The following is a 54278-nucleotide window of genomic DNA, read 5'->3' on the forward strand; positions in this document are numbered from 1 at the left end:
AGGAAAATCGCCGCCAGTTGTTCGATACCGGCCTGATCCTGCGCGCCGAAACGCGCCAGTTTCGGGCTGTCGAGGTCGAGCACCCCGATCAGGCGTCCGTCCTTGACCAACGGCACGACCAGCTCACTGTTCGAAGCGCTGTCGCAGGCGATATGCCCGGGGAACGCATGCACGTCTTCAACGCGCTGGGTTTGCCGACTGGCTGCCGCCGCGCCACACACACCACGACCGAAGGGAATGCGCACGCAAGCGATCTGGCCCTGGAACGGGCCCAGCACCAGCTCTTCGTTGCGGTTGAGGTAAAAACCCGCCCAGTTCAAGTCATCGAGCTGGTTGTACAGGAACGCCGAAAACTGCGCGGCGTTGGCAATGAAGTCGCGCTCATCCGCCAGCAGCGATTCCAGTTGCGCGGCCAACATGCCATAGCCTTCGAGGCCCTGGCCGCTTTGTTGCAAATCAATCATGCCTTGTGCTCCAACAATTTCAGTCCCACCCAGTAACGGGCGAATTGGTACGCGCAACGTCCGTTGCGATTACCGCGGCCGGTGGCCCAACGCACGGCGAGGATGTCCAGTTCTTCGTCGCGCTGCCAGCTCAGGCCGGCCTTGGCGGCCAACTGGCCAATCCAGTGCTCGACGACGTTAAGGAAGTGTTCTTGGGTAAACGGGTAGAACGACAGCCACAGACCGAAACGGTCCGACAGGGCGATCTTGTCTTCAACGGCTTCGCTGGGGTGCAGTTCGCCGTCGACGCGTTTCCAGTTTTCGTTGTCGCTTTCCTTCTCCGGCACCAGATGGCGGCGGTTGGAGGTGGCGTACAGCAAAACGTTGTCCGGCGCCTGTTCAAGCGAGCCGTCGAGCACGCTTTTGAGAACGCGGTAATCGCCTTCACCGGACTCGAACGACAAGTCATCGCAAAACAGCACGAAACGTTGTGGCAGCTTGCCGATCTGCTCGACCACCCGTGGCAGATCCGCCAGATGATCGCGCTCGATCTCGATCAGGCGCAGGCCCGCGGCGGCGTGTTCCGCCAGCAAGGCCCGCACCAGCGAAGACTTGCCGGTACCGCGCGAGCCCCAGAGCAGCGCATGGTTGGCCGGCATGCCATCGAGAAATTGCTGGGTATTGCGCCCCAGTTGCTCCAGTTGACGGTCGACACCGATCAGGTCGGACAGGCGCATGTCGAGGCTGACTTCCAGTGGCAGCAGGTAGCCGCTGCGTCCGTCGCGCTGCCAGCGCGCAGCCAGACAAGTACCCCAGTCGATCACCGGCCGAGGTGCCGGCAACAACGGTTCGATCCGCGCCAGAACCGACTCGGCGCGTTCAAGAAAAGCATTCAATCGGGAATCCACGTCTTCTCCTCGGGCACGTTCACAGTGATGATGACGATCCAGCGACGACACACAGATCAGAATTCACCTACCAAGCCTTGTTACAAGGCGATTCGGGAACCTCGGTATCCATACATGATCGACTATGCTTGAGCAGCGAAGGGAAACGGAAGTGGTTCAACACCCCATGGATATCAAATTCACCCACCGGCTGTCTTACAAGCAAGCCAGGCTTACCGTGCTGGTCGGGTTCATTCTGGGCACGCTGCTCAGCCTGCTGCAAATCGGCATCGATTATGCCAGTGAAGACGCCTCTATCAACCGTGAAATCCTGTCTTTACTGGAAATCAGCCATAACCCGGCGTCACGGATCGCCTACAACATTGACGCCGAGCTGGCGCAGGAACTGACCCTGGGGCTGTTGCGCTCGCCGGCGATCATTTCTGCGCAACTGATCGACAACAACAGCACGGTGCTGGCCAGCGTAAAACGCCCGGAACTGCAAAGCGGTTATCGGGTGATCAGCGACTTCCTGTTTGGTGCCAAGCGCCAGTTCGAGGATCGTCTGTATCTGGATCATCTGCCCAATGAATCGCTGGGCGTCTTGAGCCTTGAAGTCGATACCTACGCCTTTGGCAGCCGTTTCCTGCGTCGGGCCGAGATCACCTTGCTCAATGGCTTCGCCCGCAGCCTGATTCTGACCGGCCTCCTGCTGGCGCTGTTCTACGTGATGCTGACCAAACCGCTGGTGCGGGTGATCCGCGAGCTCAGTGGACGCGACCCGCGCAGTGCCGAACCGACCACGCTGGAATGTCCGTCCGGCCATGCCAACGATGAAATCGGCGTGCTGGTCAAAGTCGCCAATCAGCAATTCGAGAACATTGCCACCGAGATCCAGCAGCGGCGCAACGCCGAAAACCGCCTGACGGACTATCTCGGACAACTGGAAAACATCGTCTCGGCGCGCACCGCCGAACTCAAGGCGATCAATACGCGGCTCAGCCAGTCCAATCAGGAACTCGAAGTCGCTCGCAGCACCGCCCTGGAAATGGCCGAGGCCCGCTCGGCCTTCCTCGCCAACATGAGCCATGAGATCCGCACGCCGCTCAACGGCCTGCTGGGGATGATCGCGCTGTCACTCGACGGGCCGTTGAATGCCGAGCAGCAGCAACAGCTGTCGATCGCCCACGATTCGGGCAAGGTGCTGGTCGAGTTGCTCAACGATATTCTCGACCTGTCGAAATTCGATGCCGGGCAACTGGAGCTCGAGCACATCCCGTTCGACCTCGGCTCATTGATCGAAGACACCGCCAATCTGCTCTCGCAGAATGCCGCGCCGAGCGTCGAGCTGACCTGCCTGATCGACCCTCACTTCCCGGCCTTGGTATTGGGCGATCCGACCCGGGTTCGGCAGATCGTCAGCAACCTGCTGTCCAACGCACTGAAATTCACCCGGTTCGGCCGGGTGGATGTGCGCTTGTCGACCTCCAGGGATGGCGTGCGCATCGAGGTCTGCGACACCGGCATCGGTATCGCCCAGGACGCGCAGCTGAAAATCTTCCAGCCGTTCACCCAGGCGGGCGCCGGGATCACCCGTCAGTATGGCGGCACAGGGCTGGGACTGGCGCTGACCTACAACCTCTGCGAGGCCATGCAGGGCCGCCTGACCATCAGCTCCGAGACCGGTTTCGGCAGTCAGTTCTGTGCCGAGTTGCCACTGCCCTGCCATACGCGCGCACTGGCACCGGCGCCGCTGCACGGCAAGATACTCGCCATCACCGCAGCGAGCAGTGGTCTGGCGGAGCTGTTGCAGAGTCTGCTACCGGTCTGGGGACTTGCGTATGAACAGCGCACCATTGATGACTCGCTGCTGGGCCTGACCCCGGATGTGGTGATCACCGATTGCCCGGAGTGCCTGTTCGGCCTGCGCCCGACGCTCGGTGCGCCGATTTTGCTGGTGACCGCCTACGGCAGTTTCCTGCCGAGCGAAGAAGCGGCCGCGCTCGCACCACTGCAACAACAGGCGCGACCGTTGGCGCGCAATGCGCTCTACCAGAACCTGCGGCGCACCCTGCAACCGGACGTGGTTGCAATCAACGATGCTCAGCTCGAAACCTCTCCCTCGGTGCGCCGCGGGCGGGTGTTGCTGGTGGAGGACAACCCGGTCAATCAACTGGTGGCCAAAGGCATGCTCGGCAAACTGGGCTGCGAGGTCATCGTCGCCGCCCATGGCGCCGAAGCGCTGGATCAACTGGAGTATCACGAATTCGATCTGGTGCTGATGGACTGCAACATGCCCGTGATGGATGGCTACGAAGCCAGCCGGCAGATCCGTCAGAGCGGGCGCTGGCCGCACCTGCCCATCGTCGCTCTGACCGCCAACGCGATGTCCGAAGAACGCGAACGCTGCCGCGCGGCAGGCATGAGCGACTATCTGGCCAAGCCGTTCCGCCGAGAAGAACTGGCGGCACTGCTCGACCAGTGGATCCCGACTACGACAGCGCTTTGATCTGCCCCAGCAAGTGATCGAGACCGTTGCGCAGGTCATTGAGGCGGTCCAGATCCACCCCGCTGTCGCACAGCAGTCGGGCCTTGAGCGGCCCGACCTGCTCGCGCAAGGCTTGCCCGGCGGGCGTCAGGCTCAGATGGACTTCCCGTTCGTCGCGCGTCGAACGCTGGCGCTGCACCCATTGCAACTGCTCCAGGCGCTTGAGCAACGGCGTCAGCGTGCCCGAGTCCAGCGCCAGACGCTCGCCCAAGGCCTTGACGGTCGGTTGCTCCGGCGCGGCGTCCTGCCATTCCCACAACACCAGCATCGCCAGATATTGCGGGTAGGTCAGACCCAGCTGATCGAGCATCGGCTTGTAGGCCCGAATCACCGCCCGGGACGCCGCGTACAACTTGAAGCACAACTGGCTGTCGAGCTTCAGCGAATCGACCGGCAGGCTGTTCATTTGAGCAGGGCTTCGATCTCGCGGCTCAGGTCCTGCGGCTTGGTCGCCGGGGCGAAGCGCTTGACCAGTTGGCCGTCCTTGCCGATGAGAAACTTGGTGAAGTTCCACTTGATGCCTTGGGAACCCAGTACGCCCGGCGCCCGTTTCTTCAACTGTACGAACAATGGATGAGCGCCGGCGCCGTTGACTTCGATCTTCTTGAACAGCGGGAAGCTGACACCGAAGTTCAACTCGCAGAATTCGCTGATCGCACCCTCGTTGCCCGGCTCCTGCTTGCCGAACTGATTGCAGGGGAAGCCCAAGACCACCAGGCCCTGATCCTTGTAGGTCTGCCACAGTTCTTCGAGGCCTTTGTATTGCGGGGTGAAGCCGCACTTGCTCGCGGTGTTGACCACCAGAACCGCTTTGCCGGCGAAATCAGCCAGGGTCTTTTGCTCACCTTTGATCGTGGTGCACGGGATGTTCAGCAGGTTGTCGCTCATGGCACTGGGCTCCGCAGACAGTCAGGAAAGGCAAAACATAGCGAGCAATTAAATTGTGTGCAATTTAATTATCGAATAACAAGGCGACCCGAAGGTCGCCTTCAATCGTTTATGCGCGCGGTTCGAGATTCAGACACACCGAGTTGATGCAATAACGCAGGCCTGTCGGCGGCGGGCCGTCGGGAAACACATGACCCAGATGCGCATCGCAGCGCGCGCACTTCACTTCCGTGCGGATCATGCCGTGCGTGGTATCACGGATTTCAGTCATCGCGCTTTCGCCGATCGGCGCGTAGAAGCTCGGCCAGCCGCAACCGGAATCGAATTTGGTCTTGGAGTCGAACAGCGCTTCGTTGCAGCAAACGCAGTGGTAGACACCGTCGGTCTTGGTGTCGTTGTATTTGCCGGAGAACGGGCGCTCGGTCGCACTGAGGCGGCAAACCTCGTACTGCTGCGGATCGAGCATGGCTTTCCATTCTTCCAGGGTTTTTTCCAACTTTTCCATCATCACACCTCAGCGGCTGAAAAAGCCCGATCTGTACCTTTTCCACGGATCGGGCGGCACGTATGATTGCGCCTCGTCACGCACCAGTCTGGCAGCCAGACCGGGCGCATTCAAACGGATTATGGGAGCCACGGCTCAAGACGTCCGCCTGTGTGAAGACGCAGGAATCCCAGCACGGTTGTCCATCCGCCGCCTGGATCGTTCATTTTCGGGATCACATCGCCATGCAGTTCAGCAAATCGAACAAGCTCGCCAACGTCTGCTACGACATTCGCGGCCCGGTGCTCAAGCACGCCAAACGACTGGAAGAGGAAGGCCAGCGCATCCTCAAGCTGAACATCGGCAACCCGGCGCCGTTTGGTTTCGAAGCCCCGGACGAAATCCTTCAGGATGTGATCCGCAACCTGCCGACCGCGCAAGGCTACAGTGACTCCAAAGGTCTGTTCAGCGCGCGTAAAGCGGTGATGCAGTACTACCAGCAGAAGAATGTCGAAGGTGTCGGCATCGAAGACATCTATCTGGGCAACGGCGTTTCCGAACTGATCGTGATGTCGCTCCAGGCGCTGCTCAACAACGGCGACGAAGTGCTGGTGCCGGCTCCGGACTATCCGCTGTGGACTGCCGCCGTCAGCCTCGCTGGCGGTAACGCCGTGCATTACCTGTGCGACGAAGGCGCCGACTGGTTCCCGGATCTGGCCGACATCAAGGCCAAGATCACCCCGAACACCAAAGCCATGGTGATCATCAACCCGAACAACCCGACCGGCGCGGTGTATTCGAAGGAAGTGCTGCTGGGCATGCTGGAAATCGCGCGTGCGCACAACCTGGTGGTGTTCTCCGACGAGATCTACGACAAGATTCTGTATGACGATGCCGTGCACATCTGCACCGCCTCCTTGGCGCCGGACCTGCTCTGCCTGACGTTCAACGGTCTGTCGAAGTCCTACCGCGTAGCGGGTTTCCGCTCCGGCTGGATCGCCATCTCCGGGCCGAAACACAACGCGCAGAGCTACATCGAAGGCATCGACATGCTGGCCAACATGCGCCTGTGCGCCAACGTGCCGAGCCAGCATGCGATCCAGACCGCGCTCGGCGGCTACCAGAGCATCAATGATCTGGTGCTGCCGCAGGGTCGCCTGCTCGAACAGCGCAACCGCACCTGGGAGCTGCTCAACGACATTCCGGGTGTGAGCTGCGTCAAGCCGATGGGTGCGCTGTATGCGTTCCCGAAGATCGACCCGAAGGTCTGCCCGATCCACAACGACGAAAAATTCGTCCTCGACCTGTTGCTGTCCGAGAAGCTGCTGGTGGTGCAGGGCACGGCGTTCAACTGGCCGTGGCCGGATCACTTCCGCGTGGTCACCCTGCCCCGCGTCGACGATCTGGAAATGGCCATCGGCCGCATCGGCAACTTCCTCAAGTCGTACCGCCAGTAACTGGCCAGCAGTGCGCAACGGCCAAACGTTGCGCACTGTCTGATTCAGCAACACTTCTGCATTCCGCGTCTGCGCACGCCTTCTACACTTGCGATTCGTATCAGTCACCTGCGCCTGAGGTAATGGCGACGGGTCGCGGCTGGCTGTCATCCCTATCGGTATCTGTCGTGGGAAATGTGCCGAGCACCGAAGAATTCGCTGTAGGACACAGTTTGAAATAGTCACTCAGTTGAATAGCCCGGTGCAGCACCTTATATACCCCGCAGTACGCTACATCTTTAGCTTGAGGAGATTTCTACAACCATGATGCGCATCCTGCTGTTTTTGGCCACTAACCTGGCGGTCGTGCTGATAGCCAGCATCACCCTGAGCCTGTTCGGCTTCAACGGGTTCATGGCGGCCAACGGGGTTGATCTCGACCTTAGTCAGCTGCTGGTTTTCTGTGCGGTCTTTGGTTTCGCCGGCTCCCTGTTCTCGCTGTTCATCTCCAAGTGGATGGCGAAGATGAGCACCGGCACCCAGATCATCAGCCAGCCACGTACCCGGCATGAGCAATGGCTGCTGCAAACCGTCGAGCAACTGTCCCGCGAAGCCGGGATCAAGATGCCCGAAGTCGGTATTTTCCCGGCCTACGAAGCAAACGCCTTCGCCACTGGCTGGAACAAGAACGACGCGCTGGTCGCGGTCAGCCAGGGCTTGCTCGAGCGTTTCTCGCCCGATGAAGTGAAAGCCGTACTGGCCCACGAAATCGGTCACGTGGCCAACGGTGACATGGTTACGCTGGCGCTGATCCAGGGCGTGGTGAACACCTTCGTGATGTTCTTTGCGCGGATCATTGGCAACTTCGTCGACAAGGTGATTTTCAAGAACGAAGAAGGCCAGGGCATCGCCTACTACGTGGCGACCATCTTCGCCGAACTGGTACTGGGCATTCTCGCCAGTGCGATCGTCATGTGGTTCTCGCGCAAGCGCGAATTCCGTGCCGACGAAGCCGGCGCACGTCTGGCGGGCACCAGCGCAATGATCGGCGCACTGCAACGCCTGCGCGCCGAACAGGGCCTGCCGGTACATATGCCGGACACCCTGAACGCCTTTGGCATCAACGGTGGCATCAAACAGGGCTTTGCCCGCATGTTCATGAGCCACCCGCCACTGGAAGAGCGTATCGACGCGCTGCGTCGTCGCGGTTGATCCGACTGGCGTAACAATGAAAAAAGGTCCGCAGTGATGCGGACCTTTTTTTGTTCCTGCCAATAATGGATTGTTGCTGATCGCCTCTTCGCGAGCAGGCTCGCTCCCACACGGGCCCTGCAAACACCCATCCAATGTGGGAGCGAGCCTGCTCGCGAAGAGGCCGGCACTGTCAGCAAACATCTATCGAGAAGAAACCCGGTAAACCCGCTCCTCAAGCCTCGTCACGCCTGCCTGCAGGAACTTCCCGCTCTCCCCCAGCACATCCTGCTCTTCCAGCACCTGCACCTGCCAGACATCCCCCAGCAACCGCTGCACTTCATCATCCCCCACCGCAAACGGCGGCCCCGGCATCTGCGCCTGGTCGTAATCCAGCGTAATCAACAACCCTTGTACACCCAGCGGCAGAATCCGCTGAAGATGCGCCGCATAGCGCTCACGCATCGGCGCTGGCAAGGCAATCAGCGCTGCACGGTCGTAGATCGCCGTGCAATCGGCTACATCGCTCGCCGTCAGCGCGAAGAAGTCACCGCACCACAACTCGATGGTGTCACTGCGATAGACCTTGAACGCGCCCTTCCGGCTGATCTGCGGCTGTATCTGATGCTCATTGAAAAAGTCCTCGATAGCCTTTTCCGACAGTTCGACCCCAAGCACCTGATGACCGCGCCCGGCCAGCCACGCCAGATCCAGACTTTTCCCACACAAAGGCACGAGCACTCGCCCCGCTGCCGGTACCGCCCAGTGCCGCTGCAAATATGGGTTCACCTCGGGCAGATGAAAACCGATCTGCCCCGAATCCCACTTCTTGTGCCAAAACTCAGGCTGCATGTATCACTCCGAATAATTCGATCAAAAAGCGTTAAAACTTATATTAGATTTAGATCAATGATCTGACTGAAGATGAGCTCATCTTAACGCTCAGGAACCCATCATGTTTCCCAGCCTGTTTATTTCCCATGGCTCACCCATGCTGGCGCTGGAGCCCGGTGCCAGTGGCCCGGCGCTGGCGCGTCTGGCAGCCGAATTACCGAAACCCAAAGCCATCGTGATCGTCTCTGCCCATTGGGAGAGCCACGAACTGCTGGTCAGCAGCCATGCGCAACCGCAAACCTGGCATGACTTCGGCGGCTTCCCCCGCGCATTGTTTGAAGTGCAGTACCCAGCGCCGGGGAATCCGCAGTTGGCCGCTGAGGTGGCCGATCTGTTGACTGCCAACAATCTGCCAGCACGTCTCGATCCGCAACGTCCGTTCGATCACGGCGTCTGGGTGCCGCTGTCGCTGATGTACCCGCAAGCGGATATCCCGGTGGTGCAGGTCTCCCTGCCGAGTCGCGCTGGCCCGGCGCTGCAAACCCGGGTCGGCCGCGCGCTGGCGAGCCTGCGTGATCAGGGCATTTTGCTGATCGGCTCCGGCAGCATCACGCACAACCTGCGCGAACTGGACTGGCACGCCGGCCCGGAAAGTGTCGAGCCGTGGGCGCGGGATTTCCGTGACTGGGTGATCGAGAAGTTGGCGGCCGACGATGAGGCGGCGCTGCATGATTATCGCCAGCAGGCGCCAAATGCAGTGCGTAGCCATCCAAGTGATGAGCATTTGTTGCCGCTGTATTTTGCCCGGGGCGCGGGCGGTGAGTTCAGCGTGGCGCACAAGGGTTTCACGATGGGTGCGCTGGGCATGGATATTTATCGTTTCGGTTGACGCCTTCGCGAGCAGGCTCGCTCCCACCAAGGCAAAAAACAGGCAAAAAAAATCCCCGAACCAGTCGGGGATTTTTTATGTTCGATCAATCAGCCCAAGGGCGGATCAATCTTCGCGATAGCGACGCAGTTTCAGCTGCTTACCGGCAACGCGAGTGTCCTTCAGTTTGGTCAGGAGTTTGTCCAGACCATCTTCCGGCAGCTCGACGAGGCTGAAGCTGTCACGCACCTGGATGCGACCGATCGCTTCACGGGCCAGACCGCCTTCGTTGAGGATGGCGCCCAGCAGGTTCTTCGCAGCGATACCATCACGCGCACCCAGCGCGGTACGGCAACGAGCACGGCCTTCGCCCAAAGGCATTGGCGCGCGACGCTCGCGGTCACCACGATCAGGACGATCACCGGTGCGCTCAGGACGGTCGCCACGCGGTGCGTTGTTCGGCACCAGTGGACGTTCCTTCTCGATCGCAGCCAGGTTCAGCGCTTGACCGTTGGTGGCTTTGCGCAGCAGCGCAGCAGCCAGAGCACGCGGGGTGCAGCCGATGTCTGCAGTCAGACGATCGAGCAGCTCACCGTGAGTCGATTCGGCGTCAGCGACCAGCGGCGACAGGCTGTTGGTCAGTTTCTTGATGCGCGCATCGAGAACGGCTTGAGCGTCCGGCAGGCGTACTTCGGCAACTTTCTGACCGGTTACGCGCTCGATCACTTGCAGCATGCGGCGCTCACGTGGAGTCACCAGCAGCAGTGCACGACCTTCGCGACCGGCACGGCCAGTACGGCCGATACGGTGAACGTAGGATTCCGGATCGTACGGCATGTCGACGTTGAACACGTGAGTGATGCGCGGAACGTCCAGACCACGAGCAGCAACGTCGGTCGCGACAACGATGTCCAGACGGCCATCTTTCAGCGAGTCGATGACGCGCTCACGCTGGTTCTGGGCGATGTCACCGTTCAGCGCCGCGGCTTTGTAGCCTTTGGCGTCGAGGGCGCTGGCCAGATCCAGGGTCGCTTGCTTGGTGCGCACGAACATGATCAGAGCGTCGAAATCTTCCACTTCCAGCAAGCTGAGAACGGCCGAAGTCTTCTGGTCAGCGTGAACCAACAGGTGAGCCTGTTCGATCGCGGTAACGGTCTGAGTCTTGGTCTGGATCTTCACGTGTTGCGGATCGCGCAGATGGCGTTCAGCAATGGCGCGGATCGACTGCGGCAGGGTAGCCGAGAACAAAACGGTCTGACGGGTCGATGGCAGAGCCTTGAAGATGACTTCCAGGTCGTCCATGAAGCCCAGTTTCAACATTTCGTCAGCTTCGTCGAGAACCAGGTGGTTCACGGTCGACAGAACTTTTTCATCACGACGCAGGTGGTCGCACAGACGGCCCGGAGTGGCGACAACGATCTGTGCACCATTACGGATTGCTTTCAGTTGTGGGCCCATCGGCGCGCCGCCGTAAACGGCCACAACAGTAACGCCCGGCATTTGCTTGGCGTAGGTTTCGAAAGCGGTTGCTACTTGCAGCGCCAACTCACGAGTTGGCGCCAGGATCAGGGCTTGCGGTTCGCGCTTGGCAGGATCGATGCGGTGCAGGATAGGCAGTGCGAACGCGGCGGTTTTACCGGTACCGGTTTGCGCCTGGCCAATCATGTCCTGGCCGGCCATGATGATCGGGATCGATTGCTGCTGAATCGCCGAAGGCTCTTCGTAGCCGGTCGCTGCGACGGCTGCAAGAATATTCGGGTTAAGATTAAAAGCGGCGAATCCGCCGGTTTCCTGGGTCATGGGTCTGCCTCTAAGTGCATCCGCAAAGACCCATGCTCCAAAGCTGCGCATGCCGTGTTGAGACTCAAGAGTCGCCCTGGCAGCTTTGTCGGCGGGGATTTGCGAAAACGAATGAATGAAAAAAAGAATCGTCCGGGAAGAGCCCGCAATGCGGACGTGCAGCCGAAGCTGACTTCGGGAAATTGCGCTACCTAAACGCGGCCCGGTTAAAGGCCGGCGCGCACTATACCGGATTTTGCCCAAAAAGGGAGCTTTTTTTATCGTCCGAATGCGTGTGTCACCGCTGTGTAACGGGGTTTTGCGGATAATCGCGCCAAGGTCTATTTTTCATAGGCCCGGCCCTGCGGGCGATGACGCTTAAACGATTCATCGATGTGCGGCATACCGTCGCTGCACCCGCCCTCCCCGCTCGAGGATTTCGCCATGAATCAGCCCTGTGCCGGCCGCGTCAGCCGTGAACGCCGTGGTCACGTCCACCTGATTGGCCTCGATCGAGCGGCCAAACGCAACGCCTTCGACCTCGACCTGCTGAACGAGCTGAGCCTGGCCTACGGCGAGTTCGAAGCCGACAGCGAAGCGCGGGTGGCGGTGGTGTTTGGCCATGGCGAGCACTTTACCGCCGGTCTGGATCTGGTCAATGCCAGCTCCACCCTCGCCCAAGGCTGGCAGGTTCCGACCGGCGGTTGCGACCCGTGGGGGGTTTTCGTCGGACCACGGGTGAGCAAACCGGTGATTGTCGCCGCGCAAGGTTACTGCCTGACCATCGGTATCGAGTTGATGCTGGCGGCAGATATCAATCTCTGTGCGAGCAATACCCGCTTCGCGCAGATGGAAGTACAGCGTGGGATCTTTCCTTTTGGTGGCGCGACTTTGCGATTTCAGCAGATTGCCGGCTGGGGTAATGCGATGCGCTGGTTGCTGACCGGCGATGAGTTCGATGCGCACGAGGCGTTGCACCTGGGGTTGGTGCAGGAAGTCATGGCCAGCGAAGACCTGCTGCCGCGAGCGATTGAATTGGCCGAACGGATTGCCCGGCAGGCGCCGTTGGGGGTGCAGGCGACGTTGATGTCGGCGCGGCAGGCTCGGTATGAAGGTGAAACGGCGGCGGCGCAGGGTTTGCCGGCGCTGGTGAAGAAGTTGCTGGCCAGTGAAGATGCCAAGGAGGGGGTGAGGTCGCTGGTGGAGCGGCGGCCTGGAGTCTTCAAGGGGATCTGAAAAATTTGGCGCCTGCCATGACGCCATCGCGAGCAGGCTCACTCCTACAAGGGAACGCATTTCAATGTAGGAGTGAGCCTGCTCGCGATAGGGCCAGCAAGGCCAGATGCCTCAGGTGGCCGGGCGAATACTGTTGATCAACGACTGCAACGAATACCCCAACTTCGGCGCCAACGATTCGGCCTGGGCGGTCAGTGCCTGCATGTCCAGCGCCTGATCGAGATCCGCCGGCACAATCAGAATGACATTGCCCTCCTTCACCGGCAGCTCCCAGTAGTGCCGGTGATAGAGCCCGCGCAACAACGCCGCGCCCAACGGCTTGCCGTCATCGGTGGCCCACTGATTGATCACCAGCCAGCCGCCCGGATTCAGCCGTTTCTGGCAGTCACCGAGAAAACTCCAGGCCAGATGGCCGACACCCGGCCCGACATCGGTGTACAGGTCGACAAAAATCAGGTCCGCCGGCTCGGCAGTCGGCAGCAGTTCGAGGGCGTCGCCGACGCGAATGTACAGGCGTGGATCATCATCCAGCCCAAGGTATTCGATAGCCAGACGCGGTACATCCGGGCGCAATTCAATCGCTTCGACATCTTCCAGCGGCAGAAACTTGAGGCAGGCCTGCGTCAGCGTACCGGCACCGAGCCCCAGAAACAGCGCACTCTCCGGCTGCTCATGGCACAACGCACCGATCAGCATCGCGCGGGTGTAGTCGTATTCCAGCCAGCTCGGATCAGCGGTGAACACGCAGCTCTGCTCGATCGCATCGCCGAACTCGAGAAAGCGGTAATCGGCCACTTCCAGCACGCGTATCACGCCGAACTCATCCTGTACTTCGGCGAGCAGATGCTCGACGCGCTCCTCAGTCATTTCGTCTCCTGATGGTCACCGGGCGCGGTGACGCGATGGCACCGCTGTGGCGCCGTGGCAAAGCGGCGATTGTCGGTGATGGGGCGGGAGCAGGTCACGCACTAATTGCTGCTAACATGGCCTTCCGTGCGTAGAACCAATTAGAGACCGTGATGAGCCAACCGTGGAGCCCTGACAGCTGGCGCGCCCTGCCGATCCAGCAACAACCCCAATATCCTGACGCTGCGCATCTGCGCCAGGTCGAGCAGACGCTGGCCAGCTATCCGCCGCTGGTGTTTGCCGGCGAAGCGCGCGAACTGCGCCGACAGTTTGCTGAAGTCACTCAGGGCCGGGCCTTTCTGTTGCAGGGTGGCGATTGCGCCGAAAGCTTTGCCGAGTTCTCCGCGGCGAAGATTCGCGACACCTTTAAAGTGTTGCTGCAAATGGCGATCGTCATGACCTTTGCCGCCGGTTGCCCGGTGGTCAAGGTCGGGCGCATGGCCGGTCAGTTCGCCAAGCCGCGCTCGGCTAATGACGAGACCATCAACGGCGTGACCCTGCCGGCTTATCGCGGCGACATCGTCAACGGCATCGGTTTCGACGAGAAAAGCCGCGTACCGGATCCGGAGCGTCTGCTGCAGTCCTATCACCAGTCCACCGCGACGCTGAACCTTTTGCGCGCGTTTGCTCAGGGCGGCTTTGCCGACCTGCACCAGGTGCACAAGTGGAACCTCGACTTCATCGCCAACTCCGCGCTGGCGGAGAAGTACAGCCACCTCGCCGACCGCATCGATGAAACCCTGGCGTTCATGCGCGCCTGCGGCATGGACAGCTCGCCGCAACTGCGCGAAACCAGTTTCTTCACCGCCCACGAAGCGTTGCTGCTGAATTACGAAGAAGCCTTCGTGCGCCGCGACAGCCTGACCAACGATTACTACGATTGCTCGGCACACATGCTGTGGATCGGCGACCGTACCCGTCAGCTCGACGGCGCGCATGTTGAGTTCCTGCGTGGGGTGAACAACCCGATTGGCGTGAAAGTCGGCCCGAGCATGAACCCGGAGGATCTGATCCGTTTGATCGACGTGCTCAACCCGGACAACGATCCCGGCCGTCTGAACCTGATTGCGCGGATGGGCGCAAACAAGGTCGGCGATCACCTGCCGGCGCTGATCCGCGGGGTGCAGCGTGAAGGCAAGCAAGTGCTGTGGAGCTCAGACCCGATGCACGGCAACACCATCAAGGCCAGCAGCGGCTACAAGACCCGCGACTTCGCGCAGATCCTCGGTGAGGTTAAACAGTTCTTCCAGGTGCACGAAGCCGAAGGCAGTTATGCCGGCGGGATTCACATCGAGATGACCGGGCAGAATGTCACCGAGTGCATTGGTGGCGCGCGGCCGATTACTGAAGATGGCTTGTCGGATCGCTATCACACCCATTGTGATCCGCGGATGAATGCCGATCAGTCGCTTGAGTTGGCATTCCTCATCGCTGAAACCCTCAAACAAGTTCGCCGTTAGACCGCGTCGCCTCTTTCGCGAGCAGGCTCGCTCCCACACTGGATTGGTGTCGTACACACAACCCATGTGGGAGCGAGCTTGCTCGCGAAGAGGCCGGCTCAGACACCACCAAGCTCCGCCAATGCCACCCGCAACCGCGCCGCACTCTCGCGCTGACAATTCAATTGCACCCGCGCAAGCCCCAGCCAATCCGCCATCTGCCGCAAGTTCAGCGCCAGCGCCAACATCCCTTCCTCATCCAGTCCCTTTTCCTCTTCGTGCACCGCATGCACCGCCAACTGCCCCGCCGCCCGTTCGGCACGCAGATCAACCCGCGCTGCAATCCGCTCGTTGTGCAAGAACGGCAGCACGTAATAGCCGAAAACCCGCTTGTCCTGCGGCGTATAAATTTCCAGCCGATAGCGAAAATCAAATAACCGCTCCGTCCGGCTGCGCTCCCAGATCAACGAATCAAACGGCGACAACAACGCACTGGCCACCACCTTGCGCGGGACTTTCGGCTCCGGCAGGCAATAAGCGATCTGGCGCCAACCAGCGACTTCGCACATCTGCAATTGCCCCGCCTCGACCAGCTCAGCCAGTCGCGGCCGTGCATCCGCCGGATTCAGACGGAAGTAATCTCGCAGGTCTTTTTCTGTACCGACGCCCAACGCCTGTAACGCATGCAGCAACAGCCCGCGCTGCGCTTCGGCTTCATCAAGCAACGCTTGTTGCAGAATCGATGAAGGAATTACCCGCTCCGGCAAATCATACAAGCGCTCAAATCCACGCCGCCCCGCTACCGTCACTTCGCCCGCCGCAAACAACCATTCCAGTGCATGCTTTTCCGCGCTCCAGTCCCACCATGGCCCGGCCTTGTCTTCGCGAGTCGACAAGCTGCCGGCGCCCAACGCGCCCTGCTCTTCGACCGAGTTCAACACCCGGCGAACCACGTCCTGCTGCTCGCGACCGAACTTCGCCAGTTGCTGATAGATATCCTCGCCGCGCCTGGCTCGCTGCATCCGCCACGCCATCAGCGGATACATCGACAGCGGCAGCAACGACGCTTCATGGCCCCAATATTCGAACAATGTGCGCCGACGCCCCGAACTCCAGGCAGCCTGGTCGAGCAAATCAGAAGAATAGGAACCCAGACGGGAAAACAGCGGCAGGTAGTGCGAGCGCACCACGGCGTTGACGGAATCGATTTGCAGCAATCCCAGTCGTTCGATCAGCCGGTTGAGGTGTGGCGCCTTGACAGTCGGCGGCTGGCGCCCGTTGAAGCCTTGGGCTGCCAGCGCCAGTCGTCGCGCCTGTTTGAGGGAAAAGGATACTGTTGCGGGCATGAGCATCTCCTTGTCTGCTCGCAACCTACCTCACTGGAAGTTGGTTTGTGTAGCGCTCTGCTCATCATTTATGCAGGGGGTCATTTATGCATCGGGTCATCCCAGAACGGCCGCACGGCTTCGTGTTCAACGTCGGCACGACTGACGCCGATGTCCTTCAACGCTTCGTCGCTCAGACTGGCGAGCAATTCGCGTTCACGGTGCAGTTCGTACCAGCGGCTAAACTTGTGCAGCAGGTCGGAAACGATATGGCCGTGGCCGGAAAATTTTGATTCGTCTACATACTCTCTTTGACCTTTCATCGTGTTGCCTCCTTTGTGGATGGCTCAAGTCTCGCGCCGGCGCTAAGATCAATCCAACGAATGTTTCTGATGGCATGCATCACGGAGATTCATCAATTGTCGGCCTACCCCAGTATCGATACCGATGTACTGCGCACCTTCGTCGCCATCGCTGATCAGGGCGGTTTTACCCGTGCCGGCGAAATGGTCAACCGCACGCAATCGGCGGTGAGCATGCAGATGAAGCGTCTGGAAGAAGACGTATTGCAGCGGCAGTTGTTCGAGCGCGACGGACGCCAGGTGCGCCTGACCGCCGAGGGCCAGGTGCTGCTCGGTTATGCGCGGCGCATCCTCAAGTTGCACAGCGAAGTGTTCAACACCTTGCGCGAGCCGCACATGGTCGGCACGGTGCGCATCGGTACGCCGGACGATTATGTGATGCGGTTCCTGCCGGGGATTCTCTCGCGGTTCGCGCAGTTCTATCCGCTGATCCAGATCGAAGTGCATTGCGAGTCGACCAAACAACTGCTGCAGCGTACCGATCTGGATCTGTCGATCGTCACCCGCGAGCCGGGCAACGAGATCGGCCAACTGCTGCGCAAGGAGCGTTTTGTCTGGGCCGAGGCGCAGAATTTCAGTGCCCACGAACAAACCCCGCTGCCGCTGGCGATGTTCAACAGTGATTGTTTCTGCCGCTTGTGGGCGTGCAATGCGCTGGATGCGATGGGCCGCGAATACCGCATCGCCTACAACAGCACCAGCCTCTCGGCGTTGATGGCCGTGGTCAGCGCGGGTCTGGCGATCACCGCGCAACTGGAAAGCCTGATCACCCCGGACATGCGCATTCTCGGTGCCGCCGAAGATCTGCCATTGCTGCCCGAAGCCAGCATCATGCTGATCCGCAACCTGAACAATCCGTCACCGATCACCGAGTGCCTGGCCGAGCACATCGTCGAAGGCTTCAAACTTTAAACGCGAGCATCACCGCACACAGCACCAGGAAACCGCAGAACAGCCCGCGCAGGAGTTTTTCCGGCATGGCGTGGGCGACTTTCACTCCCCAACTGATGCTGGCCAGACCACCGATGGCCAGCGGCAGGCCGATCATCCAGTCCACTTCGTGGTGTACCGCGTAGGTGACCAGAGTCACTCCGGTGCTTGGCAAGGCCAGCGCCAGCGACAAGCCTTGAGCAACCACTTGCGTGGTGCCGAACAGGCTGGTCAGCACCGGCGTTGCCACCACCGCTCCGCCCACTCCGAACAATCCGCCCATGGTCCCGGACGCCGCGCCAAGCACGCCAAGCCACGGCCAGGAATAGCGCATTTCGGATGTCGCAGCGGGTTGCTTGCCGAACATCTTCAACAGGTTGTAGATCGAAAGGACCACCAGGAACGCGACGAAGCCGATGCGCATGGTTTGCGCATCAATGCCCACCGCCCAGATCGAACCGATCCAGGCAAAGCAGAAACCCATTACCGCCAAAGGCAGCGCATGCCGCAGTTCGATGCGATTGCGCTGGTGATAACGCCACAGCGCCAGCATCACGTTCGGCACCACCATGACCAGCGCCGTGCCTTGGGCGATCTGTTGATCAAGGCCAAACCACACGCCGAGCAACGGAATGGCAATCAAACCGCCACCGATGCCGAAGATACCGCCAAGTGTGCCAAGGGCGGCGCCGAACAACAGGTACAACAAAAACTCCATCACAGCCGAATTCCTCTCACGTCAGGCGATTCATCCTACGCAGTCGCGGCTGGCGGGGAAACGCACAGCAACGCACAATGGCTATGCTGATTTCGCACAGGCGTTGCCAACCATGAACCCCAATCAATTGACCGATCAGCTCGGGCTGTTTCTCGATGTGCTGGAGAGCGGCAGTTTTTCCGCCGCCTCGCGCCGTCATCCGCTGACACCCTCGGCCGTCGCCCGACGAATCGACAGCCTGGAAAGCGCGGTCGGCAGCCAGCTGTTTGTCCGCAGCACTCACGCAGTGCGCGCAACGCCGGCGGGTCTGGCGTTTGCCGAACGCGCGCGACGGATTGTTGCCGAGTTGCAACTGGCCCGCGCAGAAGCGGTGTCCTTGAGCAGTGCGCCCGAGGGCTTGATCCGCATCGATGCCCCCGCCGCTTTCGGGCGACGGCACCTGGCACCGGTGATCGCTGACTTTCTCGTTCTGTATCCGGGGCTGGATGTGCAGTTGCATCTGATCGACAGTTTCGTCGACATGGGCGGCTCGAACCTGGGCAAAGTCGATCTGGTGCTGCGCGCCGGACAAATGGCTGATACCCGCTTGGTGGCCACACCCTTGGCGAGCATGGTGCGTATTGCCTGCGCCAGTCCTGATTACCTCAAACGCCGTGGTGTGCCCGGCAGTCCGGCGCAACTGAGCGAGCATGACGGCCTCGACTGGGACGGCCTCGCTCCGCCCTTCGCCTGGCGCTTCGAGCAGGACGGCCAGATGCAATTGCACCGCCCGGCGCGCATCCGCATGAGCGCCAACAATGCTGAAGCCTTGGTCTGCGGCGCCTTGGCTGGCTTGGGCATCGCGCATTTGCCGACGTGGCTGGCCAGCGAATACCTGCTGCGCGGCGAACTGCTGCCGTTGTTTTGCGAAAACGGCCTGCCAAGCCCGGAATCCACCGGTATTTACGCGCTGCGTATGGAGCAACAAACCAACTCGCGCAGCCGCTTGTTGCTCGAATATCTCAAAACCCGCTTCAGTCCGGTGCCGCCATGGGATCTGGCGTTACAGCGAGATCTGGGCCGGCACTAGCGCCGGAAAATTATCTGGCGCATTAAAGATTCGAGCGCTAGATTCATGACCATTACCGAACAAGGCTTTTGAAATGACTTCCGAACGCGACACCTGCGACGACCTGCTGCTGGACAACCAGGCCTGCTTCGCTCTGCATTCCACTTCGCTGATGATGACCAAGGTCTACAAGCCGCTGCTGCAAGCCTTGAACCTGACCTATCCGCAGTACCTGGCGATGATGGTGTTGTGGGAGAAGGATGGTTTGACCGTCGGAGAAATCAGCTCGCGGTTGCTGACCGATCCCGGATCGCTGACTCCGCTGCTCAAACGCCTGGAAGGCGAAGGCTTGCTCAGCCGTACGCGCAGTCGTGAGGATGAGCGGGTGGTGATGGTTGAACTGACCGAACAAGGCCGTGCGCTGCGCGACAAGGCACAGACCATTCCGCAATGCATTCTCGGCGCCAGCGGCTTCTCTCTGGAACGCCTGCAGAAGCTGCAATCAGAGTTGCAGGCGCTACGCGGTCACTTGCAGGAAAGCCTGATCTGACCTCCACACAGTCCCTATGGGAGCGAGCCTGCTCGCGAATGCGTAGTGTCAGTCGATATGAATGGTGACTGATACACCGCATTCGCGAGCAGGCTCGCTCCCACATTGATTTCATCGACAGCAAAATATTTTCACCACCTGATCTACCGCGCAATCCGCTCTAACTCAAGCCTTACAGCCACCCTCTCATACCCGCCCCTTCGTGGAAGTGCAGCTTTTTCAAAAATTTATCTTGCGCGCTAAATATTCGCGCGATACATTTACCTCGCACTTACTTAGCGCGCAAACAATTAGCGCACATAACCACACCCAATGAGGCTCACACCATGCAAACTCTCTACACCGCAATCGCAACCTCCACTGGCGGCCGTGATGGTCGTGCGATCTCCAGCGACAACATCCTCGACGTCAAACTCGCCACCCCGAAAGAACTCGGCGGTGCCGGCGGCGCGGCGACCAACCCTGAGCAACTGTTCGCGGCCGGCTACTCGGCCTGCTTCATCGGCGCACTGAAATTCGTCGCCAGCCAGACCAAACGCAAAATCCCTGACGATGCCTCGATCACCGCCCACGTCGGTATCGGCCAGATCCCCGGTGGCTTCGGTCTGGACATCGACCTGCACATCAGCCTGCCTGGCCTGGAACAAGCCGACGCACAAGCGCTGGTCGACGCTGCTCACCAGGTCTGCCCGTACTCCAACGCCACCCGCGGCAACGTCGATGTGCGTCTGCACGTCACCGTTTAACTGCTGATACCCCAGGCCCGAACAGGAAATGAACATGCACACTTTCAGCAAAGTCTTGACCGGTACCCTTCTCGCCCTGTCTATCCACAGCGCTTTCGCCGGTGATGTCGAACACAACACTCAGGCATTTCTCGATGTGCTGAATGCCGGCACCGGCAAACCGATGGAACAGCTGACACCCAAAGATGCCCGCGCCGTGCTGGTCGGCGCGCAGTCCGGGGTCAAGTTGACGCTGCCCAAAGCGGACGTCAGCGAGAAAACCATCCAGGTCGATGGCCAACCGTTGAGCCTGACCATCGTCCGGCCGGCCGGGGTCAAGGGCGAGCTGCCAGTGTTCATGTTCTTCCACGGTGGTGGCTGGGTGCTGGGCGATTTCCCGACGCACGAGCGGCTGGTGCGGGATCTGGTGGTCGGTTCGGGAGCGGCGGCGGTGTTCGTCAATTACACGCCTTCACCGGAAGCGCATTACCCGGTGGCGATCAACCAGGCCTACGCGGCAACGAAGTGGGTCGCCGAGCACGGCAAAGAAATCAATGTCGATGGGAAACGTCTGGCCGTCGCTGGCAACAGCGTCGGCGGCAACATGGCGGCCGTGGTTGCACTGATGGCCAAAGACAAAGGCACGCCGGCGATCAAGTTCCAGGTGCTGCTGTGGCCTGTGACGGACGCCAATTTCGACACCGGTTCCTACAATCAGTACGCCGAAGGGCACTTCCTCACGCGCAACATGATGAAGTGGTTCTGGGACAACTACACCACCGACGCCAAGCAGCGAAACGAGATTTACGCGTCGCCGCTGCGCGCCACCACTGCACAACTGAAGGGCCTGCCGCCAGCACTGGTGCAGACCGCCGGCGCCGATGTGTTGCGTGATGAAGGTGAAGCGTATGCGCGCAAACTCGATGAGGCCGGTGTGGCGGTGACGTCGGTGCGTTACAACGGCATGATCCACGATTACGGTTTGCTTAACGTGGTCAGTCAGGTGCCGGCAGTGCGTTCGGCGATGTTGCAGGCTTCACAAGAGCTGAAGGAACACCTCAAATAAACCCCATCCCAGTGTGGGAGCGAGCTTGCTCGCGAAGGCGTCCTGTCAGACAACGCTTCATTGAATGACACACCGCTTTCGCGAGCAAGCTCGCTCCCACAGGGTTCAGAGTGGTTCTAACAGGCACAAAAAAGCCCGACTCAATGGTCGGGCTTTTTCTTTCCGCAAAAACCGATGCTTATTTAGCACGGCCTTTGTAGGAACCGCCTTCGCGGGTGTCGATTTCGATCTTGTCACCGATTTCGATGAAGTCGGCAACCTGCAGCTCGGTACCGTTAGCCAGCTTGGCTGGCTTCATGACTTTGCCGGAAGTGTCGCCACGAGCCGAACCTTCGGTGTAGTCAACTACGCGCACGATGGTGGTCGGCAGCTCTACGGAAACCAGACGCTCTTCGAAGAAGATCGCTTCGCAAACATCGGTCATGCCTTCTTCAACGAAAGGCAGAACAGCTTCGATGTCTTCAGCGTTCAGCTCGTACATGGTGTAGTCAGTGGTGTCCATGAACGTGTAGGTGTCGCCGCTGATGAAGGACAGGGTCGCTTCTTTGCGGTCGAGGATTACGTCGTCCAGTTTGTCGTCAGCGCTGTAAACGATCTCGGTCTTGTAACCGGTCAGCAGGTTTTTCAGCTTGGTCTTCATGATCGCGCTGTTACGGCCCGACTTGGTGAATTCAGCTTTCTGAACCAGCCAAGGATCGTTCTCGAGACGGATCACGGTACCGGGTTTCAGTTCTTTACCAGTTTTCATTGCGAATATCCGAATTTGGATGGGATTTACAAAAATCTAGGCCGCGTATCATATCCAATTTAGGTAAAACTGTACCAGCGCTGCGGCAAGATCGGCCTGCAAGCCTTGTTCCAGACACCACGCTTCGGCATTTTCCTGCAGTTCTGGCCAATGATTACGGACTGCGAGCCAGTGTTCGCCGATGGGCTGACCGGCACTCCAGGCTCGCCACAGACCGTTCATCGCCTCGGCAGCGGCCGGTGACAGGCCTTTAGTGTAGAGCGCAAGGAAGGCGTCGAGCTTGTCCAGATGGATGTCTTCGTCCTGCTGATAGATGTGCCACAGCATCGGCCGCGCCGCCCACTGCGCGCGGACGAACGAGTCTTCACCGCGCACGGCATTGAAATCGCAGCACCAGAGCAAATGGTCATACTGATCCTGACGGACGAACGGCAATACCTGCACGGTCAGCGACTGACGCACATTAATCTCGCCCACCGCCAGGGTTTCCACTCCAAGCCAACGCGCTACGTCGCCAAGAATCCGCCCTTCCGGCACCAGAAGATGGGTCGGTGCAGCATCGGCCGCCAGCACATCAAGCCAACTCGCCAGCCCGGCATTCTCATAGGCAAACAGCGAAATCAGCTGCGCATCCAGTGCGCGATCGACCCCCAGACCTTGCAGAAACTGGCGCTGAGCCTCGGTATCCTGCTGAAACAGTCGACGCTGCTCGAGCAATCCTCGTTCACGAATCAGCCCGCCGGTGCCCGCCTGAAAGCCCGGAAAAAAGAAGAATTTCTGCACGGTTCTGTATTTGACCGACGGCAACCCGTGGCAACCGATCACCCAGTCTTCGGCGCTGAGATAGTCGAGGTTCATCCACAGCGGCGGCTGTTCGCGCACGGCCATCGCCTCCATATAGTCAGTAGGCAACTGACAGGCAAACGCGGCAATCACCACATCGGCGGCGTCGGTGTGCGACCACTCAGCCGGCCAGTGGCGCACTTCGACACCCTGCCGGGATTGCTGTGCCGCGTTGATATCGATCTCAGGGCAAATGCGCTCGAAGGCGCGCAGATCATCGACCCACAGGCGCACCGCCAGACCGTGCTCGGCCGCCAGTTGCCGGGCCAGACGCCAGGTCACACCGATATCACCAAAGTTGTCGACGACGGTGCAGAAAATATCCCAGCGGGTTTTCAATTGCGGCATTCAAGACTCCCGTTGGCAAAAGCGTCGATTGTCCGCATAAATGACCTCGCGCAGAAGAGCCGACGGCGATTAATCTTCGTGCGACAATCGCCACTTGCCCGCAATCATCCGCCAGGAGGCAGCCATGCCCTATCGCCCCAACCCACGCCGGCCCTTGCCTGTACAGCTTAGCGCGCTGCATCTGACCGGCAGCATTGCCCTGGGCATGTGGCTGGGTTTTCTCGCTATTGCGCTGACGTGCTGGCTGCTGTCGCATTTTCTGTTCAAGGAACAGTTGGCACCGGTTGCCCAGGCGGTGCAACAACTGGCCAATCCGCCGGCGGCTGTTCAGGTCCAGCCGGATATTCCGCCGCAAAGCCCATTGTTCCAGCAGTACGAAGAAAACCTGCGCAAGAACGAGCAGCAGGCACGGCTGGATCAGGCGCGCGGCAGCACGCGTAATCTGTCGAATCCAAAATGCCAGTTCTGGCTGCAGCAGGATCAAACCGCTCCGAGCGAAAAGAGCCGCGCCAACGTTTTGCAATTCTGCGATTGATCATGAACAAGCACATCGTCCACCAATTGATTCTCGACAAACTGCGCATCGATCTCGACATCGCCGAACGCGCCGCGCAAACCGCTTACGAAACGGCGACCCACGAAGAAAACATCGCCGAAAACAAATACGACACGCTGGGGCTTGAGGCGTCGTATCTGGCGGCGGGTCAGGCGAAAAGAGTCGAAGAAATCCGTCAGTCACTGGCGCTGTGCCAGAACCTGACCTTGCGGGCCTATGACGAAAATCGTGGTATCGAAGTCGGCGCCCTGCTCGGCCTGGAGGACGAAAAGGGTCGCGAGCAATGGCTGTTTCTGGCGCCGGATGCGGCAGGCCTGAAAGTCGATGTGGTCGGTCAGCCGATTACCGTCATCACACCGCGCTCGCCGCTGGGCAAAGGTCTGCTGGGCAAGTGCGAAGGTGATGAGGTGGAGATTCTGGTGGCAGGCACCCGGCAACAGTTCGCTGTCACCGAGGTGCTCTGAAACAACTGATCAGTGAACCGGCAGTTCGACGCCGTCGAACAGTTCTTCCAGTTCCTGCTTGTTGTGGCATTGAATGGCTTTGGCCATCACTTCGCGGGTCAGGTGCGGGGCGAACTTCTCGATGAAGTCGCACATGAAACCACGCAGGAAAGTACCGCGACGGAAACCGATCTTGGTAATGCTCGATTCGAACAGTTCGCTGGCATCCAGCACCACCAGGTCGTTGTCGAGTTTGGTGTCGACCGCCATTTTAGCGACGATGCCCACGCCCAGACCCAGACGCACGTAGGTTTTGATCACGTCGGCGTCGGCGGCGGTGAACACCACTTTCGGCGTCAGGCCGCGATGGCTGAAAGCTTCGTCGAGTTTCGAACGGCCTGTGAAACCGAACACGTAAGTCACGATCGGGTATTCGGCCAGAGCTTCAAGAGTCAGCTTCGGCAGCTTGGTCAGCGGGTGGCCCTGCGGCACGACTACGCAACGATTCCAGCGGTAGCACGGCATCATCACCAGATCGCCAAACAGCTCCAGCGCTTCGGTAGCGATGGCGAAATCGACGGTGCCGTCAGCGGCCATTTCGGCGATCTGCATCGGCGAACCCTGGTGCATGTGCAGCGCTACGTCCGGGTATTGCTTGATGAAATTGCTGATCACCGGCGGCAGCGCATAACGTGCCTGAGTGTGGGTGGTGGCGATCGACAGGGTGCCTTTTTTCTCGTTGGAGAATTCCTGGGCAATCTGCTTGATGCTTTCGACCTTGCGCAGAATCTCACCGGCGGTGGTGATGATGCGCTCGCCGGCCGGGGTCACGCGGGTCAGATGCTTGCCGCTGCGGGCAAACACTTCGACGCCAAGTTCATCTTCCAGCAGACGGATTTGTTTACTGATGCCCGGTTGCGAGGTGTAAAGGCTTTGGGCTGTAGCGGAAACGTTGAGGTCGTGGTGCGCCACTTCCCAGATGTAGCGCAATTGTTGAAGCTTCATATGAATCCCTCAAAGCAGGTAGACGCCACGGGCATCAGCGACGGTATATAACTATATTAATGGTTTGAATAATAAATCTAGAACTTTTTTATCAAAGCGCCATTATTCCTGCTTCAGCGATCCCCCCGCCGCCGGCGCTCCACCAACGGCACGAGATAAACCGGCACCTTGGCCAATTGCAGAACTCGCGCCGCCGTGCGCCCTAACGGCGTTTCCGCGCCCACCCCGTGGCTGTGACTGCCGACGATCAGCAAGTCGACCGAGAGTTTCTGCACCTGGTCGAGAATCACCTGCGACGGATCACCCTGCAGCACGCGCACGGCGCGAATGCGCTGCAGATCCTGCTCGCCTTCATCCCCCAGTTCTTCGCGAAAGCTTTCCAGCACCCGCTGCTCGATATTGGCAATGACAGTTTTCAGACCCTGGCTGTGAAATTCGTTCAATGCCTGTTCGTCGAGGTAACTCTGCAACACCGATTCGGCAAACAGCCCCATCGGCTCCACCGCGTGCACCACGTACAAATCGGCATTGAATGTTCGCGCCAACGCCAGGGCATGCTGCATCACTAACGGTGCGTACAGACCGAGGTCAGTGGCATACAGCATCGAACGAATCATATGACCTCCTCGCAAGCCAACATGGCGGAGATTTGATTCAGCTTAGCAGTGCCTTGGCGAGTACGACGTGCGGCGCAACGTCTTGAACCACAGGGCTTTAGACCGACGGTTCGTTGCTGATGCCATGCGGCACGTGGCCGGTGGCAACCACTTCGCGGGCGAGTTCGCAATGGCCGGCCTGATCGTCGAAAAACACGTCGGCAGCGAAGGCTTCAAGGAACGCCGATTTGGTCAGGCCGCCGAGGAACAGGGATTCGTCAAGGCGAATATCCCACTCACGCAAAGTGCGGATCACCCGCTCATGGGCCGGCGCCGAACGCGCGGTGACCAGCGCTGTGCGGATCGGGCAATCGTCATCGGGAAACTCGCGCTGCAACAGATTGAGCGCTGCCAGAAAGCCTTTGAACGGCCCACCGCGCAATGGCTCGCGGGCCGACTCACGCTCCTTGGCCTGGAACGCTTCCAGCCCGCCGGACTGATAAACGCGCTCCGACTCATCGGAAAAAATCACCGCGTCACCGTCGAAGGCGATGCGCAATTCGTCGCTGGCCGCGCGACTGGCGCCACCGGACAGAATCGTTGCTGCGGCGAAACCGGCGTCCAGTGCCGCGCGCACGTCTTCGGCATGCGTCGACAGAAACAGGTCGCAACCAAAGGCTTTCAGGTACGGATACGGACTGCGCCCGCCGACAAACGCTGCGCGGGAAATCGCCAGACCGTAATGGTGAATCGAGTTGAACACACGCAAACCGGTGTCGGCGCTGTTGCGCGAGACCAGAATCACCTCGACCCGCGCCCGCCCGAGGCGACTGTTGAGTGCCAGGAGTTTTTCCACCAACGGGAAGGCATCGCCGGGCGCAAGAATTTCGTCTTCGTGTTCGATCTGGTATTGCCGGTAGGCTTCTACGCCGCTCGACAGGTAGACCTTGTGGCTCTCGCTCAGGTCGAACAGGGCGCGCGACGAAATCGCCAGCACCAGTTTGTCATCGATGTTTTTGGCCATGCTTTCCCCCAAAGCAACCGGCTTAAACGTTGCGCCGGTCGATAAAACTCAAATTGCGATACAACGCTTCGATGCGCGGCAACTCACAACCTGCTGCGTTTGCTGCCGCCAATGGCCGAGCGTAGATCGCTTCCAGCTCCAGCGGTCGTTTATGTAAAAAATCGTGGTGCATGCTCGGCCAGTAGTCGGGCATTTTCTCGGTCATCATGAACAGATAGTCGGCGTAACCTGGCGGAATATCGTGACCGCAGGCCTTGGCCCCCTGCACCACTTCGTTCATCAGCGCCTTGATCAGCAGGCGGCTGTCGGCATCGGCCATCAGCGGTGTGGTACTCGCACCGAGCAACACCGAGAGCCCGTTATAGGGAATATTCCACACCAGTTTCTGCCAGCGCGCCTGCTGCAGATTGGGCATCGCCTGTGAATCGATTGCGGCGGCGCGGAACAGACCGGAGCCCTCTTCGACAATCGCCATGCGTGTAACTTCATCAATGGCCGGGCCGCTGTGATAGCCAACGTTGACGGCGCCCAAGGCCTGATGGGTGATTTGTCCAGGACCTTCGCGGTGTACGCAAATCAGGCACAAACCGCCCAGCAGGTGCAGGGAATCGGGGAGCAGTTCACGCAAACCGTCTTCGACGTCGAGACCGTTTTGCAGCACCAGTACTTTCGCATCCGGTTTGGCCGCTTGAATGATGGAAGGCGCGAGACCGGCGTTGCTGGTGGTTTTCGCCCCTACCAACAGCCAGTCGCACTTGGGCATGTCTTCAGCAGCCGAATAGGCTTGCACCGGATTCAACGTCAGCGGGCCATGCACCGCGCTGTTCACCTGCAAACCACGCTCGGCCACCGCCGAAAATTCGCTGCGCAACAGAAAGTGCACATCGAAACCGGCACGCGCCAGCATCACACCGTAGAACCCACCAATTGCGCCGGTACCGATAATCCCTACGACCGGTTTATCAAAGCCCGGTTTATTCACTGCCGCCATCATGGCAACTCCTCTGCAATTCGACCCAGTGCCTGCGCCAGCGCCGCGTTCAGCGCATCAGCAGTCAGGCGCGTGTGCAATGCCCCAAAGAACTCACCGTCGCGCACCACAAACAGCGCCGGCAAATGAAAGACCTGATAACGCTCGACCAGCCCGCCGTTGTCGCCGGCATCGATCCAGCACAGCTGATCGATGGCCAGACCAAGTCCCGGCAACACCTCGCGGGCATAACGGCAACTGGCGCAACCGACGCTGGTGAAAATCACCAGCGAAACGCCGCTCATCGCCAATAGCCGTTGATCGGCGTCGAAATCGGTCAGTTCGGATTCGACCACTATACTGGGGGAAACAATGTCAAATGACCGACACAGGGAGTCTGTGCTCATGGGACGTTTCATTCCTCATCCGGACGAGGTGCCGGTTGAATTAACCTTGCTCAAGCCTGAGTGTATTTCCAGGCAACAGCTGCACACTATCAGCCTCGGCGGCATCGCTTGCAATTACCACCGTGCCTGGCGCCATGGCACCGCCCTGCAAGTACGCATGCCGACACTCAACGCCGACATCTGCTACCCGGGCTATGTCGCGTGGTGTCTGCGCCGCAAAAAAGGCTACCTGGTGGGCATCGCCTTCACGGATGAGCAGACGCTGTTCAGCGCGCGAATGGGTGAGCAGGTGTGTCAGATAGAGCGCTATTGCCGCATGCACGACACCCACGATGACCTGCAAGAAATTCAGGCGGTGGCCCTGCAATGGGTCGAGCAACACGCCGACGAGTTCTCCCACGACAGCGTGCGCAAGGCTTTTGCGCAGCCAGCGCTGGACTAAAGCACCTTTTGCCCATTGTCGAGCAGGCGCTTTACGCGCTAAGGTTCCGCTCCCCGACGCGCTTAAATCTGCTGTGCTCCGCCGCGCGGGGATCGCTGGCGGCCGGCACCCGTGACCTGACGAGTAAACGATGGCTGATTTACCGATCAACGACCTAAACGTCGCCTCTAACGAGACCCTGATCACTCCCGATCAGCTCAAGCGTGATATCCCTCTGAGCGATGCTGCCCTGCGCACCGTCACCAAGGGCCGCGAAGTCATTCGCAACATTCTTGATGGCACCGACCACCGTCTGTTCGTAGTGATCGGCCCGTGCTCGATCCACGACATCAAGGCTGCCCACGAATACGCCGATCGCCTCAAGGTGCTGGCTGCGGAGGTCTCCGACACTCTGTATCTGGTCATGCGCGTGTATTTCGAGAAGCCACGGACCACCGTTGGCTGGAAAGGCCTGATCAACGATCCGTATCTGGACGACTCGTTCAAGATCCAGGACGGTCTGCACATCGGTCGTCAGTTGCTGCTGGATCTGGCCGAAAAAGGCCTGCCAACCGCCACCGAAGCCCTCGACCCGATCTCCCCGCAGTATCTGCAGGACCTGATCAGCTGGTCGGCCATCGGCGCGCGTACCACCGAATCGCAGACTCACCGGGAAATGGCTTCCGGCCTGTCCTCGGCCGTAGGTTTCAAGAACGGCACCGACGGCGGTCTGACTGTGGCGATCAACGCCTTGCAGTCGGTGTCCAGCCCGCACCGTTTCCTCGGTATCAACCAGGAAGGTGGCGTGTCGATCGTCACCACCAAAGGCAACGCCTACGGTCACGTGGTGCTGCGCGGTGGTAACGGCAAGCCGAACTACGATTCGGTCAGCGTTGCCCTGTGCGAACAGGCGCTGAACAAGGCGAAGATCAAGCCGAACATCATGGTCGATTGCAGCCACGCCAACTCCAACAAGGACCCGGCCCTGCAACCGCTGGTAATGGAGAACGTTGCCAACCAGATCCTCGAAGGCAACCAGTCGATCATCGGCCTGATGGTCGAGAGCCATTTGAACTGGGGTTGCCAGGCGATTCCCAAAGACCTCGCCGACCTGCAATACGGCGTGTCGATCACCGATGCCTGCATCGACTGGTCTGCCACCGAGAACACCCTGCGCAGCATGCACGCCAAGCTCAAGGATGTTCTGCCGAAACGCGAGCGTAGCTAATCAGCGTTTTACAGGCATAAAAAACGCCGGGCATTGCCCGGCGTTTTTGTGTGTGCGGTTCAGATCTTGGCGGCGCGGCGCTGATGGCGTTCCATGTAGCGCTCGACGTAGGAGCACGACGGGATCACCGTGTAGCCCATTTCTTCGGCGTACTGCAGCGCGCTTTCGGTCAGCGCTGCGGCAATGCCACGACCACGCAGGGCGTTGGGCACGAACGTGCGATAGATATCCAGAGTCTGTTTCCCCAGATCCATATAGGTCAGGTAGGCACGATGACCGTCCACATTGGTCTCGAACTGATGACCAGCCTGGTCATGGTGGATGGACAACGCCTCGCTCATCACTACTCCTCGCGGGTCTTGAATTCTGACCCCTACCTTACCGATGTTTTTCCGGCGAAGAAACAACTACGCCACCCCGTGCCTGATGGACACCGAGAAGAGCCACACCGATCTCGCGCAACCTGGCACCTGATAAATAGTAGGCACCATTGGCAAAAATGCTCAAGGTACGCTCGTCATCAAGCGAGTTCGCGGGGGGGTAGCTCCGATGGACGCAGGGTGAGCTTGCGAGAGGTTCTTCGCGGTCCGCTCACCTGCACATTGCCGGATGTTGAGATTTAAGACGTGCGACCTTTTTTAAAGTCACCTCAACATGGACAAAGATAAGCGAAGCAGCGCGCAAATTCGCAACAAAAGTGTGGACGAATTCATCTAGACAGACTTATCCAAGACTGCAAAAACAGCAGGCAGTAACGGGAACTTTTTCTCAATAACTCGCTCTGCGCGGGGCTTGCAGCTGGGTATTTTTTATACAGCGCAGTTAAAAGTTGCTCGAAAAAGAATCAGCGCCTACAATTTTTTTTGCTTCTTGCCTTACGTCAGTTTACTTACTACAAGTAATGGGTAGTATGTACGCCGGCTATTTCCTCAATCGTGAGGAGACAGCCACTTAATTTGAAAGTCCTTGAAGGGGAACACGATGAACAACGTTCTGAAATTCTCTGCTCTGGCTCTGGCCGCAGTTCTGGCTACCGGTTGCAGCAGCGCATCGAAAGAAACCGAAGCACGTCTGACCGCTACTGAAGACGCAGCTGCTCGCTCCCAGGCTCGTGCAGACGAAGCTTACCGTAAAGCTGATGAAGCTCTGGCTGCTGCTCAAAAAGCACAACAGACTGCTGACGAAGCTAACGAGCGTGCTCTGCGCATGCTGGACAAAGCTAGCCGCAAGTAATAATCCCTCGGGATTGTTATCGAGCCGACCCGATTTTTCGGGTCGGCTTTTTTATTGCCCGTCTTTTTGTTCAGGCAATAAAAAAACCCGCCGACGCTTCACGCATCGACGGGTTCCGGACTTCGACTTACTGCTGCAGGTCGATCGGTGTATTGGCAACAATCGGTGCCGAAGTATTCGGTGTGCCGATTTCCGTTGGCAGGCCATCTTCGGCCGCAACCACATCCCGTACCACATCCCAGTTCACACGCAGGTTGCTGGTAACGTCTTCACGCTTGAGCATCGCGTTGATCACTGCGGTGTGTTTGTCGACCACTGACGGGTTGCCCTTGTCGTCGATCGGCGTGTGCGCTTCCAGATAAACCTTGCCGCCACTGCTGCCGAACTTGTAGGCATCGTTGAGGATACGCACCGACGTACCGACCGGCACCATGCCGGCCATTTCCAGCACGTTGTTGTTGAACATGCGGAAGCAGCCGTGGCTGGTACGCATGCCGATCCCGAACTTCTTGTTCGAGCCGTGGATAAGGTAGCCCGGCGTGCCCAGCGTGAACTTGAACGGGCCCAGCGGATTGTCAGGGCCGGCCGGCACTACGTTTGGCAGTGGATCGCCATCAGCGGCGTGCTCAGCCTTGATCGACGCTGGAGGCGTCCAGGTCGGGTTTGGCGTCTTGGCGGTGATCGAGGTGTGCGCAATCGGCGAACCCCAACCCTCGCGACCGATACCCAGCGGGAACGTGTAAACCACGTTGCGGCCTTTCGGGAAGTAGTAGAGGCGGTATTCGGCGAGGTTGATGACAATGCCTTCGCGCGGACCCGGCGGCAGAATGAAACGGGTCGGCAAGACGATTTCGGTGCCGGCGCCCGGCAACCAAGCATCGACGCCCGGGTTGGCTGCAACCATCTCCGAGTAGCCCAGATCGTACTTCGTGCCCAGATCGGCGAAGGTATCTTCGTACTTGGCTTTGATCACCTGCACCTGGCCGATGATGTCTTCACCGGGTGGTGGCAGGGGAAACTCCAATGCAGCAACGGGACCGGCCACACACAGGGCGGCAAGTGACAGGCAGCGGGTGACGGCAGGAAAGCGCGGCAACATCCGGAAAATCCTTCGCATGATCAACAAGGGTATAAGAGCGCGATTGTACACCGCACTTTGAATATTCGGGGAGCCACGCCGATGGACCGTGCTGAATGCGAAAAGATCGCAGCCTTCGGCAGCTCCTACAGGATTACGCGAACCCATGTAGGAGCTGCCGCAGGCTGCGATCTTTTGCTCTTAAAGCTCGAAACGCAATTCCGGCCAGATCGGCGAGGTGCCACGCTTCTGCGATTCCAGAATCGCCCGGCACAACGAGCACAGGCGCTGATCCTGAAACACCCGGCGATCCACGCTCGACCAGCGCGGTTGCGCCGGCAGCAGACTGCCGCACAAGGTGCGATCAGCCGAGCCACCGAGTTCGAGTTGACGGGTCACCAGATGCACCCGCACTTCCTGGCAGGCGAACAGATCCAGCTGCTCGTCAGGCTCGATCAGTTGGTAGGCAAACAGGGACCAGGCAGAACGCGACATCGGGGGCTCCAAATAAGGGGGCGCCACATTAGCCGAAAGCCTGCCACTAGAAAAGCCTCATAACAGCGGTTTTAGCGTCGGCCAGACATTTTCCAGCAACTTGCCCTGAGCCCCGACTGCCGGGTGCAGACCATCGGCCTGCATCAAGTCCGGATGCCCGCCCACGCCGTCGAGGAAAAACGGTACCAGCGGGATCTTTTTATCGTCGGCGAGTTTGCCGTAGACCTCGGCAAAAGCATCGGTGTAACGCTTGCCATAATTGGGCGGCAGTTGCATGCCGAGCAACAGCACCTTGGCCCCGCTCTGACGCGAGCTGTCGATCATCGAGGCAAGATTTTGTTGCAATTGAGTTGGCGGCATTCCGCGCAAGCCATCGTTGCCACCCAGTTCGAGGATCACCAGTTCCGGCTTATGCTCTGCAAGCAGCGCCGGCAGCCGCGCCTGGCCTCCGGCACTGGTGTCGCCGCTGATGGAGGCATTGACCACTTTGTCGTCGAAACCCTCCTGTTTGAGCCGTTGTTCGAGCAACGACACCCACCCCAAGCGGGTATCCAGTCCGAAACCGGCGCTGATACTATCGCCAACGATCAGGACAGTACCCGCCGCTGCGTTCTGGGCCATGCACATCAAGGCCAGGCCAGCACTCAAAAACCACACACGCATCGGATTCTCCATGGGCGCAAGCATTCTCACCGCGAAGAACCTCAGCAAAGTGGTTCCCAGCGCGGAAGGTGAACTGACTATCCTGCACGAACTCAGCCTGGAACTGAACAAGGGCGACAGCCTGGCCATCGTCGGCGCATCCGGTTCGGGCAAATCCACCCTCCTCGGCCTGCTCGCCGGTCTCGATCTGCCGAGCAGTGGCGAAGTCATCCTCGCCGGCCAGGGCCTGAGCAATCTCGATGAAGACCAGCGCGCACGCATTCGTGCCGAACACGTCGGTTTCGTCTTTCAATCGTTTCAACTGCTCGACAGCCTCAACGCACTGGAAAACGTCATGCTGCCGCTGGAACTCGACGGCCGCAAAGACGCCCGCGAACGTGCGACTGAATTGCTCCAGCGCGTCGGCCTTGGCCAGCGCCTGACCCATTCGCCGCGCCAGCTCTCCGGTGGTGAGCAACAACGTGTGGCGATCGCCCGTGCGTTTGCTGCCGAGCCTGACGTGCTGTTCGCCGACGAACCCACCGGCAACCTCGACAGCCACACCGGTGAGCGCATCAGCGACTTGCTCTTCGAATTGAACAAGGAACGCGGCACCACCCTGGTGCTGGTGACCCACGACGAACGCCTGGCCCATCGCTGCCGGCGTCTGATCCGACTTGAAGCCGGGCTGTTGGTCGCCCCTCTGGAGCCTTGATGGCACGTTTGCCGCTGTTGCGTCTGTTCAGTCTCGCCATTCGCCAGCTCATGCGCGATGCCCGCGCCGGCGAATTGCGCGTGTTGTTTTTCGCCTTGGTCGTCGCGGTGGCGGCGAGTACCGCCATCGGCTATTTCGGCGCCCGACTGAATGGCGCGATGATGCTGCGCGCGACCGAGTTCCTCGGCGCCGACCTGGTGCTTGAGGGAAGTTCGCCAGCACGCGAAGAACAGATCAGGAGCGGCACCGAGCTGCGTCTGAATCATGCGCAAGTGGTGGAGTTTTCCAGCGTCATCGCCACCGACAATGGCATTCAGCTGTCGAGCATCAAAGCCGTCGACCGCACCTACCCGTTGCGCGGTGAACTGAAGAGCGCACCTGCTCCGTTCGCCGCCGAAGAAACCGGCGGTGAACCGCAACCCGGCGAAGCCTGGGTCGAGGCACGCCTGCTGACCGCTCTGGATCTGAAGATCGGCGACAGCATCGATGTCGGCATGAAGACATTGAAAATGACCCGTGTGCTGACTTACGAACCGGATCGCGCCGGCAATTTCTATAGCCTGACGCCGCGGGTAATGATCAACCTTGACGACCTCGCCGCCACCGGCGTGGTGCAACCCGGCAGCCGCGTGAGTTACCGCGAACTGTGGCGCGGTGAACCGCAGGCGCTGGAAACCTATCGACAGCTGATCAAACCCGGGCTCGCCGCCAACCAGCGGATTCAGGATGCCCGCGACGGCAACCGGCAGATTGGCGGTGCACTCGGTAAGGCCGAGCGTTATCTGAACATGGCCAGTCTGGTCGCCGTGCTGTTGGCCGGTGTCGCGGTGGCGTTGTCGGCTAACCGCTTTGCCAGTCGCCGCTTCGATGCCAGCGCCTTGCTGCGCTGCCTCGGCCTATCGCGCCGGGAAACCATGGTGCTGTTCAGTTTGCAGTTGACCGTGCTCGGCCTGCTCGCCGCACTCAGCGGAGCGCTGCTCGGCTGGCTGGCACAACTGGGTTTGTTCGCACTGCTGCATGATTTGTTGCCAAGCGATGTGCCTCCGGGCGGTCTGTTTCCAGCCATCGCCGGCATCGGCACCGGGCTCGTCGCACTCGCCGGTTTCGCCTTGCCGCCGCTGGCCGCATTGGGTCGCGTGCCGCCGCTGCGTGTGCTGCGCCGGGACATGCTGCCGATTCCGTCGAGCACGTGGATGGTTTATGGCGCCGCTCTGGGTGCGCTCGGTTTGATCATGTGGCGCCTGAGTCTGGATCTGCTGCTGACATTCGCCCTGCTCGGCGGTGGCGTGGTCGCCGCGTTGGTACTGGGTGGTTTGCTGCTGTTGTTGCTGCAAAGCCTGCGGCGGATGCTCGCCCGAGCTTCGCTGCCATGGCGCCTGGGCCTGGGCCAGTTGCTGCGCCATCCGTTGGCAGCGGCCGGTCAGTCGTTGGCGTTCGGTCTGATTCTGCTGTCGATGGCCTTGATCGCTCTATTACGTGGCGAACTGCTCGACACCTGGCAAAACCAGCTACCGAAAAACGCTCCCAACTATTTTGCCCTGAACATTCTGCCGGCAGACAAACAGGCCTTCACCGATCACCTGATCAAGGTGTCCGCGCAAGCGGCGCCACTGTATCCGGTGGTACCGGGACGGCTGATCAGCATCAACGGCGACGCCGTGCAGCAAATCGTCAGCAAGGATTCGGCGGGCGACCGCGCCATTCAAAGAGATTTGAGTCTGACCTGGGCCGCTGAATTACCGGCGGGCAACAAGCTCACTTCGGGTGAATGGTGGAAGGATCAGCCGACCGACGATGTTCCCGGCGTATCGGTGGAAGGCAAAGTCGCCGAAAGCCTCAAGCTCAAACTCGGCGATCACATGGTGTTCAGTGTCGGCGGGGTCAATCGCGAGGCGAAGGTCACCAGCCTGCGCGAAATCAACTGGGACAACTTCCAGCCGAACTTCTTCATGATCTTCCAGCCCGGCACGTTGAAGGATCTGCCGGCGACTTACCTGACCAGCTTCTATCTGGCGCCGGGCCATGACCAGCAGATCGTCGAACTGTCGCGTACCTTCCCGGCGGTGACCATTCTTCAGGTAGAAGCGCTGCTCGAACAGCTGCGCAGCATCCTCGCCCAAGTCACCCTGGCCGTGGAATATGTGTTGTTGTTTGTTTTGGCAGCGGGCATGGCCGTGCTGTTTTCCGGCTTGCAGTCGACTCTGGATGAACGTATTCGCCAAGGGGCGCTGTTGCGTGCACTGGGGGCGGAGCGGCAGTTGCTCATCAAGGCACGGCGTATCGAGTTCGGTTTGCTCGGTGCGGTCAGCGGATTGCTCGCGGCGATCGGCTCGGAAGTGGTGAGTCTGGTGTTGTATCGCTACGCGTTCGATCTGCCGTGGCACCCGCATCCATGGTTGTTGGTGCTGCCGTTGATTGGCGCCGCGCTGATTGGGGGGGCCGGCGTGTTCGGTACGCGCCGGGCACTCAACGCAAGTCCACTGACAGTGTTGCGTGAGGGTTGATAGACTCAGTCGGTCTTAATCACAAGAAGTTGCCATGAGCCGTTATCGCCCTCCCCGCACCGCCGGCACCGCGTTGATCACCCCTGAAGGTGAAGCGCGGATGCGTGCCGAATTTCATGAGCTGTGGCATGTGCGCCGTCCGCAGGTGACGCAATCGGTCAGCGAAGCGGCGGCTCAGGGTGATCGCTCGGAGAACGCCGAATACACCTACGGCAAGAAGATGCTGCGCGAGATCGACAGTCGCGTGCGCTTTCTGACCAAACGCCTGGAAGCGCTCAAGGTCGTCAGCGAAAAACCCAGTGATCCGAACAAAGTCTACTTCGGCGCCTGGGTGACCATCGAAGACGAAGACGGCAAGCAATCGCGCTACCGCATCGTCGGCCCGGATGAACTGGATCTGAAACTGGGCCTGATCAGCATCGACTCACCACTGGCCCGCGCCTTGATCGGCAAGGCGCTGGATGCAGAAGTCCGGGTGCAGACTCCGACTGGTGAACAGTTCGTTTACATCGTCGCCATCGACTATCCGTAAAGCGTATCAGCGGCGAGTGATCAGGCCCTGCCGCGCAACGCGGACCAGTTGTTTGATCATCTCTGGTGCATCTTCGGCAGTCGGGGCCTGAATCACTGCCAGATCAAAACTGTCAGTGGCGAAACGCGCCAGCGACTCGCCGTCTTCAACGAACTGGATGAGGAACGCGGCAGGACCGCCGCTGCGACGTGGCCAGCCATCGAGATAACGCAACAGCGTCGGCTGATGTTTGCCGCCAAGGAGAATTTTCGGGTTGCGCTGGGTGATATGTGCCGTGATCGGCGCGGGACGTGCTGGAGGGCGTAGTGCATTCATCATGTCGTGTCTCTGCCTCAAAAGTCTGCATGGCAGGTGAGAGGCAACACCGAACCAGCGCTTTAGCGGTATTTCAAAGCCCTGTTCCGGCTTCTGACGGCAACTGTTGAAAGTCACCTGGCGCCCCGCAAGTAGCTGTTTAAATCGGCGCATGGGCAACATCCTAGAGAACGTGACCGATGAGTGTCAAGAATCAGCCGCAACAAAAAAGGCCCGCACAATGCGGGCCTTTTCCTTGAGCCAGAGCGGTTAACCGGCGATGGCGCGGTCCACCGAGAGCTTGCCGGCGCCTTCGATGAGTACAGCGAGGCTGCCACCGAGCAGGGCGAGAGCGAACTCGTAACCGTTGTTGGCCATAAACAGACCGTTGCTGATGTGTACGGTGAAGATCGCCACCAGCGACAGGAAGGTCAGACCCAATGCTGCCGGACGCACCAGCAGGCCGATGATCAAGGCCAGGCCGGCGAAGAACTCAGTACCGCCCGCCAGCGTCGCCATCAGGTAGCCCGGGTGCAGACCAATGCTGTCCATGTACTGCGCCGTACCTGCCAGACCATAACCACCGAACAGTCCGAAAAGCTTTTGCGAACCGTGCGCAGCGAAGATTACGCCGACCGCAATGCGCAGGATGGTCAGACCGTAGCCAGCGCGGGTGAACAGTACTTTGTTGATCAGAGAGCTCATGGGGCATTCCTTGTTTTGCGAGAAGTTGTGTGTGTTGGTTGGCCGCTATATTAATCAGTAAATTTCATGTTAAAAGCGCAAATATTCCGCCATAACAATCAGTTTATTAGATCATTTCCGTGAGACGACTTTTTGCGCCCCGGGCTCCAACGACTCCCGCTCCCGGTCGAACGCCAAGTAATACTTGTTCACGCTATTAACATAGCTGACCGGCCCCATTCCTACCTGCTCCATGGCAATGCGCTCGACCTGGAAGAACCACTGGTTAGGATTCAGCCCCCGGCGTCGGGCCTCGGCGCGCATGCCCTGCACGCGCTCGGGGCCAATGTTGTAGGCCGCGAGGGTGAACGCCATGCGCTCGCGTTCATTGAGCTTGGGGCTGTTGAAGAACTTGCGGCGGATCATCGCCAGATATTTGGCCCCGGCCTGCACATTCGCATCAAGATTCTGAATGTTGCTCACGCCGACTCGCTGAGCGGCGGAAGGCGTGATCTGCATCAGCCCGGTCGGGCCACTGCCGCTGCGGGCATTGGGTTGCAGGCGTGATTCCTTGAACGCCAGTGCGGCCAGATTGAGCCAGTCCATGTTCTGCGCCTGGGCGTGCTTTTGCAGGGTCGGGCGCAGTTTTTCCAAGCGCTGGCGGTCAGCCTTGGCCAATGGATAGTGGACTTGATAGAGACGGCGATAGATGCGCAGAAACGCAACGTCTTCGTTGGACGGCTTCTTGTAACCACCGAGGAAGCGATCAATGCTCGCGCGCAACATCGAAGCGTCGCGGCGCACGAACCAGTACTCCTCGCCCGGCTCGCTGATCATCAGTTGCCGGTCAAAGCGCAGTTTCGGCAGGATTTTGCCCCAGCGCTCGGCGATCGGTTGTTCGACGATGGTCAGGTGAAAAATACCGCCCTGAACCATCTCCAGCACATCCTCGACCGCCAGGGTCGGATCGACCCATTCGATCTTGATCGGCGCCAGTTTGTGCAACGCCAGTTTCTGATTGAGCTGACTGACCGCCTCCCCCGCCGCACTGCCGGTGGGCAGCGCCAGGGTTTTACCGGAGAGCTGCTCGACCTTGGTGTAGCGGCGCTCACCCTTGATCCCGACCAACACCAGCGGCACGTTGCTGGCGATCGGTTCGCTACTGGCCACGGCATAGCCAGATTGCAGATCGAGCAATTCACCCGGTGCGACCAGATCACCTTCGCCACGCTGCAAGGCGCCGAGCAATTGGTCCTTGGCTTTGGGAATGATCTTGAGGGTGATTTCCTGGCCATCGCGGGCATGGCCATTGAGGTATTGCTCGAAGGCACGCAGGCGATGGTATTCGACGCCGATGGCCTGGCCCTGAACTTCGCCGGAGCTGTTGCGGCTCTGGTTGACCAGTACGCGCAACACGCGGCTGCTGCGAATCTCGGACAAGTCACGCACCTTGGCCGCCGGCACGGCTTGCAGCGGCCCGGGCAGGCGCGCAACCGCCGTCATCGGCAGCAACAACGATCCACACAACAGCAGCAAAACCGAGGGACGAATCATCCACTCTCCGAAAAGAATACGGGGTGATTTCATCTCTTTGAGTTCGAAATCACCGACGAAAACAGAGCGCCTGGAGCGCTGGCAAAGTGCGAGAGACTGGCACAGTAATGGCACTTCTGCCAAACCGGGCTGCGTCGCGGCATCAAGAGACAGCTATAACTCGTTGTAGTTCTTGGCTTTTCTTATGAATCTACAGCTCTGGTATGCTTTCCGGCCTTCGGCCCGAGGTAGCAACCATGCAACTCATCGATATCGGCGTCAACCTGACCAACCCCAGTTTCGCCGACAAACACCAGGCCGTACTCGACCGCGCCTATGCGGCCGGGGTCTGCCAACTGGTGCTGACCGGCACCAGCGTCGAGGGCAGCGAACAGGCTCTGGAGCTGTGCCAGCAACTGGATGAGAGCGGTCAACGGCTGTTCGCCACCGCCGGTATTCACCCGCATTCGGCCAGTGACTGGAACACGGACAGTGCCCGTCGTTTGCGCAGCCTGCTGCAAGAGAAAAACGTCGTTGCCGTGGGTGAATGCGGTCTCGATTTCAACCGTGATTTCTCGCCGCGCCCACAGCAGGAAAGAGTCCTCGAAGAGCATTTGGCCTTAGCCGTTGAACTGCAATTGCCGGTGTTCCTGCATGAGCGTGATGCCAGCCAGCGCCTGTTGGAAATCCTCAAAGGCTTCCGTGATCACCTGCCCGCCGCTGTCGTGCATTGCTTCACCGGTGAGCAAAAGGCGCTGTTCAGCTACCTTGATCTGGATCTGCACATCGGCATCACTGGCTGGATCTGCGACGAACGCCGTGGCACGCATTTGCATCCGCTGGTCAAAGAGATCAAACGTGGACGCTTGATGCTGGAAAGCGATGCGCCTTATCTGCTGCCGCGCACCCTGCGCCCGAAGCCAAAGAACGGGCGCAATGAGCCGGGGTATCTGACTGAAGTGCTGCGCGAAGTGGCGTTGCATCGTGGCGAAACCGAGGAGGATCTGGCAGCGCACACCACCGCGTGCGCCCGCGCGTTCTACAACCTCCCGGCCCTTCCTGACACACCATAATTCCCTTGTGGGAGCGAGCCTGCTCGCGAAAGCGGTGATTCAGATGGCAATGATGTTGACTGACACGCCCTCTTCGCGAGCAGGCTCGCTCCCACAGGGGGAACAATGCGCCCTGTTGACTCATATCAAGATCTTCCGACCTGCATAGCGGCACAATGCTGGCACCTTGCCAAAACTGTTTCCGCTATCAGAGAAGACCTCCATGGGTGCCTGGCTTAGCAATATCTCGCTGAAGTACAAATTCTGGGCGGTCAATGCGGTCGCCTTCGTTACCACCCTGCTGTTGGTGTTGTACGCCGTGCAGCTCGAACAACAGGCGCGCAGTCACGCCTCACAAGCCTCCGCACAGGCCCAGGCGCAACTGCTCAAGGCTTGGCCGGCCGGGCAGCCATTGCCTAAAGCCGATCAGGTGCTGACCTTCAAGCGCGGCGAAGCACCGCGCCTGAACGATCAACCCTTGCTGGAAATCACGGAAAGCAACGGTTGGAACGAGATCAATCACCTGCCGCTGTTCGGCGACAACCCGTTGATGGGCGCTGAGGTGTTCAGCCGCGCCGACGGTCAACAGGTCGCGGTGATTGCCTACGGCCCGAGCCTGAGTCAGGTGTTCAGCGAGCGTTTCGCCAATTACGCGGTGGCGGTGTTCATTCTGATGTTCGCCATGCTGTGTGCCTCGCAACTGCTGATCCGTTTCCTGCTCAGCCAGCTCAACACGCTGAAAGACGTGATGCTCCACGTCGAGAAAAGCGGCGATCTCTCGGCCCGAGTACCGCTGGCCGGCAAAGATGAAGTCGGGCAGATGGCCAATGCGTTTAACGCGATGCAGGCCGGTTACCAGCGCGTTGTGACCACCGTCGCCAACACCGCACGGCAACTGGATGTCGGCGCGGCGCGGCTGGCGTCGAGCATGAACGAAGTGCGCCACGGCATGCTCGGTCAGCAGAGCGAAACCGATCAGGCGGCCACGGCGATCAATGAAATGACCGCCACCGTTTATCACATCGCCCAACACGCCGGCGCCACCCGCGACCTGTCGCAGACCGCCGACGGCCTCGCCGGCAGCGGTCAGCAAGTGGTCGCCCGGGTGCAGCAGTCGATTGCCGGGCTGTCCAGCGGTGTTCAGCAGACGGCCGAGATGATTCAACGGCTGGCCGAGGACAGTCAGAAGATCAACGGCGTGGTCAGCGTGATTCACAGCATTGCCGAGCAGACCAACTTGCTCGCCCTGAACGCCGCCATCGAAGCGGCCCGCGCCGGTGAAATGGGCCGAGGGTTTGCCGTGGTCGCCGATGAGGTGCGCAATCTGGCGAAACGGGTGCAGACCTCGACCGACGAGATCACCACGATGGTCTCGGCCTTGCAGGCTGGCACTCGCGACGCGGTGGACTTCATGCAGGAGAGTTCGTACAAGGCCGACGACTGCGTGCAGCAGGCGCAAGAGGCCGGCGCGGCGCTGGCGGAGATCACCGGAGCGGTAGCGCAGATGCGTGAGAGCAACACGCAGATTGCCGTGGCGGCGGAGCAGCAGAGCCAGGTCGCCGAAGAGATGAATCGGGCGGTGGTGAGCATTCGTGATGTGACCGAGAACACCGTGCAGCAAACTGTGGATTCGGCGACGACCAGTAATGAGTTGGCGACGCTGGCTGGGGAGTTGAGCAAGGCCATAGGTCAATTGAAGCTCTGAAGATCAAAAGATCGCAGCCTTCGGCAGCTCCTACAGATGTACGCATTTCAATGTAGGAGCTGCCGAAGGCTGCGATCTTTTTTGTCCATCATCCCTATGATGCCAATAGCCAACCTTGATTCGCCGCCCTCCGCGCCCGGGCCTATTCTTCAACCATGAGTTCAACATGGATCGAGGAGTAGAAAACATGGGCAAACGTCACCCCAACCTTCCCGCGTGGCAATGGCGCGCGTACCCGGGCAATCATCAGCACCCGACCAATCTGGTGTTGCACCTGATCGCTGTGCCGTTATTCATCGTCGCGTTTCTGCTGATTGTCTCCGGGGTGTTCAGCCTGAGTCTGGCCAGCGTCGCCATCGGCGTGATCGGAATCGTCGCGGCGCTGGGTTTGCAGCGTCACGGCCACAGTCTGGAGACGCAAGCCTCCGAGCCGTTCAGTGATCGTAAAGATGCGGTGTCGCGGTTACTGGTCGAGCAGTTTCTGACTTTTCCGCGCTTCTTTCTCAGTGGCGGCTGGTGGCGCGCCTGGCGTGAGCGCCACCGTCGGCATTGAGTCAGGCGAAGATCGTGACCGTCTGACGACTCATTGCAATCAACTCCCCTTCTGCGCTCCATAACTTGGCGGCGACATGGCCGTAGCCGTCGGCGGCGTACTCGATGTCGGCCAGGTATTGGCACCAGTCCAGCGTGCTCAAGTCGCGTAACGGCTGAACGAATTCGATGGTCCAGGTCAGCGTGCTGCCGGGTGCAGGCTTCTTCAGATACGGCAACAGCGCCGGCGGCCATGCGTCCACCAGGGCCAACAAATGCGCCTCATTGACCGGCTCTTCTTTGACATCCCCACGCAAGCGCACCCAGCCGCCCATCAGCCGCGATTGCGTGCCGGTGAACGGCATACCGCCGACACTCCAGCGCATTGCCAGATGACGCATGAATTCCGGGGTCACGCCTTTGATGTACGGCAACTCCTGGCATTCGTCCCAGTGTTTCATTGACGGCGCCGGATACGCTTCCACGGCGACTTCCGAAGGCCGCGAAGCGCCAAAACTGCCTTGGACGATTGTCACCACCTGACCATTCTGCATCGCCCGGCCCATGACCTGGCTGACGGCTTTGCCTTCACGCAGCACATCCACTTCGAAACTCACCGGGACTTCAGGCTCGACCGGGCCGACAAAAGTGATCGCCAATGAACGCACCGGACGATCCGCCGGCACTTTCGCGCGCATGGCTTCGTATTGCAGCGCGGCAACCAGACCACCGAAACTGGCACGGCCCTGGCCCCATTCGGCAGGAATTGTCAGTTCCGGTTGGCGGCGGACCGCCTCGAGCAGATCGCTAAAGCGCATGGCAACCTCAGAAAACGAGAAAGGAATGCAGCGATCTTAACCAGACCTGCACAGCGCCGCAGCGTCTATTCCGGTCAAAGAGACTGACAGAAAGGCCTTAAACCTATATCCGCCACATTGAAGATCCCTTGTAGGAGTGAGCCTGCTCGCGATAGCGGTCTGACAGCCAACACATTTGTTGAATGTCTGACCGCTATCGCGAGCAGGCTCACTCCTACAGGGGATTGGTGGTGATTCAGGATTATTTGAAACAGGCTGAACCGAGTTTTTCCAGCACGCGATCAGCCTTGCTTTCGGTTTTGATCATGGTCGCCTGCCAAGTGGCGACGCACGGTTGAAGATCAGCCTCCAGCTCGGCTTTCGCCAACCATTGCCAGCAATCGTGCCAGTCGCCCAACGCGCTTTGCGCATACTTCAATCGCTTCAGCGCCGCGGCGGGCAAGCGGTCCAGTTCGGGATAAGCTTCGATGCCGTAGCGCACGCGTTTGATCAGCAAACGCAAGCGATGGCGGTCGTGAGCGGGATCGTGCAGCGCCTCGTCGAGTTTCTGCCATTGCTTGCCGAGGCGTTTTTCGATGCGCTTGTCCAAGCCCTTGAGCAATCCCTGACGCTGGGAAGCACGCAGGAAACGCGGGAAAGCATCGAGAATCATCAACAGCGAAGCCACCTCGGCACTCGCCGCCAGCGCCGGATAGGCCTCGGCCATTTGCGCCATGCGGCGTTGCGCAGCTTCAGGCTGATCATGCTGAAGCAAGTACGCCGCCAACACTTCGCGATCGCGCCATGGCGTGGTCAATTGGCCGACTGCCGAAGCGGCGTCTTCCAGTTGCTCGACACCCGGCAAGCCGCGCAATGGCCGCAACAGGCTGCGCAAGCGCCGCACCGTAGTGCGCAGATCATGCAACGCTTCGGGGTCGGTGCGTGCCGTCAATCGCGCCTGGCAGGCCAACAGACGCACCTCCAGACTCAGGACATGAGCCACCAACCGGTCAACCAACGCAGACATCACTTGCTCCTGATTCAAATGGCTCTGACGATCATTCTGCTGACCAGCGAACGCAGCCTCCTTGCTTCACGTCAGCAGCTTAGCGGCCGGCGCGGGATTCGCGAATGTAGAAACGCGCTTTCTCGGCTTTCTTGCTGCAGCCTTCGAAACCCTCGAATTGTTGCTGGGTCTTGGCGGCGGTCAGCAGCGACAACGCTTTGGAGTAGCTGACGGTGCCGGCAAAGCCTTCGGCCTTGGCCAGATCCAGCTCATGCCAGGCCGCGTCGAGCTGGCTGCCGCAGCTGTCGCGGTAAGCGGTTTTACCGGCGCAACCGGCCAATACCAAAGCCATCAACGGCACACAGATCCAGGCTTTCATCACTCACACCTCAAAATAGGTCAACAGTCGTGCAGGTAAGACGGCTTGGCTACGAAAAAGTGCCTTGCCGGCGGGTGAAACCGCGCAACTGAGAAGGATAGCGCCGAAGGGTCATGCAGTATCGAAAAAACGACGTCACTGGCGCACTGAACGACTTCGGCGATTGAGCCGACCCGGCGATGGGTGCATTGTGCAACCTTGTCGGGAGGAAGTTTGATGAAAAAGCGTGTCGCACTGGTGCTGGGCTCCGGTGGCGCCCGGGGTTATGCCCATATCGGAGTCATTGAAGAGATCGAACGACGCGGTTACGACATCGCCTGCATTGCCGGGTGTTCGATGGGCGCGGTAGTCGGCGGGATCTACGCCGCCGGTAAACTCGACGTTTACAAGAACTGGATCGAAAGTCTCGACTATCTGGATGTGCTGCGGCTGGTCGACGTGAGTTTCCGGCTCGGTGCGATTCGCGGCGAAAAGGTCTTCGGGCAGATCCGCAAGATCGTCGGCGAAATCAACATCGAAGACTTGCGCATCCCCTACACCGCCGTCGCCGCCGACCTCACCAACCAGCAGGAAATCTGGTTTCAGGAAGGCTGCCTGCATCAGGCGATGCGCGCCTCGGCGGCGATTCCCAGCCTGTTCACGCCGGTGATGCAAGGCAATCGCATGCTGGTCGACGGCGGCATTCTCAACCCGTTGCCGATCGTGCCGGTGGTGTCGAGCCACTGTGATCTGATCATTGCGGTCAATCTCAACTCGACCAACCAGCGTCACTACAAATTGCCAGTCATCCAGCGCCCGGCCGCGTTCCGCTCACGCTTCGACAGCCTGATCAGTTCGCTGGGATCGAAGATGCCGTTCCGCCGAACACAGGCCGAGCAATTGTTGCGGCTCGAACAGGAAGCGCTGCGCGCCGAAGCGGCGGACATCAATCCCTGGCTGGACGGCGCCGAGCCGGAGAGTCAACAACCGGCGGCCGCGCCCGAGCGTGAAGGCGCACCGAAATCGGCGACCGGTTCGTTCATCATCGATAACGTCGGACCGGCCTCGTTGCTGGATTTGATCAACCAGAGTTTCGAGGTGATGCAGACCTCGCTGGCGCAGTACAAGATTGCCGGATATCCGCCGGACATCCTGATCAACGTACCGAAGCGGGTGTGCCGGTTTTTCGAGTTCTACAAGGCGCCGGAGTTGATCGCGTTGGGGCGCGAGATTGCGCGGGATACGCTGGATCGGTATGACAGTGAGCAGAGCAGAGAGCCTTGAAGCTCTCCGTTGTCTCAAAGCCGCCTTCGCGAGCAGGCTCGCTCCCACAGGGGATTTGTGAACGACGCAGATCCAGTGTGGGAGCGAGCCTGCTCGCGAAGAGGCCAGATCAGCCAACATCACTCAATAGCCGATAGCCAACCCCGGCCTCCGTGACAATAAACCGCGGCCGCGTCGGATCATCCGCCAGTTTCTGGCGCAAATGCCCCACCACAATCCGCAGATAATGGCTGTCCTCGGTGTGCGTCGGCCCCCAGATATCCTTGAGCAATTGCTGCTGGGTAATCACTCGCCCCGGATGCCGTGCCAGTTGCGCCAGCACCGCGTATTCCTTGCGCGTCAGCGCCACTTCGACACCATCGAGCAACACTCGCCGATAGGCCAGATCCACCGTCAACGGGCCGAAACTCAACGCCGCCTGCTGCGCCTCCCCCGCCGGTGCCTGACGCAACAACGCACGCACCCGGGCGAGAAATTCCTGAATACCAAACGGCTTGGTCACGTAGTCATTGGCGCCGCCATCCAGTGCCTCGACCTTCTGCCCTTCGCTGGCGCGCACCGACAGCACCAGCACCGGCGCCGTGGCCCATTCGCGAAACTCGCGCAGCACTTGCTGGCCGTCCATGTCCGGCAGGCCGAGGTCGAGCACCAGCAAGTCCGGCTTGTTCAAGGCGGCCTGCGCCAGCCCTTCGGCACCCGTGCCAGCCTCGAGCACTTTGTAGCCCTGGGAAGCGAGGCTGATGCGCAGGAACTTGCGAATCTGCGGTTCGTCGTCGATGACCAAAATGGTCGCGGTCTGGCTCATGAATTCACATCAACACAAAAGAGTGGCAAGAGAGTAGCGCAGTCGCAATCAGGCTTCATCGTCCATCCCCGGTTGCGTCTGCAACGGCAAGTGCAAGGTGATGCAGGTGCCGCGCCCATCGATGCCGTCGGCGACACTGATACGACCGCCGTGCGCGCCGACCATGCCCTGACAGATCGCCAGCCCGAGGCCGGTGCCCTGCCCCCCGCGATCACCCCGGGCAGCGGTGTAGAACATATCGAAAATCTTCGCCCGTTCATCCTCGGGAATCCCCGGCCCTTCATCGCTGACCGAGAAGAAAATCTCCTCGTCATTCGCTCCCGCACTGAGTTGCAAGCGACCGTGAACGGGTGAGAAACGCGCTGCGTTTTCCAGCACATTGACCAACGCCTGCTCGATCAGCGCGGCATGCACGAACAGCAGCGGTAACTCCGCCGGCACATCGGTGCTGACCTGCAGCGGCGCGAGCACTGCACGCAGACGATTGAGCGAACTGCCGACGATGTCGGCGGGCGACACCCAGTCTCGCGCAAGTTTCAACGCACCGTGGCCGAGCCGGGTCATGTCGAGCAGATTCTGGATGTAGCGGTCGAGGCGTTCGGCTTCGTCGCGGGTGCCTTCGAGCAACTCGCGACGGTCTTCCAGCGGGATCGCCTCGCCGAGGGCCAACAGGCTGTCGATACTGCCGCGCATGGCGGTCAGCGGCGTGCGCAAATCGTGGGACACGGAGGCCAGCAAGGCACTGCGCAGTTGTTCGGTTTCACCGTGCAGGCGCGCGGCTTCCAGGTCATCGGCCAATTGCGCGCGCGCCAGCGCTTGTGCGAGCGGCTGACTCAATGCGGTGAGCAAGCGGCGACGCTGGCCACTCAAGGTCTGGCCTTCTTTGGCGCAGACACCGAGCAGCGCCAGCGGTCCGTCCTCGACCGATAACGGCCACCACCACCAGCGCCCGAATGGCAGCGTGCCGGTACCCATGCCCGCCGGTTGATCGTGCTGCCAGGCCCAGTCGGCGGCGGCACGCTCGGACTCGGTAAACTCCAACGGCCCGCCGGTCTCGACTTTCCAGCCGCCCTGGCCGTCGCGATTAAGCAGGCACAGTTGCAGATCGCTCCAGCCATTGAGGTGTTGCGCGGCGGCGCTGACCACGGCTTGGCGATCGGTCGCGGCGGTGAGTTTGCGCGACAGGTCGAGCAGTTCGGTGGTTTCTTCCTGGGTGTCGCGCAACGCCTGCAATTGCCGACGCTGACGCGCCGCGAGGTTGCCCGTCAGTGCCGCCATCAACAGGAAAAACAGCAGGGTCAGCACATCTTCTTCGCGCTGAATGCTGAAAGAAAAATTCGGCGGGATGAACAGAAAATCGTAGGTCAGAAACGACAGCGCCGCACAAGCCAGCGCCGGGCCGAGACTGCTGCGCACCGCCACCAGCAACACGGCCGCAAGGAACACCAGCGAGATGTTCGGCAACGGCAACACACTCGACACTGCCCACGCCAAGGCACTGGCCAACACGGTGGCGACCAACGCCAGCGCATAGTCGAACCACACCAGTGTCAGCGGGTTTCGCGGGCGCGCCTGCGGGTGTTCATGATCGTTGTCGAGGACGTTGATTTCCAGCCCATGGGCCTGACGCAACAGACGCGCCGCCAAGCCACCGCCGAACAGTCGACGACGCCAACTCGGCCGAGACTGGCCGACCAACACCAGACTCGCACGGCGCTCGGCAGCATGCTGGACCAAGGTTTTCGCCACCTCACCGGCGCGCAATAAAACCACTTCACCACCGAGGCGCTCCGCCAATTGCTGAGCGCTTTGCAGGCGCAGACGCGATTGCTCATCACGCACCGCACCGTTATCGACGTGCACCAGACTCCACGGCAGATGCCGACGCTGAGCGACGCGACTGGCGTGGCGCACGAGGCGTTCGGCCTGCGCATCACCATCAACGCCGACCAATAATCGGCCACGCACCGCTGGCGCGGCCTGACCGAGTTGGCGATAGCCTTGGGCGAGATCGTTGTCGACCTGCGCGGCAGCCGTTTGCATCGCCAGTTCGCGCAGTGCAGTGAGGTTGGTCTGGGTGAAAAACGCATCGATCGCTGCGCGCGCCTGCTCGGGCACGTAGACCTTGCCTTCGCGCAAGCGCTCGAGCAATTCGCGCGGCGGCAGGTCGATCAGCAGCAGTTCGTAAGCTTCTTGCAGTACCCAGTCGGGCAGCGTCTCGCGCACCTGCACACCGGTAATGCCGCGCACTTGGTCGTTGAGGCTTTCCAGGTGCTGGACGTTGACCGTGGTGAACACGTCGATGCCGGCGGCGAGCAGTTCCTGAATGTCTTGCCAGCGTTTCGCGTGGCGACTGCCGGGGGCGTTGCTGTGAGCGAGTTCATCCACCAGCACAAGTTTCGGCTTGGCGGCGAGCAGGCCGTCGAGGTCCATTTCTTCGAGCATCACGCCACGGTACTCCGAGCGCACCAGCGGCTGCTGCGGCAAGCCGCCGAGCAGCGCTTCGGTTTCCGCCCGGCCGTGGGTTTCGACGACGCCAGCGATGACTTTCACGCCTTGGCGCAGTTGCGTGTGCGCAGCCTGAAGCATGGCGTAGGTCTTGCCGACACCGGGGGCGGCGCCGAGGAAAACCTTCAGGCGGCCACGGCCGTCACGGGGCAGGTCTGCTAACAGCGCGTCGGCGCGGCCGGAGTCGCTCATGCTTGATGCTCTCTCTTCCTGATTGATCGTTCCCACGCTCTGCGTGGGAATGCAGCCCGGGACGCTCTGCGTCCCATAAAAGCAGACGCAGAGCGTCTATTGATGCATTCCCACGCAGAGCGTGGGAACGAGCATCGACTACAGTTTTTCCAGTGCCATATTCAGCTCCAGCACATTCACCACCGGCGGCCCCACCAGCGGCTGCTCGATGTGCGCATCGAGCAGTTGCTGCAAGGTCGACACCGGCAGATTGCGTGCTGTCGCGACACGCGCCAGTTGATAGGCAATTGCTGCCGGTGGCAAGTGTGGATCGAGGCCGCTGCCGGAAGTGGTCAGCAAGGCCAATGGCACCGGACCTTGACCCGGAACCTGCAGTTTGTTGGCCTCATCGATCACCCGTGTGGCGAGCGCCGGATTGCTCGGTGCCAGGTTGCTCGCGCTGCTGGAAACGGTCGCGAAGGCACCGGCGGAGGGACGTGGATGGAACCAGGCATCGCCGACAAAATCCTGGGCGATCAGCGACGAGCCACGGACCTTGCCAGCGGCGTCGTGCACCAGGCTGCCGTTGGCTTGAGCGGGAAATGCGACTTGCGCGACACCCGTCACCACCAGTGGATAGGCAACGCCGGTGACCAGGGTCATCAGCACCAGCAGGCTCAGGGCCGGACGTATCATTGTGGACATAGCAAAATCCTCGAATTCGTTGGGCAAACTTTGGTGGGGTGCCAGGGGGATCTTTTCCCCCTCACCCCAGCCCTCTCCCCCAAGGGGGCGAGGGGGAAAGGGAGCCGATTTATGTGCTTTTCAAAACCTGGGTTCAGCTCGGTATTTCAAGTCGGTGTAGCTCTCGTAAACACCTCGGTCAGTCCCCTCTCCCACGAAGGTGACAAGAGGAAAGGGAGCCGATCTTTGTGCAGTTCAAAACCTGAGTTCGGCTCGGTATCTCAAGTCGGTGTAGCTCCCACAAGCACCTCGGTCAGTCCCCTCTCCCCCGAAGGTGACAAGAGGAAAGGGAGCCGATCTTTGTGCAGTTCAAAACCTGAGTTCGGCTCGGTATTTCAAGTCGGTGTAGCTCTCGTAAACACCTCGGTCAGTCACCTCTCCCACGAAGGTGACAAGAGGAAAGGGAGCCGATCTTTGTGCAGTTCAAAACCTGAGTTCGGCTCGGTATCTCAAGTCGGTGTAGCTCCCACAAGCACCTCGGTCAGTCCCCTCTCCCCCCGGGAGAGGGCTAGGGTGAGGGGCTCTTCTGAGACTCACACCAGATGCAGCGCCGTGAGCAACATGTCGATCGCCTTGATCCCCACAAACGGCACCAGAATCCCGCCCAATCCATAGATCAACAAATTGCGTCGCAACAACGCCGCCGCACTCGCTGCCTGCACGCGCACACCACGCAGTGCCAACGGAATCAGCACAACGATGATCAAGGCGTTGAAGACGATGGCCGAGAGAATCGCGCTCTGCGGACTGGTCAACTGCATGATGTTCAGCACGCCCAGTTGCGGATAAATCGAGGCGAAAAGCGCTGGCAGAATCGCGAAGTATTTAGCCACGTCGTTGGCGATGGAAAAGGTCGTCAGCGCACCACGGGTCACCAGCAATTCCTTGCCGATCTGCACCACGTCGAGCAGCTTGGTCGGATCGCTGTCGAGGTCGACCATGTTCGCCGCTTCGCGTGCTGCTTGTGTGCCGTCGTTCATCGCCATGCCGACGTCAGCCTGAGCCAGCGCCGGCGCGTCGTTGGCACCGTCACCGCACATCGCCACCAGACGTCCGTCGTTCTGCTCGTGGCGAATGCGCGCGAGTTTTTTCTCCGGGGTGGCTTCGGCGAGGACGTCATCGACCCCTGCTTCAGCGGCAATGGCGGCAGCGGTCAGCGGGTTGTCACCGGTGACCATTACGGTGCGAATACCGAGTTTGCGCAGTTCGGCGAAACGCTCGCGGATGCCCGGTTTGACCACATCTTTGAGGTGGATCGCGCCAAGCAGTTTGCCGTCGGCGCAGACCAGCAACGGGGTGCCGCCGCTCTGGGCAATCTTGTCGATTTCCCGCGACAGTGCCGGGGCCAGATCCGAACGTTTCTGGCCGAGGAAACTCAGCAGCGAATCCACCGCGCCTTTGCGGTAGACACGGCCCTGATAGTCGACGCCGGACAAACGGGTTTCAGCGCTGAACGGCACAGCGGTCAAGGTTTCCGGCGCCGGCTCAGGTTGCGGATGCAGACCGCGCAGGTATTCGACGATGGATTTACCTTCAGCGGTTTCGTCGGCCAGCGAAGCGAACAGCGCGCCTTCGGCCAGTTCGCGACCATTCACACCGGGCGCGGCATACACCGCACTGCAACGACGGTTGCCGAAGGTGATGGTGCCAGTCTTGTCGAGCAGCAACACATGCACGTCGCCCGCCGCTTCCACGGCGCGACCGGATTTGGCGATCACGTTGAGGCGAACCAGACGATCCATGCCGGCAATACCGATCGCCGACAGCAAACCGCCAATGGTGGTCGGGATCAGCGTAACCAGCAGCGCCACGAGGAACACCAGCGGCAGGCTGCCATTGGCGAAATGGGCGAACGGTTGCAGCGTCACGACCACCAGCAGGAAGATCAGGGTCAGGCCGATCAGCAGGATATCCAGCGCCACTTCGTTCGGAGTTTTCTGGCGTTTGGCGCCTTCGACCAGCGCGATCATGCGGTCGAGCGTCGACTCGCCGGGGTTGGCGGTGATCTGCACCAGCAACCAGTCAGAGACCAGTCGCGTGTTGCCAGTGACGGCCGAGCGGTCGCCGCCGGATTCGCGAATCACCGGCGCCGATTCACCGGTGATCGCCGCTTCGTTGACTGCCGCGATGCCTTCGATGACTTCGCCGTCACCGGGGATCATCTCCCCGGCTTCGACGCGCACCACGTCGCCCTTGCGCAGGCTCGCTGCCGGCACCACTTGAAAGCTGCCGTTGGCCAGTTTGCGCCGGGCGCTGAGGCCTTCGCTGCCAGCCTTGAGGCTGTCGGCGCGGGCCTTGCCGCGACCTTCGGCCAAGGCTTCGGCGAAGTTGGCGAACAGCACGGTGAACCACAGCCACAGGGCGATTTGTGCAGCAACAAAAGTTGGCACATCGGCGTCGGGAATGAAGCACAGCACGGTGGTGAAAATCGCGGTCAGTTCGACCACCAGCATCACCGGCGAACGCTTCAATTGCCGAGGGTCGAGCTTGACGAAGGCTTGCACCAGCGCCGGCCGCCACAGGGCCGAGATCGCGGTTTTCGGTGCTTCTGCCGACTTGGTCGGCTCTGCAGGTTTTGCAGGAACGTGCATATTCATGATGGATTCCTTAGAAGCCCATACTTAAATGTTCGGCAATCGGGCCGAGCGCCAGAGTCGGCAGAAAGGTCAGGCCGCCCACCAGCAAAATGGTCACGGTCAGCAGGGTCACGAACAGCGGGCCATGAGTCGGAAAGCTGTTCTGGCCGATCGGTGCGGTTTTCTTCATCGCCAGGCTGCCGGCCAGGGCCAGAACCGGGAGGATGTAACCGAAGCGGCCGATCAACATGCCCAGGCCCAGCATCAGGTTATGGAACGGTGTGTTCGCGCTCAGACCACCGAACGCCGAGCCGTTGTTGGCGCTCGCCGAGGTGTAGGCATACAGCAACTGGCTGAAACCGTGCGGGCCGGGGTTGCTGATGGTCGCCGCAGCACTGGGAACCGCGGCGGCAATCGCACCGAGCACCAGCACGCCAACCGGCATCACCAACAGGGTCACGACCAACAATTGCACTTCCCGCGCCTGCAGTTTCTTGCCGAGGTATTCCGGGGTTCGCCCGATCATCAGACCGGCGAGGAACACCGCGATCAGCACGTTGAGCAACATGCCGTAGAGCCCGGCACCGACGCCGCCGAAGATCACTTCGCCAACCATCATGTTGACCAGCGCAACCATGCCGCTAAGCGGATTGAGGCTGTCGTGCATGCCGTTGACCGAGCCGTTCGAGGCCGCCGTCGTCGTCACCGACCAGAGCACGGTCGCAGTGGTGCCGAAGCGCGCTTCTTTACCTTCCAGCGGTGCCGTCTGTTCAACGGCA

Annotated in this window: 56 protein-coding genes (2 of these 56 only partly in view); 23 read left to right on the top strand and 33 right to left on the bottom strand. The window is 60.1% G+C overall.

All coding sequences use genetic code 11. The features are described from left to right. Together AB4N44_RS08440 and AB4N44_RS08445 are read right to left on the bottom strand one after the other, a co-directional pair. A protein-coding gene (locus tag AB4N44_RS08440; protein ID WP_127929226.1) for a GAF domain-containing protein crosses the window boundary here: on the bottom strand, window positions 1-464 show its 5' portion. The gene continues 19 nt to the left of window position 1, outside the view; the window shows 464 of its 483 coding nt (coding positions 1-464); the start codon lies at window positions 462-464; its stop codon lies off the left edge, out of view. After that, window positions 461-1351, bottom strand: coding sequence for an ATP-binding protein (locus AB4N44_RS08445; protein ID WP_007908631.1), 891 nt, complete (start codon window positions 1349-1351; stop codon window positions 461-463). The genes AB4N44_RS08440 and AB4N44_RS08445 overlap by 4 nt, the downstream gene beginning before the upstream one ends. A gap of 166 nt (window positions 1352-1517) precedes the next feature. Between AB4N44_RS08445 and AB4N44_RS08450 the strand changes: the two genes are divergently transcribed. Further along, window positions 1518-3839: a hybrid sensor histidine kinase/response regulator gene (locus AB4N44_RS08450; RefSeq protein ID WP_127929227.1), complete on the top strand. Its 2322-nt coding sequence runs from the start codon at window positions 1518-1520 to the stop codon at window positions 3837-3839. Here the strand turns inward: AB4N44_RS08450 and AB4N44_RS08455 are convergent. The 3 genes from AB4N44_RS08455 to msrB all read right to left on the bottom strand — a co-directional run bounded on the left by AB4N44_RS08455 (window position 3823) and on the right by msrB (window position 5271). Continuing rightward, window positions 3823-4284 (bottom strand): MarR family winged helix-turn-helix transcriptional regulator, encoded by a 462-nt coding sequence (locus tag AB4N44_RS08455; protein ID WP_127929228.1) that lies wholly within the window; start codon window positions 4282-4284, stop codon window positions 3823-3825. The two genes, AB4N44_RS08450 and AB4N44_RS08455, sit on opposite strands and share 17 nt — an antisense overlap. Continuing rightward, window positions 4281-4766, bottom strand: a complete 486-nt coding sequence (locus AB4N44_RS08460) for a glutathione peroxidase (RefSeq protein ID WP_034155230.1) — start codon at window positions 4764-4766, stop codon at window positions 4281-4283. Before AB4N44_RS08460 ends, AB4N44_RS08455 begins: the two co-directional genes overlap by 4 nt. A 109-nt stretch (window positions 4767-4875) precedes the next feature. Beyond that, window positions 4876-5271 carry a peptide-methionine (R)-S-oxide reductase MsrB gene (gene msrB, locus AB4N44_RS08465; RefSeq protein WP_150750715.1) on the bottom strand — a complete coding sequence of 132 codons (396 nt, stop codon included), beginning with the start codon at window positions 5269-5271 and terminating at the stop codon, window positions 4876-4878. A gap of 224 nt (window positions 5272-5495) precedes the next feature. Here msrB and AB4N44_RS08470 point away from each other — a divergent pair, with 224 nt between their 5' ends. Then, window positions 5496-6707: a pyridoxal phosphate-dependent aminotransferase gene (locus AB4N44_RS08470; protein ID WP_007908620.1), complete on the top strand. Its 1212-nt coding sequence runs from the start codon at window positions 5496-5498 to the stop codon at window positions 6705-6707. Between the two features lie 303 nt (window positions 6708-7010). Next, entirely contained in the window at window positions 7011-7898 is an 888-nt protein-coding gene (gene htpX, locus AB4N44_RS08475; RefSeq protein ID WP_007908619.1) for a protease HtpX, read from the top strand. A gap of 183 nt (window positions 7899-8081) precedes the next feature. Here the strand turns inward: htpX and AB4N44_RS08480 are convergent, their stop codons facing one another. Beyond that, window positions 8082-8729, bottom strand: a complete 648-nt coding sequence (locus AB4N44_RS08480) for a thiopurine S-methyltransferase (protein WP_460109308.1) — start codon at window positions 8727-8729, stop codon at window positions 8082-8084. Between the two features lie 103 nt (window positions 8730-8832). Here AB4N44_RS08480 and AB4N44_RS08485 point away from each other — a divergent pair, with 103 nt between their 5' ends. Beyond that, a complete protein-coding gene (locus AB4N44_RS08485) occupies window positions 8833-9600 on the top strand; it encodes a DODA-type extradiol aromatic ring-opening family dioxygenase (RefSeq protein WP_150750713.1) in 768 nt (255 codons plus the stop codon). A 105-nt stretch (window positions 9601-9705) separates the two neighbouring features. Here the strand turns inward: AB4N44_RS08485 and AB4N44_RS08490 are convergent, their stop codons facing one another. Beyond that, window positions 9706-11379 carry a DEAD/DEAH box helicase gene (locus tag AB4N44_RS08490; RefSeq protein WP_122597121.1) on the bottom strand — a complete coding sequence of 558 codons (1674 nt, stop codon included), beginning with the start codon at window positions 11377-11379 and terminating at the stop codon, window positions 9706-9708. Window positions 11380-11802: 423 nt separating this feature from the next. Between AB4N44_RS08490 and AB4N44_RS08495 the strand changes: the two genes are divergently transcribed. Beyond that, window positions 11803-12594, top strand: coding sequence for a crotonase/enoyl-CoA hydratase family protein (locus AB4N44_RS08495; protein WP_460158204.1), 792 nt, complete (start codon window positions 11803-11805; stop codon window positions 12592-12594). 111 nt (window positions 12595-12705) lie between these two features. Here AB4N44_RS08495 and AB4N44_RS08500 read toward each other — a convergent pair whose 3' ends face one another. Beyond that, a complete protein-coding gene (locus tag AB4N44_RS08500; protein ID WP_460109307.1) occupies window positions 12706-13461 on the bottom strand; it encodes a spermidine synthase in 756 nt (251 codons plus the stop codon). Between the two features lie 152 nt (window positions 13462-13613). Between AB4N44_RS08500 and AB4N44_RS08505 the strand changes: the two genes are divergently transcribed. Then, window positions 13614-14960 (top strand): class II 3-deoxy-7-phosphoheptulonate synthase, encoded by a 1347-nt coding sequence (locus tag AB4N44_RS08505; RefSeq protein WP_460109306.1) that lies wholly within the window; start codon window positions 13614-13616, stop codon window positions 14958-14960. 98 nt (window positions 14961-15058) lie between these two features. On the opposite strand, the gene AB4N44_RS08510 is transcribed toward AB4N44_RS08505, so the two are convergent. Both AB4N44_RS08510 and AB4N44_RS08515 read right to left on the bottom strand, forming a co-directional pair. After that, a complete protein-coding gene (locus AB4N44_RS08510) occupies window positions 15059-16285 on the bottom strand; it encodes a winged helix-turn-helix domain-containing protein (RefSeq protein ID WP_460109303.1) in 1227 nt (408 codons plus the stop codon). An 80-nt stretch (window positions 16286-16365) separates the two neighbouring features. Next, window positions 16366-16587, bottom strand: coding sequence for a DUF1127 domain-containing protein (locus AB4N44_RS08515; RefSeq protein WP_007908607.1), 222 nt, complete (start codon window positions 16585-16587; stop codon window positions 16366-16368). Between the two features lie 96 nt (window positions 16588-16683). On the opposite strand from AB4N44_RS08515, the gene AB4N44_RS08520 reads away from it, so the two are divergent. Then, window positions 16684-17538, top strand: a complete 855-nt coding sequence (locus tag AB4N44_RS08520; protein WP_007908606.1) for a LysR substrate-binding domain-containing protein — start codon at window positions 16684-16686, stop codon at window positions 17536-17538. On the opposite strand, the gene AB4N44_RS08525 is transcribed toward AB4N44_RS08520, so the two are convergent. Continuing rightward, on the bottom strand, window positions 17528-18277 hold the full coding sequence (locus AB4N44_RS08525) for a sulfite exporter TauE/SafE family protein (RefSeq protein WP_205993879.1): 750 nt from the start codon (window positions 18275-18277) through the stop codon (window positions 17528-17530). The two genes, AB4N44_RS08520 and AB4N44_RS08525, sit on opposite strands and share 11 nt — an antisense overlap. Window positions 18278-18386: 109 nt before the next feature. On the opposite strand from AB4N44_RS08525, the gene AB4N44_RS08530 reads away from it, so the two are divergent. From AB4N44_RS08530 to AB4N44_RS08545, 4 genes are all read left to right on the top strand, one after another. Further along, window positions 18387-19343 carry a LysR family transcriptional regulator gene (locus tag AB4N44_RS08530; protein ID WP_127929237.1) on the top strand — a complete coding sequence of 319 codons (957 nt, stop codon included), beginning with the start codon at window positions 18387-18389 and terminating at the stop codon, window positions 19341-19343. A gap of 73 nt (window positions 19344-19416) precedes the next feature. Beyond that, complete coding sequence (locus AB4N44_RS08535) at window positions 19417-19872, top strand: MarR family winged helix-turn-helix transcriptional regulator (RefSeq protein ID WP_127929238.1); 456 nt, start codon at window positions 19417-19419, stop codon at window positions 19870-19872. Between the two features lie 326 nt (window positions 19873-20198). After that, window positions 20199-20618, top strand: coding sequence for an organic hydroperoxide resistance protein (locus AB4N44_RS08540; RefSeq protein WP_007908600.1), 420 nt, complete (start codon window positions 20199-20201; stop codon window positions 20616-20618). Between the two features lie 34 nt (window positions 20619-20652). Next, window positions 20653-21663: an alpha/beta hydrolase gene (locus tag AB4N44_RS08545; protein ID WP_110720415.1), complete on the top strand. Its 1011-nt coding sequence runs from the start codon at window positions 20653-20655 to the stop codon at window positions 21661-21663. A 178-nt stretch (window positions 21664-21841) separates the two neighbouring features. Here the strand turns inward: AB4N44_RS08545 and AB4N44_RS08550 are convergent, their stop codons facing one another. Both AB4N44_RS08550 and earP read right to left on the bottom strand, forming a co-directional pair. Further along, a complete protein-coding gene (locus AB4N44_RS08550) occupies window positions 21842-22411 on the bottom strand; it encodes an elongation factor P (protein ID WP_007908599.1) in 570 nt (189 codons plus the stop codon). Between the two features lie 48 nt (window positions 22412-22459). Beyond that, window positions 22460-23602 (bottom strand): elongation factor P maturation arginine rhamnosyltransferase EarP, encoded by a 1143-nt coding sequence (gene earP / locus AB4N44_RS08555; protein ID WP_455807416.1) that lies wholly within the window; start codon window positions 23600-23602, stop codon window positions 22460-22462. Between the two features lie 124 nt (window positions 23603-23726). On the opposite strand from earP, the gene AB4N44_RS08560 reads away from it, so the two are divergent. Further along, window positions 23727-24137, top strand: coding sequence for a hypothetical protein (locus tag AB4N44_RS08560; RefSeq protein WP_016985498.1), 411 nt, complete (start codon window positions 23727-23729; stop codon window positions 24135-24137). 2 nt (window positions 24138-24139) lie between these two features. After that, window positions 24140-24622, top strand: coding sequence for a GreA/GreB family elongation factor (locus AB4N44_RS08565; RefSeq protein WP_034155245.1), 483 nt, complete (start codon window positions 24140-24142; stop codon window positions 24620-24622). A gap of 9 nt (window positions 24623-24631) precedes the next feature. Here AB4N44_RS08565 and cysB read toward each other — a convergent pair whose 3' ends face one another. From cysB to AB4N44_RS08590, 5 genes are all read right to left on the bottom strand, one after another. After that, window positions 24632-25606 (bottom strand): HTH-type transcriptional regulator CysB, encoded by a 975-nt coding sequence (gene cysB / locus AB4N44_RS08570; protein WP_007908591.1) that lies wholly within the window; start codon window positions 25604-25606, stop codon window positions 24632-24634. Window positions 25607-25719: 113 nt separating this feature from the next. Beyond that, window positions 25720-26223, bottom strand: a complete 504-nt coding sequence (locus AB4N44_RS08575) for a universal stress protein (RefSeq protein WP_127929242.1) — start codon at window positions 26221-26223, stop codon at window positions 25720-25722. 97 nt (window positions 26224-26320) lie between these two features. Further along, window positions 26321-27226, bottom strand: a complete 906-nt coding sequence (locus tag AB4N44_RS08580) for a 5'-nucleotidase (RefSeq protein ID WP_102900381.1) — start codon at window positions 27224-27226, stop codon at window positions 26321-26323. Between the two features lie 22 nt (window positions 27227-27248). Beyond that, a complete protein-coding gene (locus tag AB4N44_RS08585) occupies window positions 27249-28220 on the bottom strand; it encodes a putative 2-dehydropantoate 2-reductase (protein ID WP_460109291.1) in 972 nt (323 codons plus the stop codon). Next, window positions 28217-28603 carry a YbbN family protein gene (locus tag AB4N44_RS08590; RefSeq protein ID WP_127929244.1) on the bottom strand — a complete coding sequence of 129 codons (387 nt, stop codon included), beginning with the start codon at window positions 28601-28603 and terminating at the stop codon, window positions 28217-28219. The genes AB4N44_RS08585 and AB4N44_RS08590 overlap by 4 nt, the downstream gene beginning before the upstream one ends. Here AB4N44_RS08590 and AB4N44_RS08595 point away from each other — a divergent pair. Beyond that, complete coding sequence (locus tag AB4N44_RS08595) at window positions 28602-29045, top strand: PilZ domain-containing protein (protein WP_007908584.1); 444 nt, start codon at window positions 28602-28604, stop codon at window positions 29043-29045. The genes AB4N44_RS08590 and AB4N44_RS08595 overlap by 2 nt on opposite strands. A gap of 130 nt (window positions 29046-29175) precedes the next feature. Beyond that, a complete protein-coding gene (locus AB4N44_RS08600; protein ID WP_127929246.1) occupies window positions 29176-30252 on the top strand; it encodes a 3-deoxy-7-phosphoheptulonate synthase in 1077 nt (358 codons plus the stop codon). A 59-nt stretch (window positions 30253-30311) separates the two neighbouring features. On the opposite strand, the gene AB4N44_RS08605 is transcribed toward AB4N44_RS08600, so the two are convergent. Further along, on the bottom strand, window positions 30312-30593 hold the full coding sequence (locus tag AB4N44_RS08605; RefSeq protein ID WP_003226804.1) for a GNAT family N-acetyltransferase: 282 nt from the start codon (window positions 30591-30593) through the stop codon (window positions 30312-30314). Between the two features lie 640 nt (window positions 30594-31233). Here AB4N44_RS08605 and oprI point away from each other — a divergent pair. After that, window positions 31234-31485, top strand: coding sequence for an outer membrane lipoprotei OprI (gene oprI / locus AB4N44_RS08610; RefSeq protein WP_003199355.1), 252 nt, complete (start codon window positions 31234-31236; stop codon window positions 31483-31485). A gap of 127 nt (window positions 31486-31612) precedes the next feature. On the opposite strand, the gene AB4N44_RS08615 is transcribed toward oprI, so the two are convergent. The 3 genes from AB4N44_RS08615 to AB4N44_RS08625 form a co-directional block, all read right to left on the bottom strand. Then, the gene (locus AB4N44_RS08615) at window positions 31613-32584 is read right to left on the bottom strand and encodes a L,D-transpeptidase family protein (protein WP_127929247.1); all 972 of its coding nucleotides are present in this window, start codon (window positions 32582-32584) and stop codon (window positions 31613-31615) included. Window positions 32585-32764: 180 nt separating this feature from the next. Continuing rightward, window positions 32765-33058 (bottom strand): hypothetical protein, encoded by a 294-nt coding sequence (locus AB4N44_RS08620; protein ID WP_007908575.1) that lies wholly within the window; start codon window positions 33056-33058, stop codon window positions 32765-32767. A 57-nt stretch (window positions 33059-33115) separates the two neighbouring features. Continuing rightward, window positions 33116-33721, bottom strand: coding sequence for an arylesterase (locus AB4N44_RS08625; protein ID WP_034155253.1), 606 nt, complete (start codon window positions 33719-33721; stop codon window positions 33116-33118). Between the two features lie 10 nt (window positions 33722-33731). On the opposite strand from AB4N44_RS08625, the gene AB4N44_RS08630 reads away from it, so the two are divergent. From AB4N44_RS08630 to greB, 3 genes are read left to right on the top strand one after another with little or no spacing between them, the layout of a single operon-like run. Next, window positions 33732-34415, top strand: a complete 684-nt coding sequence (locus AB4N44_RS08630; protein WP_007908572.1) for an ABC transporter ATP-binding protein — start codon at window positions 33732-33734, stop codon at window positions 34413-34415. After that, window positions 34415-36919: an ABC transporter permease gene (locus tag AB4N44_RS08635; RefSeq protein ID WP_460109286.1), complete on the top strand. Its 2505-nt coding sequence runs from the start codon at window positions 34415-34417 to the stop codon at window positions 36917-36919. Before AB4N44_RS08630 ends, AB4N44_RS08635 begins: the two co-directional genes overlap by 1 nt. A 34-nt stretch (window positions 36920-36953) precedes the next feature. Further along, entirely contained in the window at window positions 36954-37451 is a 498-nt protein-coding gene (greB, locus tag AB4N44_RS08640; RefSeq protein WP_003226818.1) for a transcription elongation factor GreB, read from the top strand. 6 nt (window positions 37452-37457) lie between these two features. Here the strand turns inward: greB and AB4N44_RS08645 are convergent, their stop codons facing one another. The 3 genes from AB4N44_RS08645 to AB4N44_RS08655 all read right to left on the bottom strand — a co-directional run bounded on the left by AB4N44_RS08645 (window position 37458) and on the right by AB4N44_RS08655 (window position 39983). Then, window positions 37458-37766 (bottom strand): hypothetical protein, encoded by a 309-nt coding sequence (locus tag AB4N44_RS08645; RefSeq protein WP_077573983.1) that lies wholly within the window; start codon window positions 37764-37766, stop codon window positions 37458-37460. Between the two features lie 249 nt (window positions 37767-38015). After that, entirely contained in the window at window positions 38016-38450 is a 435-nt protein-coding gene (locus tag AB4N44_RS08650; RefSeq protein ID WP_007908568.1) for a DoxX family protein, read from the bottom strand. 111 nt (window positions 38451-38561) lie between these two features. Next, window positions 38562-39983 (bottom strand): MltF family protein, encoded by a 1422-nt coding sequence (locus AB4N44_RS08655; protein WP_460109283.1) that lies wholly within the window; start codon window positions 39981-39983, stop codon window positions 38562-38564. Between the two features lie 236 nt (window positions 39984-40219). On the opposite strand from AB4N44_RS08655, the gene AB4N44_RS08660 reads away from it, so the two are divergent. The 3 genes from AB4N44_RS08660 to AB4N44_RS08670 all read left to right on the top strand — a co-directional run bounded on the left by AB4N44_RS08660 (window position 40220) and on the right by AB4N44_RS08670 (window position 43272). Then, a complete protein-coding gene (locus AB4N44_RS08660; RefSeq protein WP_127929252.1) occupies window positions 40220-41035 on the top strand; it encodes a TatD family hydrolase in 816 nt (271 codons plus the stop codon). 202 nt (window positions 41036-41237) lie between these two features. Beyond that, window positions 41238-42719, top strand: a complete 1482-nt coding sequence (locus AB4N44_RS08665; RefSeq protein WP_150750705.1) for a methyl-accepting chemotaxis protein — start codon at window positions 41238-41240, stop codon at window positions 42717-42719. A gap of 187 nt (window positions 42720-42906) precedes the next feature. Next, entirely contained in the window at window positions 42907-43272 is a 366-nt protein-coding gene (locus AB4N44_RS08670; protein WP_127929254.1) for a DUF962 domain-containing protein, read from the top strand. Between the two features lies 1 nt (window position 43273). On the opposite strand, the gene AB4N44_RS08675 is transcribed toward AB4N44_RS08670, so the two are convergent. The 3 genes from AB4N44_RS08675 to AB4N44_RS08685 all read right to left on the bottom strand — a co-directional run bounded on the left by AB4N44_RS08675 (window position 43274) and on the right by AB4N44_RS08685 (window position 45432). Beyond that, the gene (locus tag AB4N44_RS08675; RefSeq protein ID WP_220556664.1) at window positions 43274-44068 is read right to left on the bottom strand and encodes an acyl-CoA thioesterase; all 795 of its coding nucleotides are present in this window, start codon (window positions 44066-44068) and stop codon (window positions 43274-43276) included. A 241-nt stretch (window positions 44069-44309) separates the two neighbouring features. Further along, window positions 44310-45074, bottom strand: a complete 765-nt coding sequence (locus tag AB4N44_RS08680; protein WP_460109281.1) for a CHAD domain-containing protein — start codon at window positions 45072-45074, stop codon at window positions 44310-44312. Window positions 45075-45153: 79 nt separating this feature from the next. Next, window positions 45154-45432: a hypothetical protein gene (locus AB4N44_RS08685; RefSeq protein ID WP_016770894.1), complete on the bottom strand. Its 279-nt coding sequence runs from the start codon at window positions 45430-45432 to the stop codon at window positions 45154-45156. A gap of 216 nt (window positions 45433-45648) precedes the next feature. On the opposite strand from AB4N44_RS08685, the gene AB4N44_RS08690 reads away from it, so the two are divergent. Then, window positions 45649-46695: a patatin-like phospholipase family protein gene (locus AB4N44_RS08690; RefSeq protein WP_127929258.1), complete on the top strand. Its 1047-nt coding sequence runs from the start codon at window positions 45649-45651 to the stop codon at window positions 46693-46695. Window positions 46696-46804: 109 nt separating this feature from the next. Here AB4N44_RS08690 and AB4N44_RS08695 read toward each other — a convergent pair whose 3' ends face one another. The 5 genes from AB4N44_RS08695 to kdpA all read right to left on the bottom strand — a co-directional run. Continuing rightward, window positions 46805-47500: a response regulator gene (locus tag AB4N44_RS08695; RefSeq protein ID WP_150750702.1), complete on the bottom strand. Its 696-nt coding sequence runs from the start codon at window positions 47498-47500 to the stop codon at window positions 46805-46807. Window positions 47501-47548: 48 nt separating this feature from the next. Further along, window positions 47549-50200, bottom strand: coding sequence for a DUF4118 domain-containing protein (locus AB4N44_RS08700; protein ID WP_460109278.1), 2652 nt, complete (start codon window positions 50198-50200; stop codon window positions 47549-47551). A gap of 138 nt (window positions 50201-50338) precedes the next feature. Beyond that, window positions 50339-50884 (bottom strand): potassium-transporting ATPase subunit KdpC, encoded by a 546-nt coding sequence (gene kdpC, locus AB4N44_RS08705; RefSeq protein ID WP_460109275.1) that lies wholly within the window; start codon window positions 50882-50884, stop codon window positions 50339-50341. 572 nt (window positions 50885-51456) lie between these two features. Then, on the bottom strand, window positions 51457-53520 hold the full coding sequence (kdpB, locus tag AB4N44_RS08710; RefSeq protein ID WP_127929262.1) for a potassium-transporting ATPase subunit KdpB: 2064 nt from the start codon (window positions 53518-53520) through the stop codon (window positions 51457-51459). A gap of 10 nt (window positions 53521-53530) precedes the next feature. Continuing rightward, window positions 53531-54278, bottom strand: partial view of a potassium-transporting ATPase subunit KdpA gene (gene kdpA, locus AB4N44_RS08715; RefSeq protein WP_127929263.1) — the final stretch only. Its footprint extends 947 nt past the window's final position; 748 of the gene's 1695 nt are visible here — the last part of the coding sequence; the start codon falls outside the window, past its right edge; its stop codon occupies window positions 53531-53533.

Source organism: Pseudomonas sp. S3_C06 (assembly GCF_054667675.1).

What these genes read in the sequence shown, in the direction of transcription:
- AB4N44_RS08535 (WP_127929238.1), top strand. Translation starts at nt 19,417, where the DNA reads ATGACTTCCGAACGCGACACCTGCGACGACCTGCTGCTGGACAACCAG.
- AB4N44_RS08515 (WP_007908607.1), bottom strand. Translation starts at nt 16,587, where the DNA reads ATGAAAGGTCAAAGAGAGTATGTAGACGAATCAAAATTTTCCGGCCAC.
- earP (WP_455807416.1), bottom strand. Translation starts at nt 23,602, where the DNA reads ATGCCGCAATTGAAAACCCGCTGGGATATTTTCTGCACCGTCGTCGAC.
- AB4N44_RS08470 (WP_007908620.1), top strand. Translation starts at nt 5,496, where the DNA reads ATGCAGTTCAGCAAATCGAACAAGCTCGCCAACGTCTGCTACGACATT.
- AB4N44_RS08585 (WP_460109291.1), bottom strand. Translation starts at nt 28,220, where the DNA reads ATGATGGCGGCAGTGAATAAACCGGGCTTTGATAAACCGGTCGTAGGG.
- AB4N44_RS08655 (WP_460109283.1), bottom strand. Translation starts at nt 39,983, where the DNA reads ATGATTCGTCCCTCGGTTTTGCTGCTGTTGTGTGGATCGTTGTTGCTG.
- AB4N44_RS08695 (WP_150750702.1), bottom strand. Translation starts at nt 47,500, where the DNA reads ATGAGCCAGACCGCGACCATTTTGGTCATCGACGACGAACCGCAGATT.
- AB4N44_RS08455 (WP_127929228.1), bottom strand. Translation starts at nt 4,284, where the DNA reads ATGAACAGCCTGCCGGTCGATTCGCTGAAGCTCGACAGCCAGTTGTGC.
- AB4N44_RS08530 (WP_127929237.1), top strand. Translation starts at nt 18,387, where the DNA reads ATGAACCCCAATCAATTGACCGATCAGCTCGGGCTGTTTCTCGATGTG.
- AB4N44_RS08685 (WP_016770894.1), bottom strand. Translation starts at nt 45,432, where the DNA reads ATGAAAGCCTGGATCTGTGTGCCGTTGATGGCTTTGGTATTGGCCGGT.
- AB4N44_RS08600 (WP_127929246.1), top strand. Translation starts at nt 29,176, where the DNA reads ATGGCTGATTTACCGATCAACGACCTAAACGTCGCCTCTAACGAGACC.
- AB4N44_RS08635 (WP_460109286.1), top strand. Translation starts at nt 34,415, where the DNA reads ATGGCACGTTTGCCGCTGTTGCGTCTGTTCAGTCTCGCCATTCGCCAG.
- oprI (WP_003199355.1), top strand. Translation starts at nt 31,234, where the DNA reads ATGAACAACGTTCTGAAATTCTCTGCTCTGGCTCTGGCCGCAGTTCTG.
- AB4N44_RS08495 (WP_460158204.1), top strand. Translation starts at nt 11,803, where the DNA reads ATGAATCAGCCCTGTGCCGGCCGCGTCAGCCGTGAACGCCGTGGTCAC.
- AB4N44_RS08590 (WP_127929244.1), bottom strand. Translation starts at nt 28,603, where the DNA reads ATGAGCACAGACTCCCTGTGTCGGTCATTTGACATTGTTTCCCCCAGT.
- kdpB (WP_127929262.1), bottom strand. Translation starts at nt 53,520, where the DNA reads ATGAATATGCACGTTCCTGCAAAACCTGCAGAGCCGACCAAGTCGGCA.
- AB4N44_RS08560 (WP_016985498.1), top strand. Translation starts at nt 23,727, where the DNA reads ATGCCCTATCGCCCCAACCCACGCCGGCCCTTGCCTGTACAGCTTAGC.
- htpX (WP_007908619.1), top strand. Translation starts at nt 7,011, where the DNA reads ATGATGCGCATCCTGCTGTTTTTGGCCACTAACCTGGCGGTCGTGCTG.
- AB4N44_RS08660 (WP_127929252.1), top strand. Translation starts at nt 40,220, where the DNA reads ATGCAACTCATCGATATCGGCGTCAACCTGACCAACCCCAGTTTCGCC.
- AB4N44_RS08550 (WP_007908599.1), bottom strand. Translation starts at nt 22,411, where the DNA reads ATGAAAACTGGTAAAGAACTGAAACCCGGTACCGTGATCCGTCTCGAG.
- AB4N44_RS08675 (WP_220556664.1), bottom strand. Translation starts at nt 44,068, where the DNA reads ATGCGCTTTAGCGATCTGCTCGAGGCGGTCCGCCGCCAACCGGAACTG.
- AB4N44_RS08645 (WP_077573983.1), bottom strand. Translation starts at nt 37,766, where the DNA reads ATGAATGCACTACGCCCTCCAGCACGTCCCGCGCCGATCACGGCACAT.
- cysB (WP_007908591.1), bottom strand. Translation starts at nt 25,606, where the DNA reads ATGAAGCTTCAACAATTGCGCTACATCTGGGAAGTGGCGCACCACGAC.
- AB4N44_RS08480 (WP_460109308.1), bottom strand. Translation starts at nt 8,729, where the DNA reads ATGCAGCCTGAGTTTTGGCACAAGAAGTGGGATTCGGGGCAGATCGGT.
- AB4N44_RS08700 (WP_460109278.1), bottom strand. Translation starts at nt 50,200, where the DNA reads ATGAGCGACTCCGGCCGCGCCGACGCGCTGTTAGCAGACCTGCCCCGT.
- AB4N44_RS08490 (WP_122597121.1), bottom strand. Translation starts at nt 11,379, where the DNA reads ATGACCCAGGAAACCGGCGGATTCGCCGCTTTTAATCTTAACCCGAAT.
- AB4N44_RS08450 (WP_127929227.1), top strand. Translation starts at nt 1,518, where the DNA reads ATGGATATCAAATTCACCCACCGGCTGTCTTACAAGCAAGCCAGGCTT.
- AB4N44_RS08540 (WP_007908600.1), top strand. Translation starts at nt 20,199, where the DNA reads ATGCAAACTCTCTACACCGCAATCGCAACCTCCACTGGCGGCCGTGAT.
- AB4N44_RS08580 (WP_102900381.1), bottom strand. Translation starts at nt 27,226, where the DNA reads ATGGCCAAAAACATCGATGACAAACTGGTGCTGGCGATTTCGTCGCGC.
- AB4N44_RS08505 (WP_460109306.1), top strand. Translation starts at nt 13,614, where the DNA reads ATGAGCCAACCGTGGAGCCCTGACAGCTGGCGCGCCCTGCCGATCCAG.
- AB4N44_RS08565 (WP_034155245.1), top strand. Translation starts at nt 24,140, where the DNA reads ATGAACAAGCACATCGTCCACCAATTGATTCTCGACAAACTGCGCATC.
- AB4N44_RS08670 (WP_127929254.1), top strand. Translation starts at nt 42,907, where the DNA reads ATGGGCAAACGTCACCCCAACCTTCCCGCGTGGCAATGGCGCGCGTAC.
- AB4N44_RS08605 (WP_003226804.1), bottom strand. Translation starts at nt 30,593, where the DNA reads ATGAGCGAGGCGTTGTCCATCCACCATGACCAGGCTGGTCATCAGTTC.
- AB4N44_RS08485 (WP_150750713.1), top strand. Translation starts at nt 8,833, where the DNA reads ATGTTTCCCAGCCTGTTTATTTCCCATGGCTCACCCATGCTGGCGCTG.
- AB4N44_RS08575 (WP_127929242.1), bottom strand. Translation starts at nt 26,223, where the DNA reads ATGATTCGTTCGATGCTGTATGCCACTGACCTCGGTCTGTACGCACCG.
- AB4N44_RS08680 (WP_460109281.1), bottom strand. Translation starts at nt 45,074, where the DNA reads ATGTCTGCGTTGGTTGACCGGTTGGTGGCTCATGTCCTGAGTCTGGAG.
- AB4N44_RS08510 (WP_460109303.1), bottom strand. Translation starts at nt 16,285, where the DNA reads ATGCCCGCAACAGTATCCTTTTCCCTCAAACAGGCGCGACGACTGGCG.
- msrB (WP_150750715.1), bottom strand. Translation starts at nt 5,271, where the DNA reads ATGGAAAAGTTGGAAAAAACCCTGGAAGAATGGAAAGCCATGCTCGAT.
- AB4N44_RS08650 (WP_007908568.1), bottom strand. Translation starts at nt 38,450, where the DNA reads ATGAGCTCTCTGATCAACAAAGTACTGTTCACCCGCGCTGGCTACGGT.
- AB4N44_RS08500 (WP_460109307.1), bottom strand. Translation starts at nt 13,461, where the DNA reads ATGACTGAGGAGCGCGTCGAGCATCTGCTCGCCGAAGTACAGGATGAG.
- greB (WP_003226818.1), top strand. Translation starts at nt 36,954, where the DNA reads ATGAGCCGTTATCGCCCTCCCCGCACCGCCGGCACCGCGTTGATCACC.
- kdpC (WP_460109275.1), bottom strand. Translation starts at nt 50,884, where the DNA reads ATGTCCACAATGATACGTCCGGCCCTGAGCCTGCTGGTGCTGATGACC.
- AB4N44_RS08630 (WP_007908572.1), top strand. Translation starts at nt 33,732, where the DNA reads ATGGGCGCAAGCATTCTCACCGCGAAGAACCTCAGCAAAGTGGTTCCC.
- AB4N44_RS08665 (WP_150750705.1), top strand. Translation starts at nt 41,238, where the DNA reads ATGGGTGCCTGGCTTAGCAATATCTCGCTGAAGTACAAATTCTGGGCG.
- AB4N44_RS08545 (WP_110720415.1), top strand. Translation starts at nt 20,653, where the DNA reads ATGCACACTTTCAGCAAAGTCTTGACCGGTACCCTTCTCGCCCTGTCT.
- AB4N44_RS08615 (WP_127929247.1), bottom strand. Translation starts at nt 32,584, where the DNA reads ATGTTGCCGCGCTTTCCTGCCGTCACCCGCTGCCTGTCACTTGCCGCC.
- AB4N44_RS08620 (WP_007908575.1), bottom strand. Translation starts at nt 33,058, where the DNA reads ATGTCGCGTTCTGCCTGGTCCCTGTTTGCCTACCAACTGATCGAGCCT.
- AB4N44_RS08690 (WP_127929258.1), top strand. Translation starts at nt 45,649, where the DNA reads ATGAAAAAGCGTGTCGCACTGGTGCTGGGCTCCGGTGGCGCCCGGGGT.
- AB4N44_RS08595 (WP_007908584.1), top strand. Translation starts at nt 28,602, where the DNA reads ATGGGACGTTTCATTCCTCATCCGGACGAGGTGCCGGTTGAATTAACC.
- AB4N44_RS08460 (WP_034155230.1), bottom strand. Translation starts at nt 4,766, where the DNA reads ATGAGCGACAACCTGCTGAACATCCCGTGCACCACGATCAAAGGTGAG.
- AB4N44_RS08625 (WP_034155253.1), bottom strand. Translation starts at nt 33,721, where the DNA reads ATGCGTGTGTGGTTTTTGAGTGCTGGCCTGGCCTTGATGTGCATGGCC.